General features: G+C 72.4%; 51 protein-coding genes, 3 tRNA genes and 3 pseudogenes (1 of these 57 running past the window's edge). 36 read left to right on the top strand and 21 right to left on the bottom strand.

Translation table 11 applies throughout. The features are described from left to right. The 5 genes from Q0R63_RS12580 to Q0R63_RS12560 all read left to right on the top strand — a co-directional run. Positions 1-722: the 3' portion of an LLM class F420-dependent oxidoreductase gene (locus tag Q0R63_RS12580; protein ID WP_295697671.1), read on the top strand. The gene continues 154 nt to the left of window position 1, outside the view; only the last 722 of its 876 coding nucleotides appear in the window; the start codon falls outside the window, past its left edge; the stop codon is at positions 720-722. A gap of 136 nt (positions 723-858) precedes the next feature. Next, positions 859-2,229: an aspartate aminotransferase family protein gene (locus tag Q0R63_RS12575; RefSeq protein WP_295697679.1), complete on the top strand. Its 1,371-nt coding sequence runs from the start codon at positions 859-861 to the stop codon at positions 2,227-2,229. Positions 2,230-2,286: 57 nt separating this feature from the next. Beyond that, positions 2,287-3,273: a diacylglycerol kinase family protein gene (locus tag Q0R63_RS12570; protein ID WP_295697669.1), complete on the top strand. Its 987-nt coding sequence runs from the start codon at positions 2,287-2,289 to the stop codon at positions 3,271-3,273. A gap of 82 nt (positions 3,274-3,355) precedes the next feature. Next, positions 3,356-4,117: a phosphatase PAP2 family protein gene (locus tag Q0R63_RS12565; RefSeq protein WP_295697668.1), complete on the top strand. Its 762-nt coding sequence runs from the start codon at positions 3,356-3,358 to the stop codon at positions 4,115-4,117. Between the two features lie 4 nt (positions 4,118-4,121). After that, on the top strand, positions 4,122-4,835 hold the full coding sequence (locus Q0R63_RS12560) for a phosphatase PAP2 family protein (RefSeq protein ID WP_295697667.1): 714 nt from the start codon (positions 4,122-4,124) through the stop codon (positions 4,833-4,835). Positions 4,836-4,916: 81 nt separating this feature from the next. Here Q0R63_RS12560 and Q0R63_RS12555 read toward each other — a convergent pair whose 3' ends face one another. Continuing rightward, positions 4,917-5,699, bottom strand: coding sequence for a DUF1206 domain-containing protein (locus Q0R63_RS12555; protein WP_295697666.1), 783 nt, complete (start codon positions 5,697-5,699; stop codon positions 4,917-4,919). A gap of 113 nt (positions 5,700-5,812) precedes the next feature. Between Q0R63_RS12555 and Q0R63_RS12550 the strand changes: the two genes are divergently transcribed. Beyond that, positions 5,813-8,326, top strand: coding sequence for a lysylphosphatidylglycerol synthase transmembrane domain-containing protein (locus tag Q0R63_RS12550; RefSeq protein WP_295697664.1), 2,514 nt, complete (start codon positions 5,813-5,815; stop codon positions 8,324-8,326). A gap of 15 nt (positions 8,327-8,341) precedes the next feature. Here the strand turns inward: Q0R63_RS12550 and Q0R63_RS12545 are convergent. From Q0R63_RS12545 to Q0R63_RS12530, 4 genes and pseudogenes are all read right to left on the bottom strand, one after another. Further along, positions 8,342-8,611, bottom strand: a pseudogene (locus Q0R63_RS12545) (cupin domain-containing protein); the annotation flags it as partial. A gap of 143 nt (positions 8,612-8,754) precedes the next feature. Continuing rightward, positions 8,755-9,459 carry a GerMN domain-containing protein gene (locus tag Q0R63_RS12540; protein WP_295697662.1) on the bottom strand — a complete coding sequence of 235 codons (705 nt, stop codon included), beginning with the start codon at positions 9,457-9,459 and terminating at the stop codon, positions 8,755-8,757. Beyond that, the gene (locus Q0R63_RS12535) at positions 9,456-10,967 is read right to left on the bottom strand and encodes an ATP-binding protein (RefSeq protein WP_295697661.1); all 1,512 of its coding nucleotides are present in this window, start codon (positions 10,965-10,967) and stop codon (positions 9,456-9,458) included. The genes Q0R63_RS12540 and Q0R63_RS12535 overlap by 4 nt, the downstream gene beginning before the upstream one ends. Continuing rightward, the gene (locus Q0R63_RS12530; protein ID WP_295697659.1) at positions 10,964-11,671 is read right to left on the bottom strand and encodes a response regulator transcription factor; all 708 of its coding nucleotides are present in this window, start codon (positions 11,669-11,671) and stop codon (positions 10,964-10,966) included. Before Q0R63_RS12530 ends, Q0R63_RS12535 begins: the two co-directional genes overlap by 4 nt. Positions 11,672-11,842: 171 nt before the next feature. On the opposite strand from Q0R63_RS12530, the gene Q0R63_RS12525 reads away from it, so the two are divergent. From Q0R63_RS12525 to Q0R63_RS12505, 5 genes are all read left to right on the top strand, one after another. Continuing rightward, complete coding sequence (locus Q0R63_RS12525) at positions 11,843-12,208, top strand: STAS domain-containing protein (protein WP_295697657.1); 366 nt, start codon at positions 11,843-11,845, stop codon at positions 12,206-12,208. After that, positions 12,205-12,834, top strand: coding sequence for a hypothetical protein (locus tag Q0R63_RS12520; RefSeq protein WP_295697655.1), 630 nt, complete (start codon positions 12,205-12,207; stop codon positions 12,832-12,834). The genes Q0R63_RS12525 and Q0R63_RS12520 overlap by 4 nt, the downstream gene beginning before the upstream one ends. Then, positions 12,834-13,055, top strand: coding sequence for a hypothetical protein (locus Q0R63_RS12515; RefSeq protein ID WP_295697653.1), 222 nt, complete (start codon positions 12,834-12,836; stop codon positions 13,053-13,055). Before Q0R63_RS12520 ends, Q0R63_RS12515 begins: the two co-directional genes overlap by 1 nt. 110 nt (positions 13,056-13,165) lie before the next feature. Beyond that, positions 13,166-13,717, top strand: coding sequence for an RNA polymerase sigma factor (locus tag Q0R63_RS12510; RefSeq protein ID WP_295697652.1), 552 nt, complete (start codon positions 13,166-13,168; stop codon positions 13,715-13,717). After that, positions 13,714-15,174: a sialidase family protein gene (locus Q0R63_RS12505; RefSeq protein WP_295697650.1), complete on the top strand. Its 1,461-nt coding sequence runs from the start codon at positions 13,714-13,716 to the stop codon at positions 15,172-15,174. Before Q0R63_RS12510 ends, Q0R63_RS12505 begins: the two co-directional genes overlap by 4 nt. Before the next feature lie 9 nt (positions 15,175-15,183). Here the strand turns inward: Q0R63_RS12505 and Q0R63_RS12500 are convergent, their stop codons facing one another. The 10 genes from Q0R63_RS12500 to Q0R63_RS12455 all read right to left on the bottom strand — a co-directional run bounded on the left by Q0R63_RS12500 (position 15,184) and on the right by Q0R63_RS12455 (position 28,903). Further along, positions 15,184-16,095: an FHA domain-containing protein gene (locus Q0R63_RS12500; RefSeq protein ID WP_295697648.1), complete on the bottom strand. Its 912-nt coding sequence runs from the start codon at positions 16,093-16,095 to the stop codon at positions 15,184-15,186. Continuing rightward, the gene (locus tag Q0R63_RS12495; protein WP_295697647.1) at positions 16,092-17,369 is read right to left on the bottom strand and encodes a VWA domain-containing protein; all 1,278 of its coding nucleotides are present in this window, start codon (positions 17,367-17,369) and stop codon (positions 16,092-16,094) included. Before Q0R63_RS12495 ends, Q0R63_RS12500 begins: the two co-directional genes overlap by 4 nt. Further along, entirely contained in the window at positions 17,369-18,829 is a 1,461-nt protein-coding gene (locus Q0R63_RS12490) for a protein phosphatase 2C domain-containing protein (protein ID WP_295697645.1), read from the bottom strand. Before Q0R63_RS12490 ends, Q0R63_RS12495 begins: the two co-directional genes overlap by 1 nt. Positions 18,830-18,979: 150 nt before the next feature. Further along, the gene (locus Q0R63_RS12485; RefSeq protein WP_295697644.1) at positions 18,980-21,589 is read right to left on the bottom strand and encodes a serine/threonine-protein kinase; all 2,610 of its coding nucleotides are present in this window, start codon (positions 21,587-21,589) and stop codon (positions 18,980-18,982) included. A gap of 43 nt (positions 21,590-21,632) precedes the next feature. Beyond that, a complete protein-coding gene (locus tag Q0R63_RS12480; protein ID WP_295697642.1) occupies positions 21,633-22,853 on the bottom strand; it encodes a hypothetical protein in 1,221 nt (406 codons plus the stop codon). 8 nt (positions 22,854-22,861) lie between these two features. Further along, positions 22,862-23,851 (bottom strand): glutamate ABC transporter substrate-binding protein, encoded by a 990-nt coding sequence (locus Q0R63_RS12475; RefSeq protein WP_295697640.1) that lies wholly within the window; start codon positions 23,849-23,851, stop codon positions 22,862-22,864. After that, a complete protein-coding gene (locus tag Q0R63_RS12470; RefSeq protein ID WP_295697638.1) occupies positions 23,848-25,254 on the bottom strand; it encodes a hypothetical protein in 1,407 nt (468 codons plus the stop codon). The genes Q0R63_RS12475 and Q0R63_RS12470 overlap by 4 nt, the downstream gene beginning before the upstream one ends. Beyond that, positions 25,251-26,993, bottom strand: coding sequence for an AAA family ATPase (locus Q0R63_RS12465; RefSeq protein ID WP_295697636.1), 1,743 nt, complete (start codon positions 26,991-26,993; stop codon positions 25,251-25,253). The genes Q0R63_RS12470 and Q0R63_RS12465 overlap by 4 nt, the downstream gene beginning before the upstream one ends. Beyond that, a complete protein-coding gene (locus tag Q0R63_RS12460) occupies positions 26,993-27,598 on the bottom strand; it encodes a hypothetical protein (protein ID WP_295697635.1) in 606 nt (201 codons plus the stop codon). The genes Q0R63_RS12465 and Q0R63_RS12460 overlap by 1 nt, the downstream gene beginning before the upstream one ends. A gap of 69 nt (positions 27,599-27,667) precedes the next feature. Continuing rightward, a complete protein-coding gene (locus Q0R63_RS12455; RefSeq protein WP_295697633.1) occupies positions 27,668-28,903 on the bottom strand; it encodes a toxic anion resistance protein in 1,236 nt (411 codons plus the stop codon). A 235-nt stretch (positions 28,904-29,138) separates the two neighbouring features. On the opposite strand from Q0R63_RS12455, the gene Q0R63_RS12450 reads away from it, so the two are divergent. The 20 genes and pseudogenes from Q0R63_RS12450 (at position 29,139) to Q0R63_RS12355 (ending at position 48,348) form a co-directional block, all read left to right on the top strand. Beyond that, positions 29,139-29,603 (top strand): SRPBCC family protein, encoded by a 465-nt coding sequence (locus Q0R63_RS12450; protein ID WP_295697631.1) that lies wholly within the window; start codon positions 29,139-29,141, stop codon positions 29,601-29,603. Positions 29,604-29,621: 18 nt separating this feature from the next. Continuing rightward, entirely contained in the window at positions 29,622-30,194 is a 573-nt protein-coding gene (locus Q0R63_RS12445; RefSeq protein ID WP_295697630.1) for an SRPBCC family protein, read from the top strand. Then, a complete protein-coding gene (locus Q0R63_RS12440) occupies positions 30,191-30,676 on the top strand; it encodes a thioesterase family protein (protein WP_295697628.1) in 486 nt (161 codons plus the stop codon). The genes Q0R63_RS12445 and Q0R63_RS12440 overlap by 4 nt, the downstream gene beginning before the upstream one ends. Before the next feature lie 84 nt (positions 30,677-30,760). Beyond that, positions 30,761-32,330: pseudogene (gene aceB / locus Q0R63_RS12435) on the top strand (malate synthase A). A gap of 52 nt (positions 32,331-32,382) precedes the next feature. After that, a complete protein-coding gene (locus Q0R63_RS12430) occupies positions 32,383-33,840 on the top strand; it encodes an FAD-linked oxidase C-terminal domain-containing protein (protein WP_295697627.1) in 1,458 nt (485 codons plus the stop codon). Beyond that, positions 33,840-35,132 (top strand): FAD-binding oxidoreductase, encoded by a 1,293-nt coding sequence (locus Q0R63_RS12425; protein WP_295697625.1) that lies wholly within the window; start codon positions 33,840-33,842, stop codon positions 35,130-35,132. Before Q0R63_RS12430 ends, Q0R63_RS12425 begins: the two co-directional genes overlap by 1 nt. Positions 35,133-35,233: 101 nt before the next feature. Then, the gene (locus tag Q0R63_RS12420; protein WP_295697623.1) at positions 35,234-36,613 is read left to right on the top strand and encodes a heterodisulfide reductase-related iron-sulfur binding cluster; all 1,380 of its coding nucleotides are present in this window, start codon (positions 35,234-35,236) and stop codon (positions 36,611-36,613) included. Between the two features lie 65 nt (positions 36,614-36,678). Then, positions 36,679-38,487, top strand: a complete 1,809-nt coding sequence (locus Q0R63_RS12415; RefSeq protein WP_295697622.1) for an L-lactate permease — start codon at positions 36,679-36,681, stop codon at positions 38,485-38,487. A gap of 108 nt (positions 38,488-38,595) precedes the next feature. After that, the gene (locus tag Q0R63_RS12410) at positions 38,596-39,315 is read left to right on the top strand and encodes a (Fe-S)-binding protein (RefSeq protein WP_295697677.1); all 720 of its coding nucleotides are present in this window, start codon (positions 38,596-38,598) and stop codon (positions 39,313-39,315) included. After that, on the top strand, positions 39,315-40,835 hold the full coding sequence (locus Q0R63_RS12405) for a LutB/LldF family L-lactate oxidation iron-sulfur protein (protein WP_295697621.1): 1,521 nt from the start codon (positions 39,315-39,317) through the stop codon (positions 40,833-40,835). The genes Q0R63_RS12410 and Q0R63_RS12405 overlap by 1 nt, the downstream gene beginning before the upstream one ends. Further along, positions 40,832-41,467, top strand: coding sequence for an LUD domain-containing protein (locus Q0R63_RS12400; protein WP_295697619.1), 636 nt, complete (start codon positions 40,832-40,834; stop codon positions 41,465-41,467). Before Q0R63_RS12405 ends, Q0R63_RS12400 begins: the two co-directional genes overlap by 4 nt. 109 nt (positions 41,468-41,576) lie before the next feature. Then, complete coding sequence (locus Q0R63_RS12395; protein ID WP_295697618.1) at positions 41,577-42,935, top strand: hypothetical protein; 1,359 nt, start codon at positions 41,577-41,579, stop codon at positions 42,933-42,935. A 63-nt stretch (positions 42,936-42,998) separates the two neighbouring features. Beyond that, the gene (locus tag Q0R63_RS12390) at positions 42,999-44,258 is read left to right on the top strand and encodes an AGE family epimerase/isomerase (RefSeq protein ID WP_295697616.1); all 1,260 of its coding nucleotides are present in this window, start codon (positions 42,999-43,001) and stop codon (positions 44,256-44,258) included. Positions 44,259-44,367: 109 nt separating this feature from the next. After that, positions 44,368-44,440, top strand: a tRNA-Thr gene (locus tag Q0R63_RS12385). Positions 44,441-44,491: 51 nt separating this feature from the next. Next, positions 44,492-44,565 (top strand) — tRNA-Met (locus Q0R63_RS12380). 143 nt (positions 44,566-44,708) lie between these two features. Continuing rightward, on the top strand, positions 44,709-44,879 hold the full coding sequence (rpmG, locus tag Q0R63_RS12375; protein WP_295697614.1) for a 50S ribosomal protein L33: 171 nt from the start codon (positions 44,709-44,711) through the stop codon (positions 44,877-44,879). A gap of 93 nt (positions 44,880-44,972) precedes the next feature. Beyond that, positions 44,973-46,280, top strand: coding sequence for an MFS transporter (locus tag Q0R63_RS12370; RefSeq protein WP_295697613.1), 1,308 nt, complete (start codon positions 44,973-44,975; stop codon positions 46,278-46,280). Positions 46,281-46,353: 73 nt separating this feature from the next. Next, positions 46,354-46,815, top strand: a complete 462-nt coding sequence (locus Q0R63_RS12365; protein WP_295697611.1) for a MaoC family dehydratase N-terminal domain-containing protein — start codon at positions 46,354-46,356, stop codon at positions 46,813-46,815. After that, on the top strand, positions 46,815-47,240 hold the full coding sequence (locus Q0R63_RS12360; RefSeq protein ID WP_295697609.1) for a MaoC family dehydratase: 426 nt from the start codon (positions 46,815-46,817) through the stop codon (positions 47,238-47,240). The genes Q0R63_RS12365 and Q0R63_RS12360 overlap by 1 nt, the downstream gene beginning before the upstream one ends. A gap of 10 nt (positions 47,241-47,250) precedes the next feature. Next, positions 47,251-48,348: a UDP-N-acetylmuramate dehydrogenase gene (locus Q0R63_RS12355; protein ID WP_295697608.1), complete on the top strand. Its 1,098-nt coding sequence runs from the start codon at positions 47,251-47,253 to the stop codon at positions 48,346-48,348. A 105-nt stretch (positions 48,349-48,453) separates the two neighbouring features. Here Q0R63_RS12355 and Q0R63_RS12350 read toward each other — a convergent pair whose 3' ends face one another. Beyond that, a complete protein-coding gene (locus tag Q0R63_RS12350; protein ID WP_295697607.1) occupies positions 48,454-49,125 on the bottom strand; it encodes a hypothetical protein in 672 nt (223 codons plus the stop codon). Positions 49,126-49,186: 61 nt separating this feature from the next. Then, positions 49,187-50,269, bottom strand: coding sequence for an adenosine deaminase (locus Q0R63_RS12345; RefSeq protein WP_295697606.1), 1,083 nt, complete (start codon positions 50,267-50,269; stop codon positions 49,187-49,189). Positions 50,270-50,341: 72 nt separating this feature from the next. Here Q0R63_RS12345 and Q0R63_RS12340 point away from each other — a divergent pair, with 72 nt between their 5' ends. Next, positions 50,342-51,262, top strand: a complete 921-nt coding sequence (locus Q0R63_RS12340) for an oxygenase MpaB family protein (protein WP_295697604.1) — start codon at positions 50,342-50,344, stop codon at positions 51,260-51,262. Positions 51,263-51,266: 4 nt separating this feature from the next. Here Q0R63_RS12340 and Q0R63_RS12335 read toward each other — a convergent pair whose 3' ends face one another. The 4 genes from Q0R63_RS12335 to Q0R63_RS12320 all read right to left on the bottom strand — a co-directional run bounded on the left by Q0R63_RS12335 (position 51,267) and on the right by Q0R63_RS12320 (position 54,236). Then, positions 51,267-51,884, bottom strand: coding sequence for a DUF5709 domain-containing protein (locus Q0R63_RS12335; RefSeq protein ID WP_295697602.1), 618 nt, complete (start codon positions 51,882-51,884; stop codon positions 51,267-51,269). A gap of 257 nt (positions 51,885-52,141) precedes the next feature. Then, a complete protein-coding gene (locus tag Q0R63_RS12330) occupies positions 52,142-53,461 on the bottom strand; it encodes an aminotransferase class I/II-fold pyridoxal phosphate-dependent enzyme (protein WP_295697600.1) in 1,320 nt (439 codons plus the stop codon). Positions 53,462-53,547: 86 nt separating this feature from the next. After that, a complete protein-coding gene (locus Q0R63_RS12325; protein ID WP_295697597.1) occupies positions 53,548-53,961 on the bottom strand; it encodes a type II toxin-antitoxin system VapC family toxin in 414 nt (137 codons plus the stop codon). Beyond that, on the bottom strand, positions 53,958-54,236 hold the full coding sequence (locus Q0R63_RS12320) for a hypothetical protein (RefSeq protein ID WP_295697595.1): 279 nt from the start codon (positions 54,234-54,236) through the stop codon (positions 53,958-53,960). Before Q0R63_RS12320 ends, Q0R63_RS12325 begins: the two co-directional genes overlap by 4 nt. A 174-nt stretch (positions 54,237-54,410) precedes the next feature. Between Q0R63_RS12320 and Q0R63_RS12315 the strand changes: the two genes are divergently transcribed. The 4 genes and pseudogenes from Q0R63_RS12315 to Q0R63_RS12300 form a co-directional block, all read left to right on the top strand. Continuing rightward, positions 54,411-54,483 (top strand) — tRNA-Trp (locus tag Q0R63_RS12315). A gap of 52 nt (positions 54,484-54,535) precedes the next feature. Then, positions 54,536-54,805, top strand: coding sequence for a preprotein translocase subunit SecE (gene secE, locus Q0R63_RS12310; RefSeq protein ID WP_295697593.1), 270 nt, complete (start codon positions 54,536-54,538; stop codon positions 54,803-54,805). A gap of 108 nt (positions 54,806-54,913) precedes the next feature. Continuing rightward, a complete protein-coding gene (gene nusG / locus Q0R63_RS12305; protein ID WP_295697591.1) occupies positions 54,914-55,717 on the top strand; it encodes a transcription termination/antitermination protein NusG in 804 nt (267 codons plus the stop codon). A 105-nt stretch (positions 55,718-55,822) separates the two neighbouring features. Beyond that, positions 55,823-56,009: pseudogene (locus Q0R63_RS12300) on the top strand (50S ribosomal protein L11); the annotation flags it as partial.

The raw sequence follows: 56,009 nt of genomic DNA, 5'->3' as shown, positions 1-56,009 counted from the left end.
CGGCCCACGACCCGATGCTCGAGGGCTACGCAACGCTCGGCTTCCTCGCCGCCTGCACGAGCCGGATGCAGCTCGGCACGGTCGTCACCGGCGTCACCTACCGCCACCCCGGTCTCCTGGCCAAGATCGTCACGACTCTCGACGTGCTGAGTGAGGGTCGGGCCTTCCTCGGTATCGGGGCGGCCTGGTACGAGCGGGAGCACCTCGCCCTCGGCGTCCCCTTCCCGCCGCTCAAGGAGCGCTTCGAACGCCTCGAGGAGGCGCTGCAGATCGTCCTGCAGATGTGGGGCGACGACGCGGGCCCGTATGCCGGTGCCCACTACCGGCTCGCGGAGACGATCAACGTGCCCACCAACCTCAGCCGGCCGCACCCGCCGATCGTCATCGGCGGGAGCGGCGAGAAGAAGACGCTGCGCCTCGTCGCGCAGTATGCCGACGCGTGCAACATCGGTGCCTCCGACGTCGAGACCGTCGCCCACAAGCTCGACGTCCTGCGTGGCCACTGCGACGCGTTGGGTCGCGACTACGACACGATCACCAAGACCGTTCAGGGCCCGCAGGTCAACCCCTTGGACGACCCGGACGCCTTCCTCCGGCTCGCCGAGTCCTACGCCTCCCTCGGCATCACCCACCTCCACTGCCGCCCGATCACCCCCGACCCGGCCGCCCACGTGGCGGAGTTCGGTGAGCGCATCGCGCCTCGACTGGCCGAGATCGGCTAGCCGGGCGGCATACTCTCCCAAGCCCTTTCCCACACTCGCCCGACCGCTGCAGACCAGGAGACCGCCCGTGACCCAGCTCGACGAAGGCCCTCGCACCCTCACCGACGCCCCGGCTCCCCTGCCCGCTACCGGCCGGATTCCCCTGCCGCCCAGGAGCTTTCGCGTCCCGACCGACCAGGAGAGCGTCCGCCGCGGCGACCGTGACCACGTCTTCCACAGCTGGGCCGTCCACGGGGCCGTCGAGCCGCTGCCGATCGCGCGTGCCCTCGGCTCGCGGTTCTGGGACCTCGACGGCAAGGAGTACCTCGACTTCTCCTCGCAGCTGGTCAACGTCAACATCGGCTACCAACACCCCAAGCTGGTCGCCGCGATCCAGGAGCAGGCCGGCCGGATGGCCACGCTCGGACCCTCCTTCGCGATCGACGTGCGCTCCGAGGCGGCCCGCCTCGTCGCCGAGCGCACGCCCGGCGACCTCGACCTCATCTTCTTCACGACCGGCGGGGCCGAGGCCAACGAGAACGCCATCCGGATGGCCCGTGTCCACACCGGGCGGCACAAGATCTTCGCCGCCTACCGCAGCTACCACGGTGGGACGGCGGGATCGATGGCCCTCACCGGCGACCCGCGACGGTGGGCCACTGAGCCGGGTATGCCGGGGGTCGTGCGCTTCTGGGGTCCTTTCCCCTACCGATCGGCCTTCCACTCCACGACCCCCGAGGAGGAGTGCCAGCGGGCGCTGCAGCACCTGCGCGAGACCCTCATGGTCGAGGGTCCGCACACCGTCGCGGCGATCATCCTCGAGACCGTCGTCGGCACCAACGGCATCATCGTCCCGCCGGACGGCTACCTCGCGGGCGTCCGCGCCATCTGCGACGAGTACGGCATCGTGATGATCTCCGACGAGGTGATGGCGGGCTTCGGCCGTTGCGGTGAGTGGTTCGCGGTCGACCACTGGGACGTGACCCCCGACCTCCTCGTCTTCGCCAAAGGCGTTAACTCGGGCTACGTCCCGTTGGGCGGGGTCGCGATCACGCCGGCCATCGCCGACACCTTCCGCCACCGGCCCTTCACCGGGGGCCTCACCTACTCGGGCCACCCGCTGGCCTGCGCCTCGGCCGTCGCCTCGATCCAGATCTACGAGGAGGAGGGCATCGTCGACCACGCGCGGTCACTCGGGGCCGACGTCATCGGCCCGCAGCTGCGGGCGCTCGCCGAGCGACACCCCTCCGTCGGCGAGGTGCGGGGGCTCGGTGTCTTCTGGGCCCTCGAGCTCGTCCGCGACCGGACCACCCGCGAGCCCCTGGTGCCCTACAACGCCGCTGGCGCCGACAACGCACCGATGGCGGAGTTCGCGGCGGCCTGCAAGCAACGGGGCCTGTGGCCGTTCGTCCACTTCAACACCACCCACGTCGTGCCGCCACTGACGACGACCGCCGAGGAGATCGCCGAGGGCATCGCGATCCTCGACGAAGCCCTCGAGGTCGCCGACCGCCACACGACCGGCTGACCGGGACCGCCCCAAAGGGTGGTCCGCCGGGTCGTCCCCCGCCGGTAGGGTCACCTCATGTCCGATTCCTCCGGTGGCGGGACGCGTCGCATCGCGGTCATCGTCAACCCGACCAAGTTCACCGACCTCGACGACGTCCGCGAGGGGATCACCTCGGTCTGCGCCGAAGAGGGGTGGGCCGAGCCGCTGTGGCTCGAGACGACGGCCGAGGACCCCGGCGTCGGCCAGGCCGCGGAGGCGCTGGAGCAGGGCGTCGACATCGTCTGCCCGCTCGGGGGCGACGGGACGGTGCGCGCCGTCGCGACCTCGCTCGTCGGCACCGGCCGGCCGCTCGGGCTGCTGCCCGGCGGCACCGGCAACCTCCTCGCCCGCAACCTCGAGCTGCCCGTGGACAGCCTCGAGCCGGCCCTGCGCGTCATCCTCACCGGCACCGACCGGCAGATCGACGTCGGGCTCGTGCGGCTCTTCCCGGAATCCCCTTCACCCGATGCGCTGAAGGGCGACCGGCGCGAGCGCGACGGCCCCCGGGACGACGACGAGGAGGTCTTCCTCGTGATGACCGGCATCGGCATCGACGCCGAGGTGATGGCCAACACCAACGAGAAGGTCAAGGGCGTCCTGGGGTGGCCGGCCTACGTCTTCTCGGGACTCGCCCGGATGGGGCGTCGCGGCTTCCGGGTCAGCCTGCAGGTCGACGGCGCCCGCCCCCAGGAGCAGCACGGTCAGAGCGTCATCATCGGCAACTGCGGCACCCTGCAGGGGAACGTCCAGCTGATCCCCGACGCCCGGCTCGACGACGGGGTGCTCGACGCCGTCATCATGGCCCCGAAGGGACCGTTCGGCTGGGTGGCCCTGGCCGCCGACCTCGCCAGCCGCCACCGCCGTGGACACCCGCGCCTCTTCCGGTCCACCGGGCACACCTTCACGATCGTGTGTCACAACGCGGTGGAGACCCAGATCGACGGCGACCCCAAGGGCGCCCAGTTCGGGCTGACGGCAAGGGTGCTGGCGGGCGGGCTCGTTGTCCGGGTGCCTGTCGGCTGACGCGCCTCCGGCCGCCTCGGCCGGCCATGCGGCATACCGGCGGAGGGGGGTGGGGGGTGCCCCGAACGGGTATGTTCTCCGGATGCCGGACCGCATGACGACCTCCGACCGAGCAGCGCCGGCCACCCCTTCGGCCTGGCGGTGGCGGTTGCGCGGCGTCGTGCCGGGCGTGGTCGCGGCTGTCGTGGTGTCGGTGGGGGTCTCGGCGCTGGCCCTCGTGGTGCAGGAGCGGGTGGGTGCGCTGGCGGCGTTGGACGAGTCGGTCATTCGCGCGGCGACCGACGTCACCCGGGCCCATCCCGGGCTCCGGTCGGCGCTCCTGGTCTGGGAGGCCGCGTTCCAGCCGCTCAACGTCTACGTCGTCGCGACCGCGGTGTGCCTGCTCGCGTGGTGGCGCGGGGGCCTCCGCGCGCGGGCGATCTGGGCCTTCGTCACGATGATGGTCGCCTGGAACCTCGCGCTCGACCTCAAGCTCGTCGTCGCCCGCGCCCGCCCGGTCGTCGCCGACCCCGTCTCGAGCGCGCCGGGCTACAGCTTCCCCTCGGGGCACGTCGCCAACGCGGCTGCGGCCGCGACCGTCCTCGTCATCCTGCTCTGGCCCCTGCTGTCGCGCCGGTCCCGCCCGTATGCCGTGGGCGTGGCGGCCGTCGTCGTCGTCCTGACCGCCCTCGACCGGGTCTACCTCGGGGTGCACTACCCCTCGGACACGATCGCCGGGGTCCTGGTGGGCTGCGGGATCGCGGTGGCGTCCGTCCTCGGCTATCGGGGGTGGCGCCGCGACCGTCCTGCGACACCGCCGCCGAGCGGCATACCGGTATCGACCCCGACAAGGAACGAGGCGTGAGCAGATGAGTGTGACAACGAGGTCCGCCAGGAACAGCAGCTTCGTCCATCGCTGGGACGCGATCGACCGACCGGGGTGGAGCGAGGCGCTGCGCGACCTCGCCCTGCGGGTCCTCGGGCCCGCTGTCGTCCTCTGGGTCGTGATCGCCGGGATCGGCGCGTTCATCGAGGGCCCGCTCGGCGGGTTCCAGTCCGAGAGCGCGGTCAACCGCACGCTGCAGTCCGGACGGACGCCGTTCTGGGACAGCGTGACCGGGCTCTGGTCGCATGTCGGCAACACCGAGATCGTGATCGGGGTCTGCGTCGTGATGGTCGGCGTGATCTGGTGGCTGACCCGCCGGTGGTGGGTCGCGGTCCTGCCCGCGATCGCGATCACTCTGCAGGCCTCGGTCTTCGTCCTCGCGACGATGGTCGCCGGCCGCGCCCGGCCCGACGTCCCGCACCTCGACCCGGCACCACCGACGTCGTCCTACCCCAGCGGCCACGTCGGCGCCTCGACCGCGCTCTACCTGACCCTTGCGCTGCTGGCCCAGCGGATCCCGTCGGCCCCCCTGCGCCGGGTGCTGACGGCGATCTGCCTGCTCATCCCGCTGCTGGTGCTCTACGCCCGCCTCTACCGCGGGATGCACCACGTCACCGACGTCACCGTCGGCCTCCTCAACGGCATCACCTGCGCCCTCCTCGCGTGGGCCTGGCTCCGCCGCCGCCCCCGCACCTGACCTGATCACCGGCCTCATCCGAGGGGGGTTGACGCAGCGTCGACCCCTCCGGGGTGGGGGTTGAGTGAACCCGGCGCCGGCTCAGACCTTGGCGTGCCGGGCGCGGGCGAAGGAGTAGACCGCGTAGGCCGCGAAGCCGACGGCGACGAGGGCCACCAGGACCTGCCCGTAGGGTAGGGCGAGGAGGGTGCGCAGGGCGCCGTCGAGACCGGTCGACCCGCGGGCCGTGTCACGTCGGGCCGCCACGACGAAGAGGACCCCGACGACGATGAGCGCGATCCCCTTGGCCACGTAGCCGATCCGGCCCGCCGCCTCCGCGACCCGGCCGGGGTGGCTGACGAGGTCGTCGAGGAACCGGCGCCGCCAGCCCTTGACCACGTGGTAGCCGCCGACGCCGACGACGACCACCCCGACGACGGCGACGAGCACCCGGCCGAACGGCTCCTTCATCAGGCTCGCGGTGACGTCGACGCTCTGGCTGCTGCTGCTCCTGCCCGTCCCGCGCGCCCAGGCGAAGCTCGTCGCCGACAGCAGGAGATAGAGCACCGTCTTCGCACCGGACTTGAGCCGGTCCGACGCGTCGCCCCGGGCGAGCAGCTCGACGAGCTGCCAGAGGCCGAGCCCGAGGAAGCCGACGACGGCCACCCAGAGCAGGACCCGGCCCACCGCGGTGCCGGCGAGGGTCTGCAGGGCGCCGGACTGGTCGGCCGAACCGGTGCCGGTGCCGAGGGCGAGCTGCAGGCCGAGCCAGGCGATGAGCAGATGGAGCAGCCCGCTCACGGCATACCCCAGCCGGGCGGCGTTCTCGAGGGCCGGGTGGTCGCCCGCGCTACGAGCGGCCCGGCCGACATCCGTGGTGTCCATGGGAGCCATCGTTACCCCGGGACCGGCTCTGCCCAACCATCGCCGCGCCGGGAGTGCCCACCTCGGTCGTGGCGCACGGTGGGATGGTGCGCCGCGTGAGGCAGGATGGAACCGTGGTCAGGGAGAGCGCCGAGGGAACCGACGTCACGCGCGTCGCTGATCCCGCCCTGCCCCCGTCGGGGCTCCAGGACCCCACGGACGCGGTCCATCGTCCGCCCACCGTCGACGGGGCTGCCGACGCGGACGTGCTGCGGGTCGTCGTCGAGGGGGTCGAGGTCATCGAGCCGCCGATCCCCGACCGGGTGCGCCGGCCCGCCGACGCCCTGCGTCTCGGCACCGCGGTCGTCGTGCTCGTGGTCGCCATCGCGCTCGCCGATGTGGCCGTCGGCACCACCGGCGCCCTCGAGCAGGACCTCGCGCTGGCGACCGGCGGTGTGCCGCGACTGCTCCTGCAGGTCTTCAGCTGGCTGGCGGGCATCGGCATCGTCGTCCTCCCTCTCGCGGTGGGCGCCGACCTCATCCTCAGGTCCCGGCCGCTGCAGCTGGTGCACGCCCTGGTGGCCGCGGGCACCGGGGCGCTGCTCGTCCTCGGGCTGCGCAGCCTCATCCTCGACGGTCACCTCGGGGTCGTGCTGGGGGCGCTGACCCGGCCGCTCCTGCAGGGCCGCACGGCGCCCATCGACCCGGTCATCGTCTCGCTCGTCGCGCTCCTCACGGTGGCCGACATCGTGGGCCGCAAATACATCTCGCCGTTGGCGATCGTCATCATCGGCTCCTCCGCCGTCACCGCCTTCCTCTCGGGCCAGAGCACCAGTCTGGCCGTCGGGGTCTCGTTGCTGCTCGGTTGGGCCGTCGGTCTCGCCTTCCGCTACGGCTTCGGCGCCGCGTCGACCCGGCCCCCCGGATCGGAGGTGGCCCAGGCCCTCGTCGGGACGGGCCTGCCCCTGACCCGCCTCGAGCTCGTCGACCCCGACGACTCCGGTGACCGGCGCTACCGCGGACAGACCGCCGAGCACGAGCTCGACGTGCAGGTGATGGACCGCGACACCTTCGGGCTCGCCTCGGGCCGACGGTTCCTGCGCACCCTGCGCCTTCGCAGCGCCAGCACCCGTTCACCCTCGCTCTCCCTGCGGGCGGATCTCGAGCACCGCACCCTCATGGGCCTGGCCCTCGCGGCCGCGGGCGTGAGCGCGCCACAGCCGCTGGCCGTCTGCGAGGTGGGCGCCTTCTCCGCCGCCATCGCGTATGCCGAGCCGCAGGGCCGCACCCTGCTCGAGCTCGGTCAGCGGCTGAGCGACACCGACCTCGAGAAGGTGTGGGAGATGCTGTCGACGCTGCGACGACGGCGGGTGGCCCATCGAGGACTCGCGGCCGACGTCGTGATGATCACCGACGCCGGCGCGGCGGCCCTGCGCCGGGTCGGGAACGGCGACGTCGCGGCCGACGACCTCACCCTGCGCATCGACTCGGCCCAGATGCTGACGGCTGTGGCCCTCGTCGTCGGGCCCGAGCGTGCCGTGTCCGGCGCCGTCGCCGGGCTCGGTGAGGAGGCCGTGGCCCGGGCCCTGCCGGTCCTCCAGCCCATCGCCATGACCCGGTCGACCCGGAGGGCGCTGAAAGCGGACAAGACCCTGCTCGGGCGACTCCGGGACGAGATCACCCGGCTGCGGCCGAGCTCGGAGCAGGCGGAGCCGGTCGAGCTGCGCCGGGTCACGCTGCGAGGTCTCGTCACCGTGCTCGCCGGCGGGGTCGCGGCATACTTCCTGCTGACGCTCTTCGCGCAGGTCGACATCGCCAAGGTGATCCGGGAGGCGAAGTGGGGGTGGGTGCTCGCCACCGTCGCCTTCGCCGCCCTCACCTTCGCCGGCGCCTCGACGGTGCTGACGGGGTCGGTCAACACCCCGTTGCGCTTCTCCCGCACCTACATGACCCAGCTCGCCGTCGCCTTCAGCGGGCTCGTCGCCCCGGCGGTCATCGGCAACCTCGCCCTCAACACCCGATACCTGCAGAAGAGCGGCGTCAAGCCGGCGATCGCGGGAGCCAGTGTCGGGGTCGCTCAGGTGGCCCAGTTCTGTTCCTACGTCACGATGCTCATCCTCTCCGGCGTCCTCGCCGGCACGGGACCCCGAGCCTCCTTCACGCCACCGCCCGCCCTCGTGGCCGCGGTCCCGATCGTCATCCTCGTCCTGCTGGGTCTGCTCGCGGTGCCCAAGATCCGCACGATCATCACCTCCCGCGTCCTGCCCCAGGTCAAGACCGTCGTCCCGCAGGTGCTCGGCGTCTTCCAGCACCCGCGCAAGGTCGCCGAGCTGCTCGGGGGGGCCCTGCTCCTCGACGCGTCGTTCGTGGCGGCACTGGTCTGCGCGACCCGGGCCTTCGGGTCGGACGCGCCCGTCGCGGCCGTGGCGGTCGTCTACTTCGCCGGGGCCATCATCGGGTCCGCCGTCCCGACTCCGGGCGGCCTGGGCGGCATCGAGGCGGCGATCTCCGGCGGTCTCATCGCCATCGGCGTCGACAGCGGCACGGCCGTCTCGTCGGTGCTGCTCTACCGGCTGGCGACCTACTGGTTGCCCATCCCCTTCGGCTACCTCTCGCTCAACCGGCTGCAGAAGCTCCAGGCCATCTGACGGTCGGCAGGCGGCTCAGGACAGCGTCGGTCCCGGGTCGGCCGGGCCGTGGACGTTGACGGTCGGCGTCCCGGACCCGCACCGGACGATGACGGCCCGCGAGGTGCCGTCGCCGGGATTGGACTCACGGTGCACCGCCCCGGCCGGCCCGTGGAGGAAGTCGCCCGGCCCGCCCTCCACGACCTGTCCACCGCCCGGCCCGGACTCGAGACGCATCGACCCGGAGACGATGTAGAGGGTCGTGTCGTGCGTGCCGTGGTGGTGCCAGCCGGAGACCGCGCCGGCCTCGGTGTCGACCGTGCCGGGTCGGGCACGGGCGGGTCGACGGGAGGCAGCACGTCATGGTGGTCGGTGGCCATCCCGTCATCCAACCACCGGCGACCGGGTGGTGCGGGCGTCGGTCACCCTGACCTGCGGCTCGCCCGAGGTCAGGACGTGGGCGGTGTCGGTGTCGCGCTCGGTGTCGCGGCCGGGTCGGTGGAGGCCGGGAGCGGCTCGGTGCCCGCGGGCGGCGGTTGCCCCGGGGCGAGCAGGCTCGCGTAGTCGGGCGCGGTGAGCGGCGTCGCCGTCGAGTCGCCGGCGGGTGGGGCCGGGACGCTGGCCGTGGTCCCGTCCGACAGCACGAAGCTCACCCGGTCGACCCCGACGACCGAGGTCGCCGTGAGGACGACCTGCCCGATGGCGATGGGCAGGCGACCCGGGCTGGGGGCCTGGACGGCCGCCTGGACCTCGATGTATGCCGTCCCGTCGCGGATGCTCCGCACGGTGAGACTCGCGCCCGGGCCGAGGTCGGTCAGCAGCCCGCGCGCGCGCTCGCGGTCCGTCGGGCCGACGGCCAGCCGGTTGAGCAGCGACTGCACGAGCGGCAGCAGGGTCGCATCGTCCACCTGGACCGTGAGGGGGACCAGCAGCTGCGCGTCGTCGACGAGGTAGACCGTCCCCGGGCTCGACGAGCCCGGGGACGAGTTCGGGGCGGTGGCCGCCGTGACGGACGGGCTCGTCTCGAGCAGGCCGTAGGGGACGTCGGCCGGCGCCACCCGCTGGGCCTGTCCGCCCGACGGGAGGCCACAGGCTCCGAGCAGCACGAGGGACGTGCCGGCCCCGAGCAGTCCCACGCGGAGGCGCCGGGTCACCACGACGACCTGGTCGCACCCAGTGCGGTCGGTCCGGCCGCGTCGTCGGCCTCGCGCGCGTCGGGGGAGACCCGGGGGCGGAGCGGCGCAGCGGGCAGGTCGATGCAGAAACGCGCACCCCCGTCCGGGGCCTCCTCGCACCACACCCGACCGCCGTGGGCCACGACGGTCTCCCCGACGATGCTGAGGCCGAGTCCGCTTCCCGGGAGGCTGCCACGGGAACCCCCTCGGACGAACCGCTCGAAGATCCGCTCCCGCTCCGGCTCGGGCACCCCGGGCCCGTTGTCCTCCACCAGGATTCGCACCCGGTCGCGGACCCGACGGACCATCACCGCCGTGACGCCTCCGGCGTGCCGGTCCGCGTTGTCGAGGAGGTTGACGAGGCTCCGCGACAGCTGGCGCTTGTCGACCTCGATCCCGAGGTTGACCCCCTCGACCGCGAGCAGGGCGGGGTCACGATGACTGCTCGTGAGCGTCTCCCGGACGAGCTCGCCCGCCTCGAGGTGGACGAGGACCTGGTCGCGCACCCCCGCGTCGAGGCGCCCGAGCTCGAGCAGGTCCTCGAGGGTCTGGTGGAACCGGGCCAGTTCGACGGAGACGAGGTCGATGGCCCGTCGGCTGCGCTCGGGCAGCTCGTCGCGGCGGCGCTCGATGATCTGGACGCTGGCGACGAGCGTGGTGAGGGGAGAACGCAGCTCGTGGCCGAGGTCGGCGGCGAAGCGCGCGTCGCGCTGGATGCGTTCCTCGAGCGCCTCGACCATGCTGTTGAAGGCGCCGACGATGGTCGCGAGGTCGGGGTCGTCGGTCGGCGGCAGCCGGGTCTGCAGCCCTCCGGCGCCGATCCGCGCGGCGGCGGTCGCGACGCTGTCGAGCGGGACCATCAGCTGCCGGGCGGCGAACCGGCCGAGGACCGCGCCGGCCAGGGTGCTGAGGAGGGCGAACGCCCCGAGCACGATCGCCAGTGTGGTCAGGGTCGCGCCGAGCTCCGTCGTCACCGCCACCTCGTAGAACTGGGCGTTCGCGGTGCGCAGCGGCACGCCGATGACGATGGCCGGCTTGCCCTCGACGCGCGTCCACTCGTAGGTGACGGCGCCGGCACCCACGCCGTCGAGCACCGTCTGCGGGATCGACTGCGGCCCCTGCGTCAGCGACGAGGAGAACCACCGCCCGCCCAGGCGCACGAGGAGCTCGGAGTCCGACGGCGCGTTGACCGACCCGAGCACCTCGGGCACCTTGGCCCCCTGGGTCCGCAGCCCGTCGGCGACGAAGGAGGCATCGGCATACGTCTGGCGCAGGGCGGTCTCCTGGCGCTGGTCGATGAGGTAGTGCCGGGCCACGAGGTAGGTGCCGATCGACAGCAGCGCCGACACGATGAGCGCGCCGAGGGCGAAGAAGAGGGTCACCGTGCTCCGCAGGCCGAGACGGGACAGCAGGTGGCCCGCGAGGCGCAGCCGGCCGAGCGGCTGTGCTGCCCGCTGCCGCCATCGGGGCGCCCGGGTCGTCGTCACGCCGTGTCCAGCCGGTAGCCCTGGCCGCGGACGGTGACGACGAGGGTGGGCGAGCTCGCCGTCGGCTCGACCTTGGTCCGCAGCCGGCGCACGTGGACGTCGACGATGCGCTCGTCCCCGAAGTAGTCGCGGTCCCAGACCCGCTCGAGCAGGACTCGGCGCGAGAGGACGCGACCCGGCGGTGAGGCCAGCTCGCAGAGGAGACGGAACTCGGTCACGGTGAGGTGCACCTCCTCGCCGCCCCGCCGCACCACCCCGGCGCCCAGGTCGAGCACCAGCGGTCCGTCGTCGTGGAGGAGCAGGGTCGACCCGTGCCCGGCCGAGGGAGCCGGCGAGGCGGCCCGGCGACGCATCGCCCGCAGGCGGGCGCTGACCTCGACCACCTGGAACGGCTTGGTGACGTAGTCGTCGGCGCCCGCCTCGAGGGCCCTGACGATGTCCTCGGTGTCCGTGCGCGCACTGACGACGATGATGGGCGCCTGGCTGAACGGGCGGACCTCGCGGATGAAGGTCACCCCGTCCATGCCTCCGAGCGTGAGGTCCACGAGCATGACGTCGGGTGGGGTGCGGCCGACGAGGACGAGCGCCGCCTCGGCGCTGGCCGCCTCGATGACGTCGTAACCCTCGTCCTCCATCGCGAGGCCCAGGGCAGCACGGATGCCGTCGTCGTCCTCGAGCACCAGGAGCGTCGCCACGACCGCCATCCTGCCAGCGCAAGTTGTGTCCTCGGCTCAGCCGCAGGGTGCGCAGCGGACCGGCGCGTGACGCCGACCGAGACCGTCACGCAACCGCAAAGAGAACGGCGGCGATCCTCAACATCCGAGGGACAGAGTGAGGGAACCGCAGCGCGACCCCGTGAGGGAGGAGAACCGACCATGGCCACGAGCACCGGCACCACCGGCACGCCGCCGCCGTCCGGGTCTCCCGCGCTGCCGCTCCTCGGCGAAAACGACGGCGTGGTTGCCGTGGCCCTCGCCGACGAGGCCGTCGCGGTGGGCCCGGGTGACCTGAGGTGGCACCTCGCCCCGCTCATCACCGGCGGCACCCACACCGTCGAGATCGACGTCTCGCACATCGACCGGCTCTCGTCGGGGAGCATCGCGACCCTCCTCTGGGTCAAGCGGACCTGCGCCGCCCGCCAGATCCGGGTCGTCCTCATCAGCCCCACGACACGCACCCTCGACCAGCTCCGGCGCACCGGGTTGGCCAACGTCCTCGAGATCGGGAGTCAGGCCTCATGACCGCAACGACGCAGCCCCACAGCCTCCAGCAGGTCGAGAGCCGGCCCGAGCCCCGACGCCGACAGGACGGCCCGTCGCTGAAACGCCAGGCGCCGAACCGCCAGCCGCTCGTCCTGCGCCGACTCAGCGGGGCCGGCTTCGACGTCGTCCTCCACGAGGGCGCCCACCGGGCAGCGCGAGTCATCCCTGGCGCCGACCGGCTCTGCGTCGTCGTCGCCGACCAGGGTGGGGCGACGCCGATGGCCGACGACCTGCCGGTCGCCGCGCCGGCCTCCTCGACCACCGTCTGGGTCCATCGCGACGGGTCCCTGTCGGTCCGGGCGTCCTGGGGGCCGCCCGCGCTGCTGGTCCGCGGTGAGCAGATCCTGATGCTCCCCGAGGTGCCCGGGACGACCGGGCAGGCCGTGCTCCGGCCGGGAGACCGACTCGTGGTCCTGTCGTCCGCGGCCTACGAGTCCGCGCCGCAGGAGATCGTCCGGCTGCTCCACGAGGACCCGCCCGGCCTCGCTCGCGCCGAAGCCGGCGCCCTGCTGGGGGTCCTGCTCGGCCAGGTCCCCGGGGGTGGCGGGGCCGTCATCACCCGCCGCGCCGTGTCGGGCGCCCGCACCGACGGGCGGGCAGGGTGATGAGCACCGACGTCCGCACCCCCGACCTCGAGGTCAGCGCCGCGTTCCTCGCCGAGGTGCGCGAGCAGCGGGCCGAGGCCCTCGAGGAGATGGAACGTGCTGCGGCCTCCCTCGACGAGTGGGCGCTCAACGCCGCCCGGGGTCGGCTGCGCGATCTCGAGGAGCTGCTCGACCGCAACGACGCGGGGTGGCAACCGCGGTGTCGCAGCCTCACGGCATGATGGCCCCGGACGGGTGATCCGCAGGGACCAACCCGATGGCACCGTGGGGCGTCACAGAGAGCATGACGACTGTGACCGCGCCCGTGGTCCTGGACCTCCGGGGAGGGGCGATGCCGCACGCGAGCCGCTCGACCCCCGAAGACCGTGGGGACCGGGTCCTCCGCACCGCCCGTGCGATGGACGATGCCCCGCCGCAGGCGGCCCTGCGGGAGGTCTACGACGCCCACTACGGCCGGCTTGCGGGCTGGACGGGCAAGCTCGTCGGAGATCCCGACCTCGCCCACGACCTCGCGACGGAGGCCTTCGTCAAGCTGGTGCGTTCGTGGAGCACCATCGACGAGCCGCGCGCCTGGCTCTACGCGACGACGGCCAACCTCGTGCGCGACCACTGGCGGCGCCGGGGTCGTGAGCAGACGGCATACGGCAAGGTGGGGCTGGCCCAGGAGTCCGCCGCCCCGCCCGACCTCGCGACCCGGCTGACGGTCCGCGACGCCGTCCTCGCGCTGCCCGACCGGCTGCGCGTGGTCGTCCTGCTGCACTACTTCGCCGACCTCACCGTGGCCCAGATCGCCACGCACCTCGGCAAGGCCGAGGGCACCGTCAAGCGCGACCTCTTCGATGCCCGGCACCGGATGGCGCTGCTGCTGGAGGGAGTGCGATGAGCCCCGACGAGCCCCGGTCGGGCGCGCCGACCGGCGACGGGCCGCGCGACCCGGTCGCCGACTTCTTCGCCGCCGCGCGGGAGGACATCGCCGACCTGCACGGCGACGACGCCCGGTGGCTCGAGATCACCCGCGAGGCCGGCCGCCCGAGGCGCACCGGCTGGGTGCGGTATGCCGCGGTCGCCGCGGCCGTCCTCGTCATCGGTGGCTCGGCCTGGGCCATCTCGGCCAAGCGCGCGGGGGTGCCGGTCGTCGCGGCCCACCCCTCCGTCACGCAGACCGTCTACGTCACCCGGAGCCCGGCACCATCCTCCGCCACGGGCAGCAGCGCGCCGAGCCCGGCGTCGCCCGCGACGACCCTGCCGACCACGGCTTCGGCGACCACGGCGGTTCCCGTCCCTGCCGACTTCGCCGTGGCGTCGGTCTCGACCGTCAGCGACGGCAGGCTCTTCGCCCTCGGTCGGGCCACCTGCCCGTCCGGACCCTGCGCGCTGGTCGCGACCTCGACCGACGGCGGCATCACCTGGAGCCTGCGGGGGCAGCTGCAGGGCGTGGGGGTCGCGCCCCGCGGGCCGGCCTCCGGTGCCCTCACCCGGTCGCCCGACTCGGTCAGCGACATCCGCTTCGCCACCGACTCGATCGGCTGGGCGTTCGGCGCCCGGGTGCTGAGGACCACCGACGGCGGCCGGACCTGGGCCCCTTACGCGCACGTCGGTGGTGCCGCGGTCCTCGACGTGGAGACCGACGGCACCGATGTCGTGCTCACGACGGCCGCCGCGTGCGCCGGCGAAGCCTGCTCCGGTCCGGTGAGCGTGATCAGGGCGCCTGCGACGGCGAGCTCGGCGAGCTCGGCGGGAGACCTGGGAGGCACGCTCGACGCCGGACCGGGTGTCACCGCAGCCGACATCGGGTGGTCTGCGGGCAAGGCCGTGATCACCGTGACCGGCGGCAACGGCATACCCGCCCAGCTCCTGCTCACCGACGGCCTGCACCCCGTCGCCGTGACCGGATGCGCCGGCACCGGCGCGGCCCGACTCGTCACCCCGGCCTCCGGCACCACGCTCGATGCCCTGTGTCAGCCCGACGGAGGCGCCGGGCAGCTCGGGTTCGGTGTCGTCACGAGCGGCGACGGTGGGGCGACCTGGACGAGAGTGACCTCGACGGGCCCGGTGGTGGCCAACGCCGGTGGCGTCTCGGTGACGGCCTCCGACCCGAAGCACCTGCTCGTGGTCTCCGGCGGCCGCGCCGACCTGCACGGCTCGATGACGGTCAGCTCCGACGGCGGCCGCAGCTGGCACACCCCGGCGTCGCCCCCGCCGCTGCCCGACCGCGGCTGGGCCTGGGTCGGGTCCCCGGGAGCCGGCACGTTCTACGCCGTGCCGACCGACCCGGCCGGCGGCTTCTGGCGCAGCACCGACGGCGGCGAGACCTGGACCCAGGTCACCGTCGCCGGCTGACGAGGGGGGTCAGGCCGCGCCGACCTCGCGCTCGTCGTCGGTCGCCCGGCGGACGACGATCCGCGTCCACGCCCCGACGTAGACCCGGTCGTCCCCGTCGAGCTCGGTCCGCGGACCGACCGGGATCGGGTCGTCGGGAAGGGGCCCGGAGGCCGGGCCGACGAACGTGCCGTTGGACGAGGCGAGGTCCTCGACGAACCACCGGGTGCCGTCCGTGGTCAGCTGGGCGTGCCGCCGACTGACCCCGGTGTCGTCGGTGCAGTCGATGTCGGGGTGGATGTTGCGGCTCGCCGAGACCCGGCCGACGAGGATGCTGCGGGCCGTCAGGGGGACGACGGCAGGCAACCCCGGAGACGGCATCGGCTCCTCGGCCTCCTGCCCGGCATACCAGTCGGGGTCGATCCAGACCTCCGCCACCCACTCCAGCGGGATCTGCGGCGGTATGCCGGTGCTCCCGGCCGTCGGGGCGACCGCCGGGCCTGCCGCGCCCGGCTGGCTCGGGGCAGCAGCCGACGGGATCTCGGCGGCGGCGCCTTCGGCCGTGCCGCCCTCGACCCCGGCGGCCTCCGACGGGATGCTCACCGGAACACCGTGTTCCGGAACGCCATGATCGGGAGCAGCGGCGTCCAGGTCGAGCGAGCCGACCTCCGGGCTGCCCAGCGCCGGGGAGGCCACCGGCTCGGCCCCCCGCGGGAGCGCCCCGGTGGTGAAGTCGTAGCCGCACGCCTCGCAGAACAAGGCATCGACCGGGTTGACCGTCTGGCAGTTGGGGCAGGTCTGGTCGGTGGGCGCGGCCGGTGGAGGTCGGGTGCCCTCGCCCGGTGGTGCGGCGGCCGCCGGCTGGGCAGCAGGGTCGATCTTCGCGCCGCAGGTGTCGCAGAAGTCCTCGGCCACGGACTGGTGACCGTTGGGGCAGATCACTTCTTCACCCGAGTCGTCTTCGTCGAGGCGGTGTCAAGGGCCATCTCGTCGAGGCGGTCGGCGCCCTTCTTGAGGCGGACGGTGCCGGTCTCGGCGTTGTCGATGTCGACGACCTTGCGCAGCCGCGAGGTCATCTCCTGGTCACCGGCGGCGGTGGCGAGCTGCACGGCCCGGCCGAGCTTGGCCGTCGCGTCGTTGTCGTCCCCGGCCGCCTTGGCCGCGAGCCCGTCCTGGATCGCTGCGGCCAGCTCGGCCTGCCCGGTGTAGCGGGCAACCTGGTCGTCGATCCGAGTGGTGAGGGACTCGTCGTTGGACCACGTCGCCTTGACCAGCGCCTGGGTCTGGACCTCGTCGCCGAGGGTCACCTGGACGCGGGCCGCCAGCTGCTCCTGGCCCACGGTCTTGGCCGGCAGCCGGACGGCGACGTGGAAGTCGCGGCTCTCGTCGGCCCACGCGCCGAGGGGGAAGCCGGAGGTCAGCGGGTTGACCTGGCTGCGGCGGGGGGTGAGGTCGGCGAGGGTCGGCGCGACCTGCTTGACGAACAGGGTCTGGGCGCCCTGCGGCGACCACACCCGCAGGTCGACGTTGGCGACACCGCGGGCCATCGCCTTGCGCATCAGGCTCTGGAACTCTGCCGCCATCTCCTGCGCGGAGGGGATGAGGTCGACGCTGCCCATCAGCGCCGACGCGATCCGGCGGACCTCGTCGACCTGCCAGCGGTCGCCGAGCCCGCGGCAGTCGCACTGGAACCGGCCGGAGGCGGCCCCGATCGAGCGGGTCAGCTCGTCGGGGGTCTCGTGCTCGTTCGCGCCGTCGGTGAGGAGGATCGCGTGGCGCTGGGTGGCCTGGGGGACGGTGTCGAACACCTCGGTGGCCTTGGTGAGCCAAGTGCCCATCGCCGTGCCGCCGTCAGCGCGGAACTGTCCGATGGACGCGATCGCGGCCCGCCGGGAAGAGGCGTCCATGCGCACCATCTGCTGTCCGCCGTGGGCCGGGGGGAACACGAGCGTCCCGACGTGGTTGCCGGCGATCACCGCGAACCACGTGCCGTCGAGGATCTCGTTGAGGGCGGCCGTCGCGGCGTTGCGCCCCTGGGCGATGCCGTTCTCGCCCATCGACCCGGACGTGTCGACGATGATGATCTCCGCGGCGTCCGTCACCCCGGCCCCCGCCTGCCCGGCCCCGCGGCAGGTCACCCGGACGATCGCGTGGACGTCGGTGCCCCCGTCGGGGAGGAACTCGTTCTGGAAGACCTCGGCGGTGAACTGTGCCATCAGGGGGTGTCCTTTCCATCGTCGGGCGCGGCGTCGTCGGTCGCGACCTCGGGTGTCGTGCTGCGGTCGGGTGTCTGCGGGCTGTCGGGAGGGGGGAGCGTCGCGGTCGGGGGTGACTCGGGTGCGTCCCCTGATTCCACACCGTCCGCCGGGTGGGGACCAGGGGAGGGGGTCCCGCCCGGTGTCGACACCCCTGCTTGTGGGCTCGCGGGTGGCTCGACCGGTGCCACGACGGGCGGCTCGGGCTTCGGGTCCACGGCCCCGACGCGCGCCAGCGTGACGGTGATGTTGTCCATCCCGCCTCGCTCGAGGGCGAAGTCGGTCAGGCCCTGCGCGAGGCTCCACGGGTGCCTGGCGCCCGTCCCGAGCCGCGCCATCGTCGCGTGGACGAGGGCCCTGAGGTCGGTGGCGTCCGAGCAGTAGTTCCACAGCCCGTCGCTGCACACCATCAGCCACCCGTCGTCGACGAGGTCGAGGTCGGCGGTGTGCGGCGTCAGGTCCTCGGGTGCGTCCACGCCGAGCCACCGCGTGATCGCGTGCGCCCCGGGGCTGGTCTCGGCCTCCTCGCGCGACATCCCGGCGCTGATCTGCTCGGCGGCGAACGAGTCGTCCCGCGTGAGCTGGCGGGCCGGGGCTGCCGGGTCGTCGGGGAGCCAGTATGCGCGGCTGTCCCCGACGTTGCCGACGACGGCGAGGCCGTCGTCGATGATCGCGGCGACGAACGTGCACGACGGGGGGTTCTCGACCTCGCGGTCGGCCGTTGTCGCGACAACAGCAGCCAGCGCGGCCTGGACGGACTCGTCGAGCCGGGCCGCCATCGAGGCGACGATCGCCGTCCGGGTGCCCATGCCGCGGGCCACGGGGTCGTCGAGGACGTCCCGGGCGGCGCGGCTGGCGGCGAGGCTGGCGATGTGCGAGTCGGTGGAGTTCGAGACGCCGTCGCAGACGACGAGCACGGCGAACGACAGCTGCGCCGGGTCGGCGTGGAGCGCCATCGCGTCCTCGTTGCGCGAGTGCCGGATCCCGATGTCGCAGACCCCGGCGACCCAGGGCGCCGGCTCCTCGGCGAAGTGGTCGCGGGGGTCGCGCTGCTTGGTCCCGCAGTTGTCGCAGTACCCGTCCTCGTAGTGGCCCTCGCCGCACTGCGCGCACAGGACCCCGGCGGGCGGCGGGGGCACCAGGGCCACGGTCTCGACCCGTCGGGAGACCGGACCGGTCCACCCGACGTCCAGCGGTGACTCCGAGCCGGCCTCGGCCGTCACCGGGTCGACCGGCACCCCGCGTGGGGCGACACCGCCCGAGGCGAGCTGGCTCGTCGCCCGACCTCCGGTGAAGTCGTAGGAGCACTCCTCGCAGAACAGCGCATCTGCCGGGCGCGCTGCCCCGCAGTTGGGGCACGCTGAGGCCGGTGGCGACCCCGGGGCGGTGCTGGCCCCAGGGCCCACGCTGGGAGTCGTCATGTGGTCCGTCCCCTTCGTCGGTGCGTGCGTCGGTCGATCTGTCGAATCCGTGCTGTCAGTGCGGGTTTCGCCCGGAGCTCCGCTCCCGCGAGCTCCCCGGCCGGGTATGCCGCGTCCCCGCCACGGCGGGCCCGCCACGCCGTGCGCGGCTCAGCGGAGCGACCAGGGTCGGACCGCGTTGGCCTCGTCGACGAGCCGGACGCGTTCCTCCTTGGCCGGGGAGAGCCGCGCCAGCTGGCGCAACGCGATCTCCAGAGCCTCCCGCATCCCCTTCGCGGTCGCGAGGTGGGTCCCGATCCGCAGCCCCGGGACCTCGCCCGCGGTGCTCACGGCGGACAGGCTGTTCTCGTAGATCCGCACCTCGAGGCGGGCGCGGTCGGTGGGGTCCATCAGGACCCCGTCGATGCTCGAGTGCGCCTGGGCGAGCACCTCGAGACCGACGCCGGGCTGGGCGAGGAGATCGGCGCGGGCCTGACGGGCCAGGGCATAGGCCCGGGAGGTCGACGGGATGAGGTCGAGCGCCTCGACCGCGCCGGCGAGGTCGCCGCGCTGCCGGCGCAGGCGGGCCATGCCGAACGCCGCCGCCGGGGTGTAGTTGGCGTCGGTGCGGGCGCACGCGGCATACAGGTTCTCGGCGATGTCGAGCTCGCCGCTGGTCTCGCAGCTGTAGGCGAGGGCCAGCTTGGGCGCGAGCTCGCCCGGCACCTGGCCGTAGACGGCGTTGAAGGCGCTCCCTGCCGCACTACCGGCACCGCCTGAGCTGCCCGAACTGCTCGCAGCGCCCGCGACCTGTCCGCTGCGGGTGTCGCCCTGCTGCAGCGCGGCGAGTCCCTGCATCCAGACCGCACGCCACTCCCACGGGTCGGTGCGGAGCATGGTGTTGACCGTGCGGTCGACGAGGTCGGGCCGACCCGCGAGCAGGGCTGTGCGGCACAGCTCCAGCTGCACCTCGGGCGTCTGCGAGGGAGCGAGCCCGAGGGCCTCGAGCCGCTCCTCCGGCGTGGTCCCGGCGAGGCCGTGGAGCCAGCTCGCCTGCGGGTCGGTCGGGTCGACACGCAGCCCGGGCAGGGTCATCCAGTCGAGGGTGTCCGAGGAGATCGACGGGGCCTCGAAGAGCAGCGAGGAGGCGGAGCCGACCGCCCGGCCGCGGCCCTTCTTGTCCTGGGCGACGATCTCGCGCAGCACCCCGAGCATCTGCACGCGCATCTCGTCGGCCGAGGCGAAGCGGTCGTCGGGCGACTTCGCGCAGGCCTTGAGCAGCAACCGGTAGAGCGAGTCGTAACGCTGGAAGAGGGGGGTGTCGTCCACGGAGGGCAGCGAGCTGATGAAGGTCGACTGGTAGCCGCGGAACTCCATCATGAGCACGACGAGGGTGCGGCCGATCGTGTAGATGTCGGACGCGACCGTCGTGCCCTGGGCGGCGACCTCGGGGGCCTGGTAGCCGACGGTGCCGAAGATCGCCGAGTCGTCGTCGTCGATCCGGCGCACGCCGCCGAGGTCGATGAGCTTGATGTTGTCGCCGACCTGGATGAGGTTGTCGGGCTTGAAGTCGCAGTAGACGAGGCCGAGGTCGTGGAGGTACTGGAAGGCCGGGAGGATCTCGATGATGTAGGCGAGGGCCTGGTCGGCGGGGATGGGGTCGTAGCGGCCGGCCGCGCGCATCCGCTGCTTGAGCAGCGCCTTGAGCGAGGTGCCGCCGACGTATTCCATGACGATGTAGCCGGCCTCGTCGAAGGTGACGAAGTTGTAGATCTCCACGATGTGCGGGTGCGAGACCTGCGCGAGGAAGCGCTGCTCGGCGATCGCGGCGGCGAGAGCATCGGGGTCGCCGGAGTTGAGCAGGCCCTTGAGGACGACCCAGCGGTTGGAGACGTTGCGGTCCCGGGCGAGGTAGATCCAGCCGAGGCCGCCGTGCGCGAGGCAGCCTGCCACCTCGTACTGCCCGGAGACCAGGTCACCCGCCTTCAGCTTCGGGTCGAAGGAGAACGCCTGCCGGCACTTGGGGCAGAAGCCCGTCGTGCGCCCGGCGCGCCCGTCGTGCCCACGCCCGACCGCGGTGCCGCAGTTGGAGCAGTAGCGCTTGTCTTCGGGGACGACCGGGTCCTTCATCACCGCCTTGCTCGCGTCGATCTCGGGTACAGGGGGGATGGTCGTCAGGCCGGCACCGAGCCGGGCGGTGCGCATCCGCTGCGAGCCCGTGCCGACCCGACGCGTCGTGCGACTGCCGCCCTGGCTGGCGCGCAGCGACCCGAGCGCGGTGGAGGCGAGGCGGTTGCTCGCCCGCGACATCATCGACGGTGAGCTGTCGAGCCCGGCGGGGCCGGCGATCGGGGCCGGCGACTCCGCCGAGGTCCCGCAGACGTCGCAGAAGCCGTCGAGGACGTGCCCCTGGCAGCCCGGCTGGGTGCACGGTGAGCCGTTGGGGACGGACGAGCTGATCTGCTGCTGGACGGCTGGCGGCAGACCGCTGCCGTCGTCGTCGTCGCCCTCGGGGTCGCCCTCGGCCGCGATCGACGTGGCGGTGCCGCCGGTGCCCGGGGTGCCGCAGACGTCGCAGTAGCCGTCGACGACGGTTCCCTGGCAGCCGGGCTCCTGGCAGGCCCCGGTGGCGGACGTGGCGCCGGTGGCGGACCCAGCAGGCGCCACGGGCGCGGCCGGTGGCGCCGACGCCGGGGTTCCGCAGACGTCGCAGTAGCCGTCGAGGATGTGGCCCGTGCAGCCCGGCTGGGTGCAGGCGGGCCCGGTGGTCGTCTGGGTCATCGGGACCCCCCGGTCCGTGAGGTCGCTCGTGTGCGGGTGGTCATCAGGGGCGCCCCGGTGGGCCGGCGGTGGCGGTCCGGAGGTAGGTCTGGAAGGCCGCGGTCAGGGCCCTGACGCGGGCCATGTCGGTGGGCGACGCGGCGAAGGCCCGCTCGAGCCGGGCGGACAGCTCCTCGAGGTCGGCCAGCAGACCGACCGGTATGCCGGCCGCGCGGGCCTGTGCGCCCAGCGCGCCCACCAGCCCGTGGGCCTCGTCGCGCTCGGCGAGCGCATCGGCATACGCGGCGTGGGCGCGGGTCAGGGCGCGGCCGACGGCGTCGAGCCGGCCGAGGTAGGCCTCGAGCGCCTGGCGCGTGGTGGGCACCTCGCCGAGGGCCATGACGTCCGGGATGGCGAGCCGGGGCGCGGGGGTGACGGCCGCGACGGCCTGGTCCTCGAGGAGGTGGATCGCCCCACCCCGGGCCGCGAGCTCGGTACGCAGCTGCGTCGCCCGCGCCGCGTCGCGGGCGGCGTCGAGGCGTTGGCCGGCCTCGACGATGAGGTCGCGTTCGAGGGTCGAGGCGTCGTACTCCAGGGGGGCGAGCAGCCCGCCCACGTCGGCGCCGCGCCTGGCCCGCTCGGTGACGTCGATGAGCCGCTGGTCGAGCCGCTGCACGAGCCGGCGGGTCGCCTCGCGCTCGGTCGGCGGCACGATGACGACCTGGTCGCGGATCCGCTCGACCGTCTCGCGGACGTCCTTCAGCCGGGTGCCGACCTCGGCGCCGGAGGGCTCGAGGGAGAGGCGGGCGCGCAGCGAGGACGTCATCGCATCGGAGAGTCGGCAGGCCTCCGGCAGCGACAGGGCGAGGGCCCCGGAGGTCGAGGGAGCGATGACGCCTGCGGCCGACCCGGGCGCGACGTCGAGCCGTCCCCAGATGAGCGCCGCGATCTTCTGGGCCTCGCTCGGGCCGACCCGGCCGCTGTCGAAGGTGACCGCGAGGAGGTCGTAGCGGTCGGAGATGGCCTTCCACAGGGCCATCGAGACGAGCATGTCGCGGCTGAAGGAGTCGCGCTCGCTCGAGGCGAGCGCGGCGGAGTCGAGCCCGTCGAGCTCGTTCTTGCGCCTGTCGCGCCACACGCCGAGATCCCGGAGGAAGCCGAAGGCCTCCTGCGGCGTGACGGTGCCGCCGAGCCGGCCTGGTGCGTCGGGCGCCGACCCGGTGGCGGCTGGGCCGGACGAGCCGGAGGAACCGGCCGGGGTAGGGGAGGGGAGATCGAGCGACATGGGCGTGATCAGGGCCGTCCGTACTTCGACACCGGAGGGGCCGGCGCCGGCCCGAGCGGACCGGCGAACCACTTGTCGTAGATGGCCTTCCACCGGCCGTCGGCCTTCATCTGGTCGAGCAGGGTGTTGGTGAACTGGACCAGCGCCTTGTTGCCGAGGTTGAAGCCGAGGCCGTAGGGCTCGACGGTCAGCGCGGTGGCCTTCGGGACGACGGCGTAGGGGTCCTGCGCAACGAGGCCGGCGAGCACCGTGTCGTCCCCGGCGATGGCGTCGACCTTGCCCTGCTGGAAGAGCACGAGGCAGCCGGTATGCGTGGCCGCACCGACCACGGTCACGCCCTGCGTCCTGATGAAGTCGATCGTCGAGGTGCCCGTCGGGGCACAGACCGACTTCGTCGAAGCCTTGAGGGCGTCGAAGGTCGTGTCCGTCGCCCCCTTGGCCACCAGGAGCTTCAACCCGGCCTGGTAGTACTCCGCCGAGAACGCGATCTGGCCCCATCGCGCGCACGTCATCGACATGTTGCGTGCCACCATGTCGACCCGGTCGGTCATCAGGGCCGGGATGCGGTCGGCCGCCGGGATGACGACGAGCTGAATCTTGTTCTCGTCGCCGAAGCGCGCCTTCGCCACCGCCCTGGCGAAGTCGATGTCGAAGCCCTCGATGGTGCTCGGGTTCGTCAGGGGGTTGTTCGCCCCCAGCAGCATCGAATCGGCCGAGACCCCGACCCGGAGCCGCCCGCGCTTGGTCATCTCGGCCGCGAACTTGTCCGACGTGAGCAGGTTGGTGTCGAGGGACGGCAGGGGCGCGTAGGAGGTCAGGAAGTCGGGGGTGCAGGTGGCGCTCGCGGGCGTCGGGACCTTTGCGGGTGGGGTGGTGGTCGACGGCGGGACCTGGGTGGCCGGGTAGTTCCCGCCCGAGCCGCAGGCGGCGAGGAGGACGGCCGCGACGGTGGTCAGGATGGCGGCTCGCGTGGTCCGCGACCATGGCGCACCCCTCATCGGTATTCCTCCAGCCGCTGGCCGAACCCTCGGAGGGTGAGCCCCGCCGCGACGAGGCAGATGAGCAGCAGCGCCCAGCCCGCGAAGGTCGACACGGTGCGGGGGGCGAGGACCCCGTCGCTCGTGGTGGCGGCTGACACGGTGAGGGCCTGCGTGGCCGTGTCGCTGAACGTCGCGAAGGCGGCGTTGGCGCTCCCGGCACCCGTGGCGCCGGCGGCGTTGACGGCCAGCTGCCACTCACCCCCGTCGTCGAGCGCCCGGATGGCCTGGTGCGCCTTGATGTAGACGGCCCACTGGGTGGACAACGTGGACTGCGTCGCCACGGCCTCCGCGCCGCCCAGGTCCGTGATGGCGTCGGTGACCACCTTCGACTGGCTGGCCCAGCTCGTCTCGAAGGCCGTGCCTGAACCACGTGCGATGAGGGTGAGGCTCTCGTTGGCCTTGGCGTCGAACGCGGCAGAGCGGATCGTCGCGAGGTCGAGGGTGGCCGTGAAGGTGGAGCTGCGCACGGAGCTGATCTGGTTCGCGACCTGGCTCACGGTGGTGGCCCCGACGACGAGGGCGATGAGGACGAGGACGACGCCGACGACGACCGGGACGTTGAGGTAGCGGTGGGTGCGGCGGGCCAGCCAGATCAGGCCCCCGAACAGCACGAGGAGCGCGACGCCGCCGGAGACCGCGAGCCAGATGCTGCGGGTGCTGAGGTCGAACTCCTCGGCGGTCCGCGCCGTGTTGGCCTGGTTGAGCGCGGTCACGATGGGCAGCGCACCCGAGCGCAGCCCGGCGCTCGCGTTGCTGAGATAGGTCGCCCCGACGGGAAGTCCCTGCCGGTTGTAGGCGCGCGCCTGCTCGACGAGCGCCGTGTAGGTCTGGAACTGCTGGTTGAGGGCGCCGAGAGCGGCGCCGTCGGCGGGCTGGGCCTCGGCCGCCTCCGCGATCGTCTGGGCCACCCGGCCGATCGAGGCGTCGTAGTCGGCCCGCTGGACCGGTTTCTCGAGGCCGCCGGCGAGGAAGGCATTGGTCGCGTCGGCGTCGGCCCGCAGGAGGTCGGCGTAGATGCTCTGGACCCGCACGACCTGGGTGGTGTTGTGGTCGGCCCGCTCGAGCGCCGCCGAGGACGTCCACAGCGTCTGCGAGCCGATGACCCCGAAGACGGCCGCAGCCAGGGCGACGAGCGCCGCGACCAGCCGCATCCGCCCCGGCGTGCCGGTGAAGGTCGTCCGCAGCACCCGTCGCAGGCCCCGGCGTGGGGGGACGGCCGGCGCCGCCAGGCGTGGGTCGCGGGCTCCCGGTCCGGTCGGTGTGCCGGTCGGTGTGCCGGTCGGTGCCGGTGCGCCGGACGCCTGGGCCGGCCGTGTGCCCGGGGACGTGATCGGCGGCGCCCCCGTCGACTGCTGGCTCATGCGGGGCCTCCCCCCTGAGTGGTGCCGGGTGCCTCCGGGAACGGGTCGACCGCATCCTGCGGCGTCGACGGATCCACTTGTGCCGGAACGGCGCTGGCATCCGGACGGAAGTCCTCGGCGAGGAGCTCACGCAGCTGCGCGTGCGTCGGCTCCTCGACGTCCTGGATGCGGACGGCCTGGCGGCCGATCGCCTCCTCGAGCAGGTTGCGGGCGAACCGGCCGTTGCCGAAGGCCATCGTGCGTGGGGTGACCTCGAGGATCTCCCGGAAGGCGGTCTGCGCTCCTGGGGTGACGTCGTAGTCGGCGTCGGTCGCGAGCTTGTCGAGGATGTGGCGCAGCTCGTCGTCGGTGTAGTCGGCGAACTCCACCGTGGTCTTGAAGCGGCTCGCGAGCCCGGGGTTCTGGGCGATGAAGCCGACCATCGGGTCGGGGTAGCCGGCGACGATGACGACGAGGTCGCGGCGGTGGTCCTCCATCTCCTTGACGAGGGTGTTGATCGCCTCGGTGCCGTACTGGTCGCCGGAGAGGGCATAGGCCTCGTCGATGAAGAGGACGCCGCCGATCGCCTTCGCGCAGACCTCGGCGGTCTTGATCGCCGTCTGGCCGAGGAAGCCGGCGACGAGCTCGCTGCGGTCGACCTCGATGACGTGGCCGCCCGTGAGCAGGCCGAGGGCCTTGTAGATGCCGGAGACCATCCGGGCGATCGTCGTCTTGCCGGTGCCCGGGTTGCCCACGAAGATCAGGTGCCGCGTCACGTCGGGGTTGCGCAGGCCGGCCGCCTCGCGTTTGAGCTCGACCTTGAGCATCGCGACCTGCTGCTTGACCTCCGCCTTGACGCGGTCGAGGCCGATCATCCCGTCGAGCTCGGCGATCAGCTCCTCGACCGACCGCTCCGGCTCCTTCGCGGCCTCCGCATCGGTGGCGGTGACCGTCGTCGCCGCGGCCTCGCCCGCCGGCTGCCCCGCACCGTCGACGGGGGCAGTCGGCACCTCGCCGGTGGGCGGTGCGGCCGGGTCGGGCGCGGGGCCCCCCGGAACCCCGGGGACCGGCCGGCCGGTCAGCTTGGCGATGTTCTGGAGCGCCGCCTGGAGGACGGGGTCGTCGGCCGGGGCGCGGTCCGGGTCGTAGGACGGGCCGGCGGCGCCGGCCGGACCTGCTTCGTCGACTGCCCGCAGCATCCCGGACACGGCGTCGCCCGAGGTGGGCGGTCGGGGTGTCGCACTGAGGGCGGACCGGGCAGCGATGGTGTGGAGCGCGGGGGGGACCGCTTTCGCGCCGGCCCGCTGGGCCGCGGCCACCCCGATGATGTTGTCGGCGACGCGGGCGTTGGTCGTCCCCAGCGCGGCCGCCGCCTCGACGACCGCGACCAGGGCGTCGGCATACCGCTGGGCCTGCCCGCCGGTGGTGCGCAGGCGCGACAGCGTGTCGGTCGGCGAGGTGCGCCAGCGGCGGCCGGTGGAGCCGGCGTCGACGAAGGCCTGGACGCTCGCCGCGACGTCGCCGGGGTCGGCCATGCCGGTCGAGAGGGCCCAGTCGCGGGCGGCCTCGAAGGTCGGTGACGCCGGCTCGGCCACCGTCGCCGCGAGCACGACACCCTCCCGGCGGGCTTCCTGCGGGTCGACGCCGATCTCCTTGGCGACCCCGGCCAGGGCGTCGAGCGAGCGCTGCAGCTCGGATCCCCCCGAGGAGCCCGAGCCGCCGTCCTCGCCGGAGCTGCGTGAGAAGAGGTTGCGGACCACTAGGCCTGCCTCCCCGTGCCACCAGTAGGCGGGTTGAGCGGCGCCGGCTGCCCGAACAGGTCGGTGGTCGGCGGCATGGGGGTCGACGGGACGACGCCGAGGGCGAGGTCGCCCCCGCCGCTCGCGGCGCCGAACTTCTCCTGGAGGAAGCGCCCGTGGACGATCAGGGCCTGGGCGTCGGCGCGGCATACGGCGTCGAAGACCTTGTCCATCGTCGCGCCGAGCAGGTCGAGCTGGTCGATGAGGATCATCAGCGGCGTCTTGCCGCGGTCGACCGGGCGGGAGTCGGCCCACTGGCGCGGCAGTCGGAGGTAGCCGCCGATGGCGTCGGGGAGGTAGTTGGTCGCCGTGGCCATGACGTCGTATGCCGCGTCGCTGCCGGCTCCGAGGGTGGCGAGCCGGGGCACGGTGTCGCGCACGACCCGGGCCACCCGGCCGAGCCGGGACTGCACCATCGCGGGCGCCTTGCCCTCCCGCGCCTGCAGCTCGACGCGGTCGACGGCCTCGAGGAGGTCCTGGCTCGTCGGCACCGCGTGCACGTCGAGAGCAGGGTCGGGCTCGGCAGGTCGCTTCGAACCGAAGCCGAACCACGAGCCGATCCCCATGTGGAGCTCTTCCCCTGTGCGTGTGGGTGGGTGGGCGGGCCGGATGGCGGCCGAACGGGACCGGCGGACCTACCGGCCGAGGTCGAGGGCGCCCATCTGGATGGCGGGGTTCTGCTTGTTGACGCGGTCGAGGTAGGCCTGCGACTTGTTGACCTCGCCCTCGAGCACCCCGATGGTCGTGGCCATGTTGTCGAGGGCCTGGACCTTGAACGTGTCGATCGCGTCCATGGTCTGGTAGATGTTCGCGAAGGCCGCCTGCAGCTGGGGCAGGCCGATCGTGGCCGCCGCCGCCTGCTCCTGGATCTTCACCGAGTTGTCGCGCAGCATCTCCGACGTCGACTGGATGAGGTTGGACGTCGTCGTGTTCAGGGCGGTGATCTGGTCGAGCACGAGCTTCTGGTTGCCGAGCGCCTGCGCCACGATGACCGCGGTGCGCAGCGCCGAGATGGTCGTCGTCGACGCGCGGTCGACGCCCTTGATGAGCTCGAGGTTGTTCTTGATGACGATGTCGATCGCGAGGTAGTTCTGGATCGAGACGGCGAGCTGGGTCAGCAGGTCCTGGTGCTTCTGGCGGACGTAGAAGAGGACGTCCTGCTTGAGGCTGGTCGCCTTCTCCGGGTCGGTCGCCTCGAGCGTGGCGATCTGCGCGGTGAGCTTGGAGTCGAGCCGCTCGGCGATGTAGACGTACTGGTTCAGCCGGCCCATGGCGTCCCACAGGTTCTGCTTCTCCATGTTGAGGGCGACGTTGTCCTTGGTCAGCTCGTCCTGGCCGTTCTTGAGCGAGACGATGATCCCGTCGAGGTGGCTCTGGGCGGACTGGTACTTGCGGAAGTAGTCGGTGAGCTTGTCGCCGAAGGGGATCATGCCGAAGATCTTCTTGGCCCCGGTGGCCTGCGAGGGGTCGAGGCCCTCGACCGTGCGCCTCAGGTCGAGCAGTGTCTGGCTCACCTTGGAGGTCTCGTTGAGCCCGCCGTCCTGCAGGGCCTTGATCGGGGCCTTGAGGAGCCGGTTGCTCGACTCCGCCGCCTGGCGGATGTCGGAGTCCCCCATGGTGCGCACGTCCGCGGCCTTGGCCTCGAAGGTCGGGCTGCGAGTCTCGGCCGTGAGCAGCGCGCTGAGGAAGCCCTCGACCTTGGCGTCGAGTGGGGGCAGGGCCGCCTCGGGCACCTGGGGCGCCATCTTCGGGGCCGCGGTCGTGCTGACGGCCGTGGTCGCGGCCGGCGGGGCCAAGGTCAGCGTCGAGGTGGCGGCAGGGGGGGCCAGGGACTGCACCGCGTCCATCGGCGTCGAAGGCTGGTCGCTCATCGTGTCCTCGTTCGGTCGTGTGGGTCTGGGTCTGGGTCTCGGTCGCGGCGGGAGCGGGGCGTCAGGGGGACGACATCAGGGCTGTGGCTTCGACGCCGTGACATCAGGGCTGTGACACCTGTCTCCTTCCAGACGTGTGGCCAATCTACGCGGTTCCCCTGCGGCGTCGCGCGCGAGATCGACCCCCGCAGAGCGCGCTGTTTTCCGGGAGACCGCCACGGGGTAGGAATGGGGGATGGCCACCGACACGATGATCTCCGTCTCCCGCACGATCAACGCTCCCGCGCCCGACATCTTCGACGTGCTCACGCTGCCCTCGCGGCATACCGAGCTCGACGGGTCGGGCTTCGTCGTCTCCGACGACCACAACGACCGCATCACCGGGACCGGGCAGGTCTTCACGATGAACATGACCGGCCCGCACATGGGCGGCGACTACAAGACCGAGAACCACGTCATCGGCTACGACAAGAACAGCCTCGTGGCCTGGGCGACCGCGCCCGCCGGCGCCGAACCGCCCGGCTGGGAGTGGGTCTGGGAGCTCAAGGCCGACGGGCCGGACTCGACGGACGTCACGCTGACCTACGACTGGAGCCGGGTCACGGACAAGGACCTCCTGCAGCAGATCGGGTTCCCGCTGGTCTCCAAGGACCAGCTCGAGGACTCGCTCGGCAACCTGGCCTCGGCCGTCTCCAGCTGAGCGGCGGCGGGCGCGTCGATGGAGGCTGCGGAGAGTGGGCCGCCTGTCGAGGGGATCGAGGGGATCGAGCGGATCGAGCGGATCGAGGTCACGAGGCGGTTCGAGGCGCCTGCCGCCGCGGTCTTCGCGGTCCTCACCGACCCTCAGGGTCACGTCGCCATCGATGCCTCGGGCATGCTCCAGAGCGCCGACGGCGACCCGGTGCGGGCGGTCGGTGACGAGTTCGTGGTGCACATGGACCGTGAGTCGCTCGGCGACCTCGACCTCGGCCGCTACCACGTCACAGTGCGGATCACGCAGTACGAGCAGGACCGCCTCCTCGCGTGGGACGTGCTCGGCCGGCTGCGGCCCCAGATCGGGCACGTCTACGGCTACCGGCTCGAGCCTGCCGCCGACTCCACCGAGGGTGCTGAAACTGTCGGGGCGACCCTGGTGACGTCCTTCTACGACTGGTCGGGCATCGACCCGGTCTGGCGCGAGCGGGCCGCCGCGGGGCAGGGGATCGCCTTCCCGATCATCTCGGCGGCGAACCTCAGGGCCACGCTCGGCATCCTCGACCGCACCGTCCAGCGCGGATACCCGCGGGCGTGACTTCTCCCGTCCGCGTCCCCCGCGTCCCCCACGTTTCTCGCGTGCCCGGCTACCCGTATGCCGCGGTGGTGCCGACCCGGTGGAACGACAACGACGTCTACGGGCACGCCAACAACGTCATCTACTACGTGGCCATCGACACCGTGGTCAACGCCTGGATGATCGAGCACGGCCTCGACATCGAGGCCGGCGAGGCCATCGGCCTCGTCGTGGAGTCCGGGGTGCGCTTCCTCGGGTCGATCACCTACCCCGACGTCTTCGTGCTGGGGCTGCGGATCATCCGGCTCGGCACCTCCAGCGTGCGGTGGCAGGTAGCGATGGAGCGGGCGAGCGACGGGGTGCGGATCGGCGAGGCGAGCTACGTCCACGTCTTCGTCGACCGGGCGACCCGCCGTCCCACGCCGATCCCCGGCGCGCTCCGGACCGCGATGCAGCCGCTCGTCCACCCGGAGCGGCCGGACGCCTCCGCCGACGGGCATTGACCGTCCTGGTGCCGCCGGGGCAGGATGTCGAGATAGTTGGAAACTAGTTTCCGCACAGCGGAAAAACTGAAGGAGATCCTCCCGATGCCCGATGGCGTGCAGGTGACCGGCCCGATGGGCCCACGTTTCGACGAGGTGCTCACGAGCAAGGCGCTCGCCTTCCTCGCGGATCTCCATCGCCGCTTCGACGGGCGACGGCGCGAGCTGCTCACCGCCCGCGAGGACCGGTATGCCGCGCTGGCCGCGGGCGGCACGCTCGACTTCCTGCCGGAGACGCAGGGCGTCCGCGACGGCGACTGGCGGGTCGCGGACCCGGCGCCCGGGCTCGTCGACCGTCGCGTCGAGATCACCGGGCCGGTCGACCGCAAGATGACCATCAACGCGCTGAACTCCGGCGCGAAGGTCTGGCTCGCCGATTTCGAGGACGCCTCGACCCCGACGTGGGACAACGCGGTCAACGGCCAGCTCAACCTCAAGGTCCCTCGACCGCACCATCGACTTCACGGGCGACAACGGCAAGTCCTACGCGCTCGGCGACGGTGACCTCGCGACCATCGTCCCTCGCCCGCGGGGCTGGCACCTCACCGAGAAGCACCTCCTGGTCGACGGCGAGCGGATCTCCGGCTCGCTCTTCGACTTCGGGCTCTTCTTCTTCCACTGCGCCCAGCGCCAGCTCGACGCCGGCAAGGGCCCCTACTTCTACCTGCCGAAGATGGAGAGCCACCTCGAGGCCCGGCTCTGGAACGACGTCTTCGTCCGCGCCCAGGAGGCCATCGGCATACCGCAGGGGACGATTCGCGCGACCTGCCTCATCGAGACCTATCCCGCGGCCTTCGAGATGGAGGAGATCCTCTACGAGCTGCGCGAGCACTCGTCCGGCCTCAACGCCGGCCGCTGGGACTACATCTTCAGCGTCATCAAGAAGTTCCGCACCCGCGGCGCCGACTTCCTCCTGCCCGACCGGGTCCAGGTGACGATGACGGTGCCGTTCATGCGGGCCTACACCGAGCTGCTGGTGAGCACCTGCCACCAGCGCGGCGCCCACGCGATCGGTGGGATGTCGGCGTTCATCCCGGCCAAGGACCCGGAGGTCAACGCGGCGGCCTTCGCCAAGCTCACCGAGGACAAGACGCGCGAGGCCGATGACGGCTTCGACGGGTCGTGGGTCGCCCACCCCGGCATGGTCACGGCGTGCGACGAAGCCTTCACCGCCGTCCTGGGCGACCGCCCCAACCAGCGGGAGAAGACGCGAGACGACGTGCACGTTACTGCCGCACAGCTGCTCGACGTCAAGGCTACTCCCGGAAACGTGACCGAGGCCGGCCTGCGCGCCAACATCAGCGTCGGGATCCAGTATCTCCACGCGTGGCTCCGTGGCCTCGGGGCCGTTGCGATCAACAACCTCATGGAGGACGCCGCGACAGCCGAGATCTCTCGGTCGCAGGTGTGGCAGTGGATCCATCTCGGCGTCGAGCTCGACACCGGCGCCGTCGTGACGAGCAAGCTGGTCCACGACCTCGTGCGCGAGGAGCTGGCCAAGCTGCCGGGAGCGCCGGAGGACTACGAGGCGGCCACCCACACCTTCCTCGCCGTCGCGGTCGCCGACGACTTCGAGGAGTTCCTCACCCTGCCGGCCTACGAGCAGATGGCCTGAGAGAATCAGCGCGAGATTCGGTACCGGACAACGGTCAACGAGCGGAGTCGACATGGACGTCGAGGCACTGACGGCAGTACTCACCCCGGTGCTGCCCGAGGGGGCGGTGATCACCGACCACCAGCGGCTGCGCACCTACGAGTGCGACGGCCTGGCGCAGTACCGCGTCGTCCCGGCGCTCGTGGTCGTCCCCGAGACCGCCGAGCAGGTCGCAGCCGTCGTCGCGGCCTGCGCGGAGCGCGGGATCCCTTTCGTGGCACGGGGATCCGGCACCGGTCTCTCCGGAGGCGCCCTTCCCCACGCCGACGGCGTGCTTATCGTGCTCTCGCGGATGCGCGCCATCCTCGAGATCGACCGGGCCAACCAGCGGGCGGTCGTGGAGCCCGGCGTGATCAACCTCCAGCTGAGCAACACCACCCGCCCCGACGGCTACTACTACGCGCCCGATCCCTCGAGCCAGCAGGTCTGCTCGATCGGGGGCAACGTCGCCGAGAACTCCGGGGGCGCCCACTGCCTGAAGTACGGCTTCACGACGGGGCACGTCACCGGGCTCGAGCTCGTGACCCCGGCCGGTGAGCTCCTCCGGATCGGTGGCAAGGCACCGGACGCGCCGGGCTACGACCTCCTCGGCGCGGTCGTCGGGTCGGAGGGCACCCTCGGCATCGCGACCAGCGTGACGGTGCGGCTCACCCGCACCCCCGAGTCGGTGGAGACCCTCCTCGCCGCGTTCCCCGACACCGACACCGCCGGGCAGGCCGTCTCGTCGATCATCGGGGCCGGCGTCATCCCCGCAGCCATCGAGATGATGGATGCGCTCGCGATCGAGGCGGCCGAGGCGGCCGTCCACTGCGGCTACCCGGCGGGGGCCGGCGCGGTGCTCATCGTCGAGCTCGACGGGGCCGCCGCCGAGGTCCGTCACCAGTTCGACCAGATCAGCGAATACTGCACTGCCGCAGGGGCGTTCGAGATCCGCATCGCCCAGGACGACGCCGAGCGGGCCCTCTTCTGGAAGGGGCGTAAGTCGGCCTTCGCCGCCGTCGGACGGATCAGTCCGGACTACATCGTCCAGGACGGCGTCATCCCGCGCACCGCCCTGCCCGAGGCGCTGCGGCGGATCACCGCCCTGTCGGTCGAGCGCGGCGTGCGGGTCGCCAACGTCTTCCACGCGGGCGACGGCAACCTCCACCCGCTCGTGCTGTTCGACGACGCCGTGCCCGGCGAGGCCGAGCGGGCCGAGGAGGTGTCGGGGGCGATCATCGACCTCTGCATCGAGCTGGGCGGCTCGATCACCGGCGAGCACGGCGTCGGCTCCGACAAGGCGAAGTACATGCCCCGGATGTTCACCGCCGACGACCTCGACACGATGCAGCTCGTCCGCTGCGCCTTCGACCCTTCGGGCATCGCCAACCCCGGCAAGATCTTCCCGACGCCGCGGATGTGCGGCGAGGTGCCCGGCCGGCACCAGGGGGCGCACCCCCTGGTCGAAGCCGGCCTGGCGGAGCAGTTCTGATGAGCACGCCGACCGCCACCGACCTGTTGCCGCGACTCTCCGATGCCGCTGCCGGAGCCGTCCGCGAGGGCGGTGACGGCGACGCCGTCGACGGTATGCCGTGCCGCTGGGTCGTCAGCCCGGCCGACACGCCGGGCGTCTCCGCGGTCCTGCGCGTGGCCCACGACGAGGGCCTCGCCGTCGTCGTCCGCGGCGGCGGCACGAAGCTCGGGTGGGGGTCGCCGCCCGAGCGTCTCGACGTCATCCTCGACACGACCCGGCTCGACGGCCTCGTGGATCACGCCGCTGGTGACCTCATCGCCGTCGTCGGCGCCGGCCGACGTCTCGACGACCTCCAGGCCGACCTCGGCGCGGCCTCCCAGTGGTTCGCGGTCGACCCGGCGCGTCGTGGCACCCTCGGCGGGCTCGTCGCGACGGCCGACGGTGGGCCCTCGCGGTTGCTCTACGGCCCCGTGCGCGACCTCGTCATCGGCGCCACCATGGTGCGAGCCGACGGGGTCGTGGCGAAGTCCGGGGGCAAGGTCGTCAAGAACGTCGCCGGATACGACCTCGGCAAGCTGCTCACCGGGTCGCTCGGCACGCTGGGCGTCATCACCGAGGTCGCCGTCCGCCTGCATCCGGTTGCGCCGGCCCACCGCTACGTCACCGTCCCGGTCGTCTCGACCCGTCATGCGCACGCCCTCGTGCAGGGCGTCATCCACTCCCACCTCGTCGCGACGGCGTGCGAGCTCGACCAACCCGCCGACGGGGCAGCGACGCTCGCGATCCGGCTCGACGGCATACGGCCCGGGGTCGAGGCGCGGACGGCCGGCGCGCTCGAGCTCCTCGGCGCCGGGGCCGAGGCGAGCGACGACCCGCCCGCCTGGTGGGGGACCGAGCCGGGTGCACCGGGCGACGTGAGGCTGAAACTGACCCACGAGATCGCCTCTGTGACAGCGCTGCTCGACATCGTGGCGGAAGCGTCCGATCGGGCCTCGGTCCCGGTCGACGTGCGGGGTTCGGTCGCCGTGGGGACCGTCACCGCTGCCCTGCGTGCGGCCCATCACCAGCACGACCGGGCCGCGGTCGCCGACCTCGTCGACCACCTGCGCGCCGCGTGCTCGAGATCCGTCGGTGCCTCGGGTGCCGGCGGCACCGGTGGCAGCGTGGTCGTCCGCGACGCCGACCCCGAGACCAAGGCGCGGCTCGACGTCTGGGGACCGGTCCCGGCCCTCGACCTCATGCGCCGCGTCAAGCACCAGCTCGACCCGACGAGGGTGCTCGCCCCCGGCCGGTTCGTAGGAGGAATCTGATGTCGAACCCCCCCACCCCAGACCCCGCTCCTTGCTCCGAGCGGGCCGAATTCGCGGACATTTCGGGCCGGATGGGCGCGCCAGAAGCAACAAGCGGGGGGGTGGGGGTGGGCACCGCGGGCCCGGTTGCGGGTGGCGGCCCGATCGCCGTCACGCTCGGGGCGTTCGACGCCCACCGGCCGCCGTCGGCGGAGCTCGTCGCCGACTGCGTGCACTGCGGGTTTTGCCTGCCGACCTGCCCGACCTACGTCCTCTGGGGCGAGGAGATGGATAGCCCGCGCGGGAGGATCCACCTCATGCAGCAGGGGCTGCAGGGCGAGCCGATGACCGACTCGATGGTCGGGCACTTCGACGCCTGCCTCGGGTGCATGGCGTGCGTCACGGCCTGTCCGTCGGGGGTGCAGTACGACCGGCTCATCGAGGCGACCCGGGCCCAGGTGGAGCGTCGGCACGAACGGTCGACCAGCGAAAAAGCGTACCGCGAGGGCATTTTCGCACTCTTCCCCTATCCCTCGAGGCTCCGCAAGGCGCGCGCCGGACTCCGTCTCTACCAGCGCTCGGGCCTGTCCCGACTCGTGCGCCGCTCCGGCGTCCTCGACCGGCTGTCGCCGACCCTGGCGGCGATGGAGTCGCTCGCCCCGCAGCTGGGCCGCGCCGAGCCGATCCCGAGCCGCACCCGCGCCCGGGGGACGAAGCGCGGCACCGTCGGTATGCTGCTCGGCTGCGTCCAGCGGGAGTTCTTCCCCGGCGTCAACGCGGCGACGGTGCGCGTCCTCAGCGCCGAGGGCTTCGAGGTCGTCGCGCCTCCGGCGCAGGGGTGCTGCGGCGCGTTGTCCAGCCACAGCGGCCGCGAGGAGGAGGCTCAGCGCTTCGCCCGCGACCTCATCGCCGAGCTCGAGCGGGCCGACGTCGACCACGTCGTCGTCAACTCCGCCGGCTGCGGCTCCGCGATGAAGGACTACGTCCACCTCCTCGCCGACGACCCCGAGTGGGCGGGCCGGGCCGAGGCGCTCAGCGCCAAGGTGCGCGACGTGGCCGAGATCCTCTTCGACGCGGGGCCGGTGTCGACCCGGCACCCGCTCGACGTGACCATCGCCTACCACGACGCCTGCCACCTCGGGCACGCCCAGGGGATCCGCAGCCAGCCGCGCGAGCTGCTGCGCGGCATACCGGGCCTGACCCTGCGCGAGATCGCCGACCGCGACATCTGCTGCGGGTCGGCGGGCGTCTACAACATCCTCAACCCCGTGCCGGCCCGCGAGCTCGGCGACCTCAAGGCCGCCAACGTCCTCGCCACCGGCGCCGAGCTGCTCGTCACCGCCAACCCGGGTTGCCTGATGCAGGTGGCCTCCTCGATCGAGCGATCGGGGCGGACGATGGCGCTCGCGCACACGATCGAGGTGCTCGACGCCTCGATCCGCGGGTTGCCGCCGACGAGCCTGGGCATCCCGGGCACCGCGGTGACCGTTCCGCCGCAATAGCTTCCGCACCGCAGTGACCCCCGCCCCGACGACGTGGCGGGGACCTCCGAACCCCTGAGGTGACCATGTACAGACCGGTGCTCAACGCCGTGGGTGGATCGCTGTTCCTCACGGCCCTCGTGGCGCTCATCCCGCTGGTCGCCCTCTTCGTCATGCTGGGCGTCCTGCGGATCTCGGCGTGGAAGGCCGCGCTGGCCTCGCTCGTCGTCTCGGTGCTCGTCGCCGTGGTCGCCTACTCGATGCCCGTCGGGCAGGCGCTCCTCGCCGGCACGGAGGGAGCGGCCTTCGGCTTCTTCCCCATCCTCTGGATCGTCATCAACGCGATCTGGGTCTACAACATGACCGTCGTGACCGGGCACTTCGACGTGCTCCGCCGCTCGTTCGCCAGGGTGAGCGACGACCAGCGTATCCAGGCGGTCATCATCGCCTTCTGCTTCGGCGCCCTGCTCGAGGCGCTGGCCGGCTTCGGCACCCCCGTCGCGATCACGAGCGTCATGCTCATCGCGCTCGGCTTCCGGCCGATCAAGGCCGCGGTCGTCGCGCTCGTCGCCAACACCGCGCCCGTCGCCTTCGGGGCGCTCGCGGTGCCGATCACCACGCTCGCCACCGTGAGCCAGCAGTCGGAGCACGCGCTCGCGCAGATGGTCGGCCGCCAGACCCCACTCCTCGGGGTCTTCGTCCCGATGGCGCTGGTCTTCATCATCGACAAGGGCAAGGGCGTGCGCGAGACCCTCCCGGCGACCCTCACCTGCGGGTTCGCCTTCGGGATCGCGCAGTACCTCACCTCCAACTTCATCTCCACCCAGCTCACCGACATCGTCGCGTCGCTGGTCGGGGCACTGTCGGTGGTCCTGCTCCTGCGGGTCTGGCAGCCCCCCAAGGGGTATGCCGCGCGGGCCGCCAAGGCTGACCGCAACGCCGACCGCGCCGAGCGGGCGGCCAGCCGGGCAGGTGATCGGGCACCCTTGCGGGAGAAGGCCGGTCGCACGGCCACCGGTCGGGCGGCCACCGGTCGGACAGGTGCCGGTCGGACGGGTGCCGGCGGCGCCGGCGGGGGCGACCACCCGGTCGGCGCCGGGGTCGAAACCCTCGAGGACATGCGCAAGCGTGACAGCCGCGCCGCCGACACCCGGGCCGACGTCCTGCGGGCCTATGCGCCCTACCTCATCATCGTCGCGCTCTTCGTCGTCACCCAGCTGCCGGGACTGAAGGACCTCCTCGCGGCCAAGGCGGTCAACCCCTCGTTCAGCTGGCCGGGGCTGCACCTCCAGAGCGCCTCGGGCAAGGCCTCGACGCTGCCGCTGTTCAAGCTCGGCTGGCTCTCTGCCGCCGGCACGCTGATGGTCATCGCCGGACTCATCACCATCCCCGTCATCGGAATCCACCCGCGGCAGGCCCTGCGCGCCTACGGGGCGACCTACCGGCAGCTCGCCGCCGCCATCGTCACCGTGATGGCAGTGCTCGGCCTGGCCTACGTCATGAACGCGTCCGGGCAGACCGCGACCCTCGGCACGTGGCTGGCCGCATCAGGCGCGGCGTTCGCGCTGATCTCGCCGATCCTGGGCTGGCTCGGGGTCGCCGTGACCGGCTCCGACACCTCGTCCAACTCGCTGTTCGGCGCGCTCCAGGTGCAGGCCGCCAACCAGACCGGGCTGTCGCCGTTGCTCATGGCGGCGGCCAACAGCTCCGGGGGTGTGCTCGGCAAGATGGTCTCGCCGCAGAACCTCGCCATCGCCGCTGCCGCGGTCGGGCTCTCCGGGCGAGAAGGCGACATCTTCCGCAAGGTGCTCGGCTGGTCGCTGCTCTTCCTCGCGCTGATGTGCGTGATCGTCTTCCTCCAGTCCACGGCGGTCCTCAGCTGGATGGTGCCGTGAGTGCCCGCCGGTGACGCGACACCCCGATGCCCGTGACGCCCGCTTGCCGGCACGTCGTATGTTGACCACGACCACTCGTCAAGGAGGCCGACCGTGCGCGTCGCGCTGATGCTGACCTGCATCAACGACACGCTGTTCCCCGACACGGGCACGGCGGTCGTCCGCCTGCTGCGTCGACTCGGCGTCGACGTCGACTTCCCCGAGGGCCAGACCTGTTGCGCCCAGCCGATGGTCAACACCGGCTACCTCGACGAGGCGGTGCCCGTGGTGAGGCAGTTCGTCGACTCGTTCGACGGCTACGACGCCATCGTCGTGCCGTCGGGGTCGTGCGCCGGCTGCGTGCGGCACCAGCACGGCCTCGTCGCCCGGCGCTCCGGGGACCCGGCGCTGGAGGCGGCCGTGGCGCGCACCGGACCGCGCACCCACGAGCTCACCGAGTTCCTCGTCGACGTGCTCGGCGTGGAGGATGTCGGCGCCTACTTCCCCCACCGTGTGACCTACCACCCGACCTGCCACTCCCTGCGGATGCTCGGGGTGGGCGACCGCCCGACGCGGTTGCTCCGCGCCGTCAAGGGGCTGCGGCTGGTCGAGCTGCCGGCCGCGGAGGAGTGCTGCGGGTTCGGGGGGACCTTCGCCCTGAAGAACGCCGAGACATCGGTGGCGATGGGGTCCGACAAGGTCCGGCACGCCCGCGACACCGGCGCCGAGGTGCTCGTCGCCGGCGACAACTCCTGCCTCCTCCACCTCGGTGGCATCCTGTCGAGAGAGCAGACCGGGATGCGGGTCATGCACCTCGCCGAGATCCTCGCGCAGACGGAGGCCGACTGATGAGCGCCACCTTCGTCGGTATGCCGCCGTTCCCCGAGGCAGCCCACGCGGCCCTCGCCGACACGCAGCTGCGCACCAACCTGCGCCACGCGACCCACACGATCCGTGATAAGCGGGCGAGGGTCGTGGAGGAGGTCGAGGACTGGGAAGCATTGCGGGTCAAGGGCGCTCGCATCAAGGACGACATGCTCGCCCGACTCGACACGCACCTCGTCACGCTCGAGGAGTCCCTCACCGCCCGCGGCGCGACGGTCCACTGGGCGCGGGACGCCGCCGAGGCCTGCGCGATCGTGGCGGAGATCGTGAAGGCCCACCACGTCGACGAGGTCGTCAAGGTCAAGTCGATGGCGACCCAGGAGATCGAGCTCAACGAGGCGCTGGCGGCGCACGGCATCGCCGCGTGGGAGACCGATCTCGCCGAGCTCATCGTCCAGCTCGGCGACGACCTGCCGTCCCACATCCTTGTGCCGGCGATCCACCGCAACCGCGCCGAGATCCGCGAGATCTTCCGGACCCGGATGGCCGCCGCCGGACGCCCCGCCCCGGACGACCTCACCGACGACCCGGCGGCCCTCGCGGGAGCGGCCCGCCTCCACCTGCGCGAGAAGTTCCTGCGCGCCCGGGTCGCGATCTCCGGCGCGAACTTCGCCATCGCCGAGACCGGGACCCTCGTCGTCGTCGAGTCCGAGGGCAACGGCCGGATGTGCCTCACCTTGCCCGAGGTGCTGATCAGCGTCGTCGGCATCGAGAAGGTGCTCCCGCGCTTCGCCGACCTCGACACCTTCCTGCAGCTGCTGCCCCGCTCGAGCACGGGGGAGCGGATGAACCCCTACACCTCGATGTGGTCCGGGGTGACCCCCGGCGACGGACCGCAGGAGGTGCACGTCGTCCTCCTCGACAACGGCCGCACCACCGTCCTCGCCGACGAGGTCGGCCGCCAGGCCCTGCGCTGCATCCGGTGCTCGGCCTGCCTCAACGTCTGTCCCGTCTACGAACGCACGGGCGGCCACGCCTACGGCTCGGTCTATCCCGGGCCCATCGGCGCCATCCTCAACCCCCTGATGCGCGGCGTCGGCCACGACAAGCAGATCGACTCCCTCCCCTATGCCTCCAGCCTCTGTGGTCGCTGCCTCGAGGTCTGCCCGGTGATGATCGACATCCCCGAGATCCTCGTGCACCTGCGGGCCAAGGTCGTCGACGCCCACCGTGACGGCGCTCCCGGTGCGCAGGACCTCGCGATGCGGGCGACCTCCTTCCTGTTCTCCGACCCAAGCCGGATGTCGTTGGCGGTCAAGGCTGCTGGCGTCGCGAACCGGGTCATGACCCCCTTCGGCAAGCGCACCCTCCCCGGCGGTCGACGTGCCCTCGGCCGGCTGCCCGGGCCCGGTGCCGGGTGGAGCGACGCCCGCGACCTGCCGATGCCGCCGCGGACCTCCTTCCGCGCCTGGTGGAAGGCGACCGACGGCGGTCGCAACGAGCCGCCGGTGGTGGGCCCGCGGCATACCGGAGGCGCGGGGTGAGCGCCCGGGACGAGATCCTCGCGCGGGTCCGGTCCGCCCTCGGGCCGCCGGCCACGCGAGCCGGCCACGCGGAGCCGGCCCCGGCCGACCCCGCGCCGGTGCCGCCACCGACGGGGGAGGCGCTCGTGGAGCTCTTCGTCGAGCGGGTCGCCGACTACCGCGCGGAGGTCGTCCGGTGCGCGCCCGACCGGGTCGCCGACGCGGTCCGCGACGGGCTCGGGGCCAGCGCGAGTGTCCTTGTGCCAGAGGGCTTTCCTGCGTCCATGCTGGGTATGCCGGAGGGTTGCCTCAGCGTCTCCGACGAGGCGCTCTCGGCGTCCGACCTCGACCGCATCGACGCCGTCGTGACGACGGCGAGCGTGGGGATCGCGACGACCGGGACCATCGTCCTCGACCACGGAGCCGGCCAGGGCCGTCGCGCCCTCAGCCTGGTCCCCGACCGTCACGTCTGCGTGGTCCGCACGGACCAGGTCGTCGCCGGCGTCACCGCTGCCGTGGCTCTGCTGGGAGTCGCCGACCCCACCCGGCCGCTGACCTGGATCAGCGGGCCCAGCGCCACCAGCGACATCGAGCTCGACCGGGTCGAGGGCGTCCACGGGCCGCGCACCCTCGTCGTCGTGGTGGTGGGGTAGGCCGCGACGGGGAGTCCTCCCCATCGCCCCGGACGCCGACCCGCTCGTACGATGACGAGCAACGGACCGGGCACCGATCGTGCTGCCTCTCCACACGACAAGGACCGCGATGGCCATCTTCAGCAAGGGCGCCGACCCGGAGGCGCTCGACGCCAGCGCCTCCCGGCTGGACGGTCATGCGGCCGAGCTGGCCCAGATCGACGACAACGTCCGGACGTCCCTGGTGATCCTCACGGCCGGCTGGGTCGGCGGCGACGCCGATGCTGCGGCCGTCGCGGGACGCTGCCTGGAGCGCGCCGTGGCCGCGGCCGCCGCGCGACTGCGGAGCACCTCGGAGATCCTGCGACAGCAGGCCCGGCAGCAGCGCACGGCCAGTGCCGGTGGGCCGGCGACGTCCGCACCGCCGGTCCGCACCCGACCGGTCGTCGCGACCTCCGCGCCGCTGAGTCCTCCCTCGCGAAACCCTCCCCCGCTCAACCTCGTCGGGGGACCGATGCTGCCCGACGGCGGCCCCTCACCGCAGCCGCCCAGCCCGGTGGCCGGGCTCACGGCTGCCCAGGTGGCGGCCTTCACGGCCGCGGTCGGCCACCCGCCGGTCACGGCGAACGACGCGACGACCGCGGCGATGCTCGATCCCACGACCCAGCAGGCCAAGTACCAGGGGATGAGCTCGGTGATCAAGACCTTCCCCATCACGCCGCGGCCCGGGGTCGGCGTCGTGCGGGTCAACCTGTTCATCCCCGGCGAGTCGGTCTTCAACCTCGACAGCATGAACCTCGGGGACAACCGCGACTTCGACCCCCACGCCGCGCCCGACGCGAGTCGGGTCACGCTCTACGTCGACTGCGACAACGGCATCGTCGTCGCCCGGCAGAACCCCTCGGACTCCACCGACCTCATGACTCAGGCGCTCGGTCCCACGGACGTCGCCGTCGGGACACCCTCTGTCGGTGTCTACCAGGCCGACGACGGCAGGATCGCGATCGGTTACGAAGCCACCGACCCGTTCGCCCTGGCCGGGACCGGCGACCTCGGCTGGTCGGTGAACGGTGACATGATCATCGACCCCGGCACGAACGGCGCTCCCATGAGCGTCAGCGGGACCCGGGGGGACTTCCCCTCGCTCGAGGTCTACTCCACCACCACCACCGGGGACACCTCGACGCTCTACCAGTACCGCGCCACGGGAAGCGCTTTCGGGCCGATGACCGCGTTGCCCTTCCACGGTTCCTACGGCTCACCCCGCCCCGACGCGCCATGGCCCACGACCCCGCCCACGGTCGTCACGGGGGTCGTCCCCACACCGACCCCGACGGCCACCCCAACGCCAACGGCCGTCCCCACGAGCCCGCCGAGCGCCCCGAGCCCTCCGACCACGCCGAGCGCTGCACCGACCCCGACCATGCCCCTGGGACCGACGCCCTGGCCGGGGGACGGCTTCCACCCGGTCGGACCCGGAGCGCGGTGAGCGGGGCGGCGGACGGAGCGCGGCGAGCGGGCCGCCCGTCCGGCCGGACAGTAGGTTGATCCCATGCCCGATGCTGCCGCCAGAGCCCTCAGCGACGAGGAACGCGCCTGGCTCGAGTCCCAGACCAGCTCGCTGCTCGACTTCACCAAGCACGCGGTCCACCCCGACGGCGGCTTCGCGTGGCTGGACGACGACGGGGTGCCACAGCTGGGGCGCCCGGTCGAGCTCTGGGTGACCTGCCGGATGACCCACGTCCTGGCCCTGGCCGCCCTGCGCGGCGACAGCGCCTCGCTCGCGCTCGTCGACCACGGCGTCGCGGCGCTGACCGGCCGGCTCCACGACGACGAGCACGGCGGGTGGTATGCCGCGGTCGAGACGGCGCCGGACGGCACCTCACGGCCCGCGGACGACTCGAAGCAGGCCTACGCCCACGCCTTCGTGGTGCTCGCCGCAGCGAGTGCCACCGCGGCCGGTCACCCCGGCGCCCGGGCGCTGCTCGACGACGCGTTGGCCGTCTTCGCCGACCGGTTCTGGCTCGAGGAGGACGGCCTGGCGGCCGACACCTGGGACCGCGCCTTCGCCACCCGCGACCCCTACCGGGGGGTCAACGCCAACCTGCACACCGTCGAGGCGCTGCTCGCCGCGCACGACGTCACCGGCGACGCGGTGCTGCTCGATCGGGCCACGAGCATCGTCACCCGCGTCGTCCACGAGTTCGCCCGCGGCAACGGCTACCGCCTGCCCGAGCACTACGACACGCAGTGGCAGGCGCTGCTGGACTACAACCGCGACCACCCGGCCGACAAGTTCCGCCCCTACGGCGTGACCATCGGCCACCTGCTGGAGTGGGCCCGGCTCGCCCTGCACGTTCGGACCGCCCACGGCGACGCAGCGCCCGCCTGGCTGCTCAGCGACGCGGTCGCCCTCTTCGACCGCGCCGTCGCGGACGGCTGGGACGTCGACGGGGCGCCGGGTTTCGTCTACACCGCCGACTTCGACGCGACGCCGGTCGTGCGCACCCGGCTCCACTGGGTCGCGGCGGAGGGGCTGGCCACCGCGTGGACGCTCGCGCTCGTCACGGGTGAGAGCGGTTACCGCACCTGGTTCGACGTCTGGCGGCAGCACGTCGAGGACGTCTTCGTCGACCCCGTCCGCGGCTCCTGGCACCACGAGCTCGACGTCACGAACCACCCGTCCCACCTCGTCTGGGACGGCAAGCCCGACACCTACCACGCCTATCAGGCGGTGCTCCTGCCGAGCCTCGGGGAGACGACCTCGTTCGTCGCCGGAGTCGTCCGTGCTGCGGCGGGCCACGGCGCGTGATCTGGGGCCACGCGCGATGGCGCCGACACGGCATACCGATTAGATCCGGCCGACCGGCTCGTGTAGTCTCTCGGACGCACGACCGGGCGGGTCTGACCCCCCTCCCGGCGCCCCAATAGCTCAGACGGCAGAGCGTTTCCATGGTAAGGAAAAGGTCTAGGGTTCGATTCCCTATTGGGGCTCTGGTCCCGGCTCACCAGCCCCGCAACGGGCGGTGCGCCGTGGTCTTCCAGGGCGGGGTAGCTCAGCTGGTTAGAGCGCACGACTCATAATCGTGAGGTCGCGGGATCGAGCCCCGCTCCCGCTACGACAGGTGCCGATTTCTCGAAGCCACCGCCCCTCGCGTAGGCTGGCGTGTCGCGTCTCGTGGTCCGCTCGCTCGACCATCGCGCCCATGACGTTCCTGAAGCAGCACCCCCCTGATACAGCACATCGAGAGCAGGTTGTCCCGTGGCCAGCAAGAGCGCCGACGTCCGCCCCAAGATCACCATGGCGTGCGTGGACTGCAAGAACCGCAACTACATCACCAAGAAGAACCGCCGCAACAACCCCGACCGGTTGGAGCTGGCGAAGTTCTGCCCCAACTGCGGCAAGCAGACGGAGCACCGCGAGACCCGCTGAGGTCCGCTCGCACCACACCCGACGGCCGTTGCCCCTCACCCGGGGCGGCGGTCGTTGGCATACCCTCCCGGACCGCGTGAAAGAATCCCGCGAGTGAGCGACCCCGCCGACGTCCCCGAGCAGGCGGCCGAGCTCCGGAGCCTGAGCCGGCTGCGTGGCCACCTCGGCCGCCAGACCCTCGACACGCGGCCCCTGCACATCGCCCCGTTCCGCCGGCTGCTCATCGGCCAGGGCACCTCCTACATCGGCTCGATGCTGACCCAGGTCGCCGTCCCGGTGCAGGTCTACGCGCTGACCCGCTCCAGCCTCTACGTCGGCTACGTCGGCCTCGCCGGGCTGCTGCCGATCGTCGTCTTCGGGCTCTACGGCGGGGCCATCGCCGACGCCGTCGACCGCCGTGTGCTCTACCTCTGGTCCTCGCTCGGCGGCTGGGCGGTCACTCTCGCCCTGCTGCTCCAGACGCTGCTCGACGCGCGCAACGTCTGGCTCATCCTCGCCCTGGTGGTCGTCCAGTCGGGCATGTTCGCGGTCGCCTCGTCCGCCCGCGGCGCGATCATCCCGCGCATCGTGCCCGTCGAGCTCGTCCCTTCGGCCAACACCCTCAACTTCACCGTCGGCAACGTCGGTCAGGTGGTCGGCCCCCTCATCGCGGGGGTCCTCGTCTCGCTCGACCACGGGTTCGCCTACGCCTACGCCATCGACGCGATCCTCTTCACCGCCGCGCTCTTCTCGGCCTTCCGGCTCCCGTCCCTGCCGCCCCAGGGAGCTCCTCAGCGCGCCGACATGCGCGCCGTCGCCGAGGGTCTGCGGTTCATCGCCGTGCGTCCCGTGCTGCTGATGAGCTTCGTCGTCGACATCACCGCGATGGTGCTGGCGATGCCCCGCTCGCTGTTCCCGGCGGTGGCCGACGACCGCTTCGGCGGCAACGTCGGCCCCCTGTATGCCGCCATCGCCATCGGTGCGGTGCTGGCCGGCCTCTCCAGCGGCTGGATCGGCCGGGTGCGCCGTCAGGGCCGCGCCCTCGTCTTCGCGATCGCCGGCTGGGGGGCGGCGGTCGCCCTCTCCGGGCTGGCCCACCAGCTGTGGCTCGTCGTCGCGCTGCTGGCCCTCGCCGGGGCGTTCGACCTCGTCAGCGCGGTCTACCGGCAGACCATCCTCCAGACCTACGCGCCCGACGAGATGCGCGGCCGGATGCAGGGTGTTTTTATCGCCGTGGTCGCCGGCGGTCCGCGCCTCGGCGACGTGCGGGCCGGCACGACGGCGGCGCTGACCAATCCCACGGTCTCGTGGGTCGCCGGCGGCGTCGCGTGCATCCTCGTGGTCGTCGTCGCCGGCCTGATCGTGCGGCCGTTCTGGCGCTACGACACCCGGACGGCCCACCCCGCCCCGGCCTCGCCGTGAGGGTGCCCTGATGGCGTGCCCGACAGGGCGTGCCCGACGGGGCGTGTCCTACTGGGGCACTAGGGTGGCGAGCATGCCGGTCAACGCAGATTTCGCCGGGCGCAGCTACCCGCCCACCGCTCCGTATGCCGTGGGATCGGCCAAGATCCGCGAGTTCGCCGAGGCGGTCGGCTCGACCGACCCGGTGCACGTCGACCGCGCCGCGGCGCGGGCCGCAGGCTACCTCGACGTCATCGCCCCGCCGACCTTCGCGGTGCTCATCGCGCAGCAGTGCGACGGCCAGCTCATCACCGACCCGGAGGCCGGCATCGACTTCACGCGGGTCGTCCACGGCGAGCAGAAGTTCGTCCACCACCGGCCCCTGACCGCCGGCGACGAGGTCGTCGGCGTGCTCCACGTCGACCGGGTGCGCCAGGCCGGGGGGAACGCCATGGTCACCACCCGCAGTGAGCTCACCGTGGGCGACGAGCTCGTCTGCACGGCGACCTCGACGCTGGTCATCCGGGGCGCCGAGGACGACGGGGGGGACGCGTGATGGCGGTCCCTGCCCTCGCCTCCGTCGCGGTCGGCGACGAGCTGCCACCGAAGACCATCCACATCGAGCGGGCCACCCTCGTCCAGTACGCCGGGGCATCGCTCGACCGCAACCGGATCCACTGGGACGAGCGCTTCGCCAAGGGGGTCGGCCTGCCCGACGTCATCGCCCACGGGATGTTCACCATGGGGTCGGCGGTCACCGTCGTCACCGAGTGGGTCGGCGACGCCGGACGGGTCACCTCCTACTCGACCCGGTTCACCAAGCCGGTCGTCGTGCCCTACGACGGAGGAGCCGACGTCGTCGTGTCCGGGGTCGTCACCAGGCTCGACCCCGAGTCGCATGCGGCCACCGTCGAGCTCACCGCCCGGTGCGGCGAGGACAAGGTCCTCGGCCGCGCGCTCGCCGTCGTCCGCCTCGACTGACGCGGCCTGCGTGGACGTCCGACACGAGGTGGCGCTGGCCGCCCTGACGACGATGCACGTCGGTGGTCCCGCGGCCCGGCTGGTCACCGTGACGACGACCGACGAGCTCGTCGACGCGATCCGTGAGGTCGACGACGCCGACGAGGCCCTGCTCGTCCTCGGCGGCGGGTCCAACCTCGTCGTCGCGCAGGAGGGCTTCGCGGGGACCGTCGTGCACGTCGCGACCACGGGTGTCGCCGTCGAGTCCGACGACAGCTGCGGCGGGGCCAACCTCCGGGTGGCCGCGGGCGAGCCGTGGGACGAGGTCGTGGCCCGGGCCGTCGCGGAGGGCTGGGCCGGGATCGAGGCGCTCTCCGGCATACCGGGCTCGACCGGGGCGACGCCGATCCAGAACGTCGGCGCCTACGGCCAGGAGGTGTCCCAGACGGTCGCCCAGGTGCGGGTGTGGGACCGGCAGCGCCAGGAGGTCCGGACGGTCTTCGGGCCGGAGTGCGGCTTCGCCTACCGGGACTCGCGCTTCAAGAGCGGCGACGGCAAGGGAGGTCGCTACGTCGTGCTGGACGTGGTCTTCCAGCTGCGGGTCGGCGACCTGAGCGAGCCTCTGGCGTATGCCGACCTGGCCGCTCAGCTCGGCGTCGAGGTCGGGGCGCGCGTCCCCCTCACCGACGCCCGCGAGGCGGTGCTCGCCCAGCGGCGGCGGCGCGGGATGGTGCTCGACGGTCCGGATGCCTCCGCGCCCGACCACGACACGTGGAGCTGCGGGTCGTTCTTCACCAACCCGGTCCTCGACGACGCCGGCTTCATCGACCTCGAGCGGCGGGTCCACGACCGGTTGGGGGCCGACGTGACGGCGCCGTCCTGGACCCAGCCGGACGGGCGCACCAAGACGGTCGCCGCCTGGCTCATCGAGCGCGCCGGCTTCGGCAGGGGCTACGGCCTGCCCGGCCCGGCGGCCCTGTCGACGAAGCACACCCTCGCCGTGACCAACCGCGGCACGGCGAGCACCGACGACGTCCTCGACCTGGCCCGCGAGGTGCGCGACGGCGTCGAGTCGGCCTTCGGGGTCCGGCTGGTGCCCGAGCCGACCCTCGTCGGCGTCACCCTCTGAGCGCGCGCACCGCCCGCCCGCTCCGCCCCCGGATGGGGGTGAGAACGCGTCGCCGACGACGCGTCCGTACCCCAATCCGGCAGGGATGGGGGCCGTTCGGCGGGGTCAGCCGACGACGTCGACGCTGAACACCTGGCTGTCGAAGACCTGCCCGCTGCCGGTGACCTGGGACTTCGGCCGGGTGTAGGTCATCGTCAGCTTCGGCGCGCCCTTGGGGTCGATCCGGAACACGACCCACCCCGTGGCCGTCTTCCCGGTCGCGACCTCGGCGGGCAGGAGGGTGAGCTTCGCGGCCTGGAGCATCGCGTCGTCGATGGTGTCGGGCCGGTTGGGGAGCGGGCTGCCCGTGGCGATGGAGAGGTCCTGGACGCGCAGGGGCGCGGTGTAGGTGGCGCTGGGCGCAAAGGTCATCTCCACGGCGACGAGCTCGAACGTCGCGGAGGTGGCCTGGTAGCCGACGGGCCAGGGCAGGGTCCGCAGGATGCGGGAGACGGTGATCTTGTGGCCGAGTCCGGTGTCGGTGATCGTCTTGCCGACCGTGAGGTAGGCGGTCGGGAACGGCGTCGGCGGCGAGGTCGTCGGGCTCGGTGTGGCGCTGGTCGTCCCGGAGGTGCGGCCCGCCGAGGTGCTCCCGGTCGGCGGACGGCCCGTCGCCGTCGCGGTGGCAGGGGCGACGGTGCCGCCGTCGGTGGCCGTCAGCTGGGGTGCGGCGCAGCCTCCGACGAGCAGGGTGCCGGCAGTCAGCCCGCCCAGCAGGGCCAGCGCAGTTGTCCTCATGTGGGGTGTGTCGTCCTTCGCAGATCCGGGTGTCGCGGCCGCGATGACAGCGGGGCGACCGTCATCCAGAGTGCCGTGCGGAGGTGGCTGCCTCCAAATCCGGCGGCCCCGAGAGCCAGGCGTCGAGGTCGCGGTCGGCTCGGTCGAGCACCTCCGCAGGGGCCGTGCTGCCGTGCAGCGACGAGCGGGCGAGGCCGGCCAGGGCCACGTCGTCGAGACCCAGGTCGTCGCGGGCGATCACGTACTGCGCCACCAGGCGCGATCCGAAGAGCAGCGGGTCGTCGGCGCCGAGCGCGACGGGGACGCCGGCCTCGAGCAGGTCGGCGAGCGGCACGTCCGCGGCGCTCCGGTAGACCCCCAGCGAGACGTTGCTGCCGGGGCACACCTCGAGGACGACGCCCGACTCGGCGACGGCGTCGAGCACGAGCGGGTCCTCGACACAGCGCACCCCGTGGCCGATCCGGTCGGGACGCAGCACCGACAGCGTGTCGATGACGCTGCTCGGGCCGAGCAGCTCGCCGGCGTGCGGCACCAGGGCGATGCCTCCGCGCCGGGCGATGTCGAACGCCGGCGCGAAGTCCGGCAGCCAGCCCCGGCGCTCGTCGTTGCTGAGGCCGAAGCCGATGACCGTGCCGGGCCCCGACCCGGCATACCGGACCGCGAGGCGCGCCAGCGTGCGGGCGTCGAGCGGGTGGCGGATCCGGCTGGCCGCAACGATGACCCCGACCCCGATGCCGAGGTCCGCGGAGACCAGCCGCGCCTCGTCGAGGACGATCTCCAGAGCGGGCGTGATGCCGCCGACGAACGGAGCGTAGGAGCTCGGCTCGACCTGGATCTCGAGCCAGCGCGACCCCTCGGCGTGGTCGTCGACCGCCGCCTCCCGCACGATGCGGCGCATGTCGTCCTCGCCGCGCACGCACGCCCGGGCCAGGTCGTAGAGCCGCTGGAAGCGGAACCAGCCGCGCTCGTCCGTCGCGTGCAGCCGGGGCGGCACCCAGTCCAGCGACGCGCGCAGCGCCTCGGGCAGCCGGACGCCGTGGTGGTCGGCCAGCTCGGCCAGGGTGCTGATCCGCATCGATCCGGTGAAGTGGAGGTGCAGGTGGGCCTTCGGCAGGGTGGCGAGGTCGCGTCCGGGCACCGCCAAGCCACCACTGTGCACGACACCACTGTGGCAGAGCGCGCACACGATCGGGCGAGCGGGCATAGGGTCCGAGGCATGGGTCGCTACGACCTCCGTGACGAGATCGCGCACCTCGACCCGGAGACGGACTACGTGCGCATCAGCACCCTGCTGGCCACCCGCGAGTTCCCTTGGGACATCACGCAAGCGCTGAGCTTCGCCCTCTTCCGCACGTATGCCGTGCCGAGCATCGGACGGCTGCTCTTCGAGACGGGCGAGTTCACCGAGCGCACCCAGAAGCGTTACGACGACACGGTGCTCGTCCTCGACGCCGCCCTCGAGCACGGGCTCGCGAGCCCCGAGGGACGGATGGCGGTCCGCCGGATGAACCAGATGCACCGCGCCCACGGCATCCCCGACGACGACCTGCGTTACGTGCTGGCCACCTTCGTCGTCTCGCCGGTGCGCTGGGTCGACGCCTACGGCTGGCGCCGTTACACCGACGGGGAGCGCGATGCGACGACCGCCTACTACCTCGACCTCGGCCGGCACATGGGGATCACGCAGCTGCCGACGACGTATGCCGGTTTCGAGGCCCTGATGGAGGACTACGAGCGGGAGCACTTCGCCTTCGACGAGGGCGCGCGCGCCGTGGCCGACGCGACCCTCGACCTGCTGGGCACCTTCGCCCCGAACCGGTGGGCGCCGCGGGCGGTGGTGCGGCAGCTGGCGTTCTCGCTGATGGACGACCACCTGCTGGACGCCTTCCACTACCCCCGACCGACCAGGCCGGTGCGGGCGATCTTCCGGTCCGCCCTCACCACCCGGGGCCGGCTCGTCCGGTTGCTGCCACCGCGCACCGAGCCGACCCTCGGGCGGCAGAACCCGACCGTCCGGACCTATCCGGACGGCTACCGGGTCGAGGACCTCGGCACCTTCCCGGGGACGGCGGACTCGCGCTGCCCGGTGCCGCAGTGGCGGCGGGAGACGAGCACCGGCGACCCGGCGCCGGGCTGACCGCTCAGTCGATGAGGTCGGCGAGCTCTTCCGGGTCGTCGTCCGCGTGCATCACGGTGTCGTCGACGTCGGACTCGTCGGACTCGTCGTTGTCGAGGCCCTCGAGCTCGGTGTCGGCCTCGACGTGGACGGCGGCCTCCTCGGCCGAGGCGGCACCACCGGAGAACCCGACGTCGCTGCCGATCATCTCCTTCTCCTCGTCGCTGCGCGCGCCCTCGTCGGGCGCGACGAGCCGGCCGCTCCGGCTGCCCGCGTCGCCGAGGAAGTCGTCCTCGGCGGCGATCGCGTCGGGGTCGTCGCCGCCGACCCGCTCCTCGTCGAGCCGGTCCAGGCCACTCTCGTTGTCGGGCGCGCCATAGGCCGAGTCCGGGTCCGGGATCTCCTGCTTGATGCGCTGCTCGATCGTCTCGTCCTGCGACTGCTCCCAGGCGGTGGTCCCCCAGGCGGTCGACCCCTGCGCCCGCTCGGCGGGGGAGTAGCCCTCGTCCAGGGTGTCCTCGACCCCCCGGTCGACCAGGGTGTCCTCCGCCTGCAGCTGGTCCTCGTCGTCGAGGGAGTAGGACCCCGTGTCGGTGTTGAGATCCTCGCCGCTGTAGCTCTCGTCGATGCCGTTGTCGCTCATGTCCTCACTCTGCCACGCACCGCCATCGGGCCGCGCCAGAGGTGACCTCTCGCCCCCGCGAGCCGCCCGGGCCCGGTCGAGGGGTCAGGACCGGTCGTTCTGGGGGTCCGGGAACGACCGCACGTGACCTCTCGGTCGCGCGGCTCCGTCAATGGGGACGGAGGACCGGCAGGTGCCCGGTATGCCGCGCCAGCCAGACGGCATACCGGACTCGCGCCGGTTGGCAGTCCCCTCCAGGTGCGCGACCTCGGCCAGGGTCAGGCGCCGAGGAGCTTCTCGGCCGCCGCGAGCGCGACGCAGGTGCCGACGCCGGCCATCGCGGTCTCGACCTCGGCGAGGACCGGGAAGGTCGGGGCGAGCCGGATGTTGCGGTCGCGCGGGTCGTGGCCGAGCGGGAAGGACGAGCCGGCGGGAGTCAGGGAGATCCCGGCCTGCTTCGCCAGCGCGACGACCCGGGCGGCGGTGCCGTCCACGACGTCGAGGTTGACGAAGTAGCCGCCCGTCGGCCTGGTCCACTCGGCGATCTCGAGCCCGTCGAGCGCGGTCGTCAGCGCGTCGTCGACGGCGTCGAACTTCGGGGCGATGATCGCGCGGTGCTTGCGCATGTGGTCGCGCACGCCGCCGGCGTCGCGGAAGAACTCGACGTGACGCAGGTGGTTGACCTTGTCCGGCCCGATCGAGCCCATCGCCAGGTGCTCGAGGTACCACGCCTTGTTGGCAGCGGACGCGGCCATGACCGCGACCCCGGCACCGGCGAAGGTGATCTTCGACGTCGAGGCGAACATGATCGGCCGGTCGGGGTGCCCGGAGGCCAGCGCCAGGGTGAGGGCATCGGCGCTCTTGGCCTCATCCTCGGTGAGGTGGTGGAAGGCGTAGGCGTTGTCCCAGAAGATCCGGAAGTCCGGAGCCGCGGTCGGCATCGCCATCAGCGCGGCGGCCACCTCCTGCGAGCAGACCGCCCCGGAGGGGTTGGCGTAGGTCGGCACGACCCACATGCCCTTGACGCTCGGGTCGTCCCTGACCAGCGCCGCCACCGCCTCGGCGTCGGGGCCGTCCGCGTTCGTCGGCACGGTGACCATCTCGATGCCGAAGCTCGCGAGCATCGAGAAGTGCCGGTCGTAGCCCGGCACCGGACAGACGAACTTGACGACCGGCTCGTCGACCCAACGCCGCGGCGAGCCAGGCGCGCCGTGCAGGAGCAGGTCCACGAGCGTGTCGTGCATCATCGTCAGGCTCGAGTTGCCCCCGCAGACCACCTGGTCGACCTCCACCCAGAGCAGCTCGGCGAAGATCTCGCGCAGCTCGGTGAGCCCCTCGAGGTTGCCGTAGTTGCGCACGTCGGCGCCGGACCGGTCCTTCGTGGTCGTCGGCAGGTGCAGGAGCTCGTTGGCCAGGTCGAGCTGGGCGCTCGAGGGCTTCCCGCGGGTGAGGTCGAGCTTCAGCCCGCGGGCCTGCAGCGCGGCATACGCCTCGCGGGTCTCGGCGAGGAAGGTGGCGAGCTCGTCGGGGGTGAGCGAGGCCAACGGTCGGACGGGGGCCGGAGTGGGGGAGGGCGCGGGGGAGGAGATGGTCGTCACGCCCGCCATCCTCCCATCCACCTGCCCGAGCCGGTATGCCGCGCGCGCTCCGCCCGCCCGTCGCCCGTCTGTCGCCCGCCTGGCGCTCAGAGCAGCGCGTCGGCCGGGTCGACGAGCCGCAGGCCGTCCACGGCCGCGAACGCCTGGTCGGTGCTCACGATGTGACCCGCGCCCACCAGCAACGCTGTCGCCGCGTGGACGGCGTCCCTCCCGCGCAGGGGCGTGCTGGCGACGAGGGTGATCGCGGCGTCGAGCACGGCGGTGTCGAGGGGGTGGATGACGCACAGGGCCGCGACATCCCGGGCATCGGTGACCGCGGACGCCCGATCACCTCGGCGCAGCCGGTGGTGGAGCACCTCCTGCACGGCCTCCGCACTCACGTGGAGCTCGACCTCCTGACGCAGGGCCGCCTCGATGATGCGCCGACACGGCTCGCGCAACGGATGACTCGACCCGATGGCATAGAGCAGCGGGGCCGTGTCGAGGACGAGGACCTTCACGTGGCGGCGCGCAGCGGCCGGAGCAGGTCGTCCTCCAGCTCGCCCTTGATGGCGTCCCAGTCCGGCTCGTGCCCGGCTCCGGGGTCGGCGTGCCGCTCGAGCAGCCGGGCCGCCGCCGCCGTCCGCGCGTCCTGCTCCCGCACCGCGAACCGGTCGTCGATGGCCTCCCGGATCACCGCAGCGATGCTGCGTCCGCTGCGCTGCGACTCAGCACGGACGAGGGCGTAGCGCTCCTCGTCGAGCAACAGCTGGAGGCGGCGTTCCAGGAGCGACATGCCCGGCACACTAGCATCCGCTACGACACATGAGCATGTGCAGGAGCGCTTACCTCGCTCGAGTTCGCGCCCGGTCGGGCCGGTCCCGTATGCTGCTGGCGGTGGTTGACGGCTGCCCAGACTCACTGTGCCCGCCGTCAGGCGCCCGCGGTTCCCGCCCAACCGGGTCCGCGAAGGGCACTAGCTCAATTGGTAGAGCACCGGTCTCCAAAACCGGGGGTTGGGGGTTCGAGTCCCTCGTGCCCTGCGTTGTCGCATCGATGGCGGACAATCGTGATTGAAAGCAAAGGAAGAGCTCCGTGACTGAGACCAGTGCAGGTCACCGCGACACCGGTCGAGCCGATCGCAAGCGCGCGCAGCAGGGCAACCCGGTCAGTCGGTTCGTCCAGTCCATCGGTCTGTTCGTCAGTCAGATCATCGACGAGCTGCGCAAGGTGGTCCGCCCCACGGGTCCCGAGCTGATCAACTACACCGGCGTGGTGATCGTGTTCGTCCTCGTCATCATGGCGCTCGTCTCCGGCTTCGACTTCGTGTTCCACCGGATCGTCCTGTTCGCCCTCGCGGGCTAGCCCGACCACGGCGACCGCACGACAGAGCGCACCCCGCCCGGAGGGTGCGGGGGCACGACCCCCACCCTCCGACTTCACCCACGTCAGCACAGGAAGCAGGTCACCCACGTGTCCCAGCAGGACGCCCTCCGGGGCACCGACACCGAGCACGACCTCGAGACCGTCGAGGACGAGGCTCTCGTCGAGTCTGCCGTCGACACCGATGACACGCTCGTCGCCACGGACGCGGACGCCGCCGAGGTCAGCGAGCCCGAAGCCGAGCCCGAAGCCGGGCCCGAGGACATCGAGGACGCCGAGCCGGTCGACCCCGTCGCGGAGTACAAGCTGGGCCTGCGGATGAAGGAGGGTGACTGGTACGTCATCCACTCCTACGCCGGCTACGAGAACCGGGTCAAGACCAACCTCGAGACCCGCATCGTCTCCCTCAACATGGAGGACCACATCTTCGAGATCGAGGTGCCCATGGAAGAGGTCACCGAGATCAAGAACGGCCAGAAGAAGCTCGTGCGCCGGGTCCGGATGCCGGGCTACGTCCTGGTCCGGATGGAGCTGACCGACGAGAGCTGGGGCGCCGTCCGGCACACCCCGGGCGTCACGGGCTTCGTCGGCAACGCCCACCAGCCCGTGCCGCTCAGCCTCGACGAGGTCTTCGTGATGCTCGCCCCCGACCTCGAGACCCCCGAGTCGGCCGCCGCCGCCGCAGCCGGTGGCTCCACGGGCTCCGGCAAGGACGCCACCATCGTCGACTTCGTGGTCGGCGAGTCGGTCACCGTCATGGAGGGGCCCTTCGAGACCCTGCCCGCGACGATCTCCGAGATCAACGCGGTCACCCAGAAGCTCAAGGTGCTCGTCTCCATCTTCGGCCGGGAGACCCCGGTCGAGCTGTCGTTCGGCCAGGTCGCCAAGATCTGACGTCCGACGCACGTCCAACAGGTCCCGGCACCCGCCGGGGCCACACCGCAACCGGGTCATCGCCCACGGCGTCGGCCCACCACCACCCACAGAAGGTCAAGGAACATGCCCCCCAAGAAGAAGAGGGTCTCCGGCTTCATCAAGCTGCAGATCCAGGCCGGCCAGGCCACGCCCGCACCGCCCGTCGGTCCCGCGCTCGGTCAGCACGGCGTCAACATCATGGAGTTCGTCAAGGCGTTCAACGCTCAGACGCAGGGTGATGCCGGCACGGTCATCCCGGTTGTCATCACCG

Origin of the sequence: Lapillicoccus sp. (assembly GCF_025353065.1) — a bacterium.
GTDB lineage: Bacteria > Actinomycetota > Actinomycetes > Actinomycetales > Dermatophilaceae > Lapillicoccus.
Note: the sequence above shows the minus strand (reverse complement) of the source record. Positions and strands in the feature narration are given on the sequence as shown.

Coding starts and splice junctions, on each gene's coding strand:
- Q0R63_RS12395 (WP_295697618.1), top strand. CDS start 41,577: ATGGCCATCTTCAGCAAGGGCGCCGACCCGGAGGCGCTCGACGCCAGC.
- Q0R63_RS12470 (WP_295697638.1), bottom strand. CDS start 25,254: ATGAGCCAGCAGTCGACGGGGGCGCCGCCGATCACGTCCCCGGGCACA.
- Q0R63_RS12415 (WP_295697622.1), top strand. CDS start 36,679: ATGTACAGACCGGTGCTCAACGCCGTGGGTGGATCGCTGTTCCTCACG.
- Q0R63_RS12410 (WP_295697677.1), top strand. CDS start 38,596: ATGCTGACCTGCATCAACGACACGCTGTTCCCCGACACGGGCACGGCG.
- Q0R63_RS12340 (WP_295697604.1), top strand. CDS start 50,342: ATGGGTCGCTACGACCTCCGTGACGAGATCGCGCACCTCGACCCGGAG.
- Q0R63_RS12445 (WP_295697630.1), top strand. CDS start 29,622: ATGGAGGCTGCGGAGAGTGGGCCGCCTGTCGAGGGGATCGAGGGGATC.
- Q0R63_RS12390 (WP_295697616.1), top strand. CDS start 42,999: ATGCCCGATGCTGCCGCCAGAGCCCTCAGCGACGAGGAACGCGCCTGG.
- Q0R63_RS12455 (WP_295697633.1), bottom strand. CDS start 28,903: ATGAGCGACCAGCCTTCGACGCCGATGGACGCGGTGCAGTCCCTGGCC.
- Q0R63_RS12570 (WP_295697669.1), top strand. CDS start 2,287: ATGTCCGATTCCTCCGGTGGCGGGACGCGTCGCATCGCGGTCATCGTC.
- Q0R63_RS12405 (WP_295697621.1), top strand. CDS start 39,315: ATGAGCGCCACCTTCGTCGGTATGCCGCCGTTCCCCGAGGCAGCCCAC.
- Q0R63_RS12460 (WP_295697635.1), bottom strand. CDS start 27,598: ATGGGGATCGGCTCGTGGTTCGGCTTCGGTTCGAAGCGACCTGCCGAG.
- Q0R63_RS12505 (WP_295697650.1), top strand. CDS start 13,714: ATGAGCCCCGACGAGCCCCGGTCGGGCGCGCCGACCGGCGACGGGCCG.
- Q0R63_RS12510 (WP_295697652.1), top strand. CDS start 13,166: ATGCCGCACGCGAGCCGCTCGACCCCCGAAGACCGTGGGGACCGGGTC.
- Q0R63_RS12320 (WP_295697595.1), bottom strand. CDS start 54,236: ATGTCGCTCCTGGAACGCCGCCTCCAGCTGTTGCTCGACGAGGAGCGC.
- Q0R63_RS12490 (WP_295697645.1), bottom strand. CDS start 18,829: ATGACGACTCCCAGCGTGGGCCCTGGGGCCAGCACCGCCCCGGGGTCG.
- Q0R63_RS12530 (WP_295697659.1), bottom strand. CDS start 11,671: ATGGCGGTCGTGGCGACGCTCCTGGTGCTCGAGGACGACGACGGCATC.
- Q0R63_RS12475 (WP_295697640.1), bottom strand. CDS start 23,851: ATGAGGGGTGCGCCATGGTCGCGGACCACGCGAGCCGCCATCCTGACC.
- Q0R63_RS12560 (WP_295697667.1), top strand. CDS start 4,122: ATGAGTGTGACAACGAGGTCCGCCAGGAACAGCAGCTTCGTCCATCGC.
- Q0R63_RS12430 (WP_295697627.1), top strand. CDS start 32,383: ATGGACGTCGAGGCACTGACGGCAGTACTCACCCCGGTGCTGCCCGAG.
- Q0R63_RS12555 (WP_295697666.1), bottom strand. CDS start 5,699: ATGGACACCACGGATGTCGGCCGGGCCGCTCGTAGCGCGGGCGACCAC.
- Q0R63_RS12565 (WP_295697668.1), top strand. CDS start 3,356: ATGCCGGACCGCATGACGACCTCCGACCGAGCAGCGCCGGCCACCCCT.
- Q0R63_RS12425 (WP_295697625.1), top strand. CDS start 33,840: ATGAGCACGCCGACCGCCACCGACCTGTTGCCGCGACTCTCCGATGCC.
- Q0R63_RS12525 (WP_295697657.1), top strand. CDS start 11,843: ATGGCCACGAGCACCGGCACCACCGGCACGCCGCCGCCGTCCGGGTCT.
- Q0R63_RS12515 (WP_295697653.1), top strand. CDS start 12,834: ATGAGCACCGACGTCCGCACCCCCGACCTCGAGGTCAGCGCCGCGTTC.
- Q0R63_RS12335 (WP_295697602.1), bottom strand. CDS start 51,884: ATGAGCGACAACGGCATCGACGAGAGCTACAGCGGCGAGGATCTCAAC.
- Q0R63_RS12365 (WP_295697611.1), top strand. CDS start 46,354: ATGCCGGTCAACGCAGATTTCGCCGGGCGCAGCTACCCGCCCACCGCT.
- Q0R63_RS12485 (WP_295697644.1), bottom strand. CDS start 21,589: ATGACCCAGACGACCACCGGGCCCGCCTGCACCCAGCCGGGCTGCACG.
- Q0R63_RS12495 (WP_295697647.1), bottom strand. CDS start 17,369: ATGGCACAGTTCACCGCCGAGGTCTTCCAGAACGAGTTCCTCCCCGAC.
- Q0R63_RS12520 (WP_295697655.1), top strand. CDS start 12,205: ATGACCGCAACGACGCAGCCCCACAGCCTCCAGCAGGTCGAGAGCCGG.
- Q0R63_RS12360 (WP_295697609.1), top strand. CDS start 46,815: ATGGCGGTCCCTGCCCTCGCCTCCGTCGCGGTCGGCGACGAGCTGCCA.
- Q0R63_RS12450 (WP_295697631.1), top strand. CDS start 29,139: ATGGCCACCGACACGATGATCTCCGTCTCCCGCACGATCAACGCTCCC.
- Q0R63_RS12480 (WP_295697642.1), bottom strand. CDS start 22,853: ATGTCGCTCGATCTCCCCTCCCCTACCCCGGCCGGTTCCTCCGGCTCG.
- Q0R63_RS12350 (WP_295697607.1), bottom strand. CDS start 49,125: ATGAGGACAACTGCGCTGGCCCTGCTGGGCGGGCTGACTGCCGGCACC.